Raw genomic sequence first — 45,529 nt, 5'->3', positions numbered from 1 at the left:
AAAGATACTTACACTTTTACTGGTAATGCAACTTTTGAAAATACTTATAAATACAATAATTCTGTTACTTTAATTCATGAGTGAAATGAAGTTAATGACAAAACCAAAGATATTTCTACAATTAAAGATCAATTACAAAATATTTTAAATTCAAAAATTGATGGTGAATGAAGTGTTGAAGAATTAAATCAAGCTATAATTGATGATAATATCGATGTTGCTGGTGGGATCAGTATTGATGCTGGTCAAAAATTAGAAAACTTTGAAAATAAACGTGTTTATCACAAAGATACTTACACTTTTACTGGTAATGCAACTTTTGAAAATACTTATAAATACAATAATTCTGTTACTTTAATTCATGAGTGAAATGAAGTTAATGACACAACCAAAGATATTTCTACAATTAAAGATCAATTACAAAATATTTTAGATTCAAAAATTGATGGTGAATGAAGTGTTGAAGAATTAAATCAAGCTATAATTGATGATAATATCGATGTTGCTGGTGGGATTGAAGTTGCAAAAGCAGAATTAGAACCTTTAAAAAATGAAACAACAACAGTTAAACAAATAAAATATACTTTTACAGGTAAAGGTGAAGTTAATAATAATTATAAATATAATGGCTCAATTGAATTAGTCACATCAACTATTTCTGGTGAACAACTAGCAGATAATATTACTGTTTATCAAGATAAAAATGGAAATTTATTGCAAACCAGTGAAATGAATTTTTTAGTTTTAAATCCAGTTGAAATATATAAAATTGGATTTAAAACAGATGGTTCTACAATATATAATTTGGAAACTGTAAAAACATTACCAAGCACACTGCCTAAAGAAATAACTTCATTGAGTTCTTTTTTTGCAAATTCTTCATTAAATTCAATTAAAGGGATAAGCAATTGAGATACAAGTAATGTTACTAATATGTCATTCATGTTTAGAAACGCAATTAATTTTAATCAAGATTTAAATAATTGAAACACTTCAAAAGTGACTAATATGTACAGAATGTTTCAAAATGCTTCGTCTTTTAATGAAGACATTTCAAATTGAGATACAAGTAATGTCACTAATATGGAGGGAATGTTTAATTATGCTTCATCTTTTAATCAAGATATAAATAATTGAGATACTTCAAAAGTATCAAATATGTCATTCATGTTTAGAAACGCAATTAATTTTAATCAAGATTTAAATAATTGAGATACTTCAAAAGTAACAGATATGTCATGAATGTTTGGAGCAAGTTCACCTTCAGAGTTAATGTCTTTTAATGGGGATATTTCAAATTGAGATACAAGCAATATTACTAATATGAAAACAATGTTTCAACTATGCGTCAACTTTAATCAAGATATTTCAAATTGAGATACAAGCAGTGTAACTAACATGAGCTATATGTTTAGTAATACATTTTCTTTTAATCAAGATATATCTAATTGAAAAACAGCAAAAGTAACAGATATGTCATATATGTTTTGTAATGATTATTTACCGTCATTTAATGGTAAAGAAATGAGTTTTAAACAAGATTTAACTAATTGAAATGTTAGTCAGGTTAATAACCATACACTATTTTGAAATGACAAAAATATAAAATGAGACAAACAACCAATTTTTACTAAGTAAAAAGTTAATTAAAATGCAATATTAGAAATAAGTTTAAAATCAATATTATTTGTGATTTCAAACTTATTTTCATAATGTATTGTTTTTTTTTTTTTTTTGTAATAATTGAGTTGAGTTTAATTAACTTGGAGGCAAAAATGAAAAAGAAAAAAATATTATTTGCAATAATATCATCTTTACTACTTACAGTTGCAATTGCTGGACCTGTAATTTATGTTATGAATAAAAAACAAAAGCCAATTGTTAGTGATAAAAAAGAAAATATTTCATTAATCAAAGATAAATTACAAAATATTTTAAATTCAAAAACTGATGGTAAATGAAGTGTTGAAGAATTAAATCAAGCTATAATTAATGCTAATATTGATGTTGATGGTGGGATCAGTATTGATGCTGGTGAAAAATTAGAAAACTTTGAAAATAAACGTGTTTATCACAAAGATACTTACACTTTTACTGGTAATGCAACTTTTGAAAATACTTATAAATACAATAATTCTGTTACTTTAATTCATGAGTGAAATGAAGTTAATGACAAAACCAAAGATATTTCTACAATTAAAGATCAATTACAAAATATTTTAAATTCAAAAACTGATGGTGAATGAAGTGTTGAAGAATTAAATCAAGCTATAATTGATGATAATATCGATGTTGCTGGTGGAATTGAAGTTGCAAAAGCAAAATTAGAACCTATTGAAAATGAAACAATAACAGTTAATCAAATAAAATACACTTTTACAGGTAAAGGTGAAGTTAACAATAATTATAAGTATAATGGCTCAATTGAATTGGTCACATCAATTATTTCTGATGACTCATTAGCAGATAATATTACTGTTTATCAAGATAAAAATGGAAATTTATTAGAAACTGATTTAATGGATTTTTCAAATTTAAACGCAGTTGAAATATATAAAATTGGATTCAAAACAGATGGTTCTACAATACATCATTTAAAAACTGTAAAATCATTACCAAACATTTTACCTAAACAAATAACATCACTAAAAGATTTTTTTGCAAATTCTTCATTAAATTCAATTAAAGGGATAAGCAATTGAGACACATCAAATATTACTAATATGCAAGCGACTTTTAATGGTGCTAAATTATTTAATGGTGATATTTCAAAATGAGATACATCAAAAGTTACAGATATGTCATGAATGTTTAATTCCGATTTTTCTTTTAGTGGTGATATTTCAAAATGAAATACGAGTAATGTAACTAACATGTCAGCAATGTTTCAAAATGCATTATATTTCAATGGTGATATTTCAAATTGAAACACAAGCAATGTTACTAATATGTCAGTAATGTTTAATAGTTCTTTAGGTGTTCCATTATTTAATGGTAATATATCAAATTGAAATACAACAAAAGTCACTAATATGAATGGAATGTTCCAAGGAGCTGCAAATTTCAATCAAGATTTATCTGCTAAAAAAGTAAATGGTGAAAACGGAAAAGAATATATAGCCTGAGATACAAGTAATGTTACTAATATGGGGTGAATGTTTAATTATGCTTCTTCTTTTAATGGTGATATTTCAAATTGAAATACATCAAATGTCAAAATAATGTCTTGTATGTTTCAAAATGCACTACATTTTAATGGTGATATATCAAATTGAAACACAAGCAATGTTGCTAGTATTGAAGCAATGTTTAATGGGTCTGAATCTTTCAATGGTGATATATCAAAATGAAATACAAGCAATGTTACTAACATGTCAATAATGTTTCAAGATGCATTAAATTTCAATGGTGATATATCAAAATGAAATACAAGCAATGTTACTAACATGAGCTATATGTTTTGCGATGCATTTTCATTTAATCAAGATATATCTACTAAAAAAGTAAAAGATAAAAATGGTGAAGAATATACAGCTTGAGATACGTCAAAAGTTACAGATATGACGCAAATGTTTTGAAATGATTATTTACCATCATTTAATGGTAAAGAAATGAGTTTTAAACAAGATTTAACTAATTGAAATGTTAGTCAGGTTAATAACCATACAGAATTTTGAAATGACAAAAATATAAAATGAGATAAACAGCCAATTTTTACTAAATAAAAAGTTAATTAAGAATACAATATTAGAAATAAGTTTAAAATCAATATTATTTGTGATTTCAAACTTATTTTCATAATGTATTGTTTTTTTTTTTTTTTTGTAATAATTGAGTTGAGTTTAATTAACTTGGAGGCAAAAATGAAAAAGAAAAAAATATTATTTGCAATAATATCATCTTTACTACTTACAGTTGCAATTGCTGGACCTGTAATTTATGTTATGAATAAAAAACAAAAGCCAATTGTTAGTGAGAAAAAAGAAAATATTTCATTAATCAAAGATAAATTACAAAATATTTTAGATTCAAAAACTGATGGTGAATGAAGTGTTGAAGAATTAAATCAAGCTATAATTACTGCCAACATCGATGTTGCTGGAGGAATTGAAGTTGAAAAAGCAAAGTTAGAACCTATTGAAAATGAAACAATAACAGTTAATCAAATAAAATACACTTTTACAGGTAAAGGTGAAGTTAATAATAATTATAAGTATAATGGCTCAATTGAATTAGTCACATCAATTATTTCTGATGACTCATTAGCAGATAATATTACTGTTTATCAAGATCAAAATGGAAATTTATTAGAAACTGATTTAATGGATTTTTCAAATTTAAACGCAGTTGAAATATATAAAATTGGATTCAAAACAGATGGTTCTACAATACATCATTTAAAAACTGTAAAATCATTACCAAACATTTTACCTAAACAAATAACATCACTAAAAGATTTTTTTGCAAATTCTTTATTAAATTCAATTAAAGGGATAAGCAATTGAGACACATCAAAAGTAGAAAATATGTCTTTTATGTTTAATGGTGCTAAATCTTTTAATGAAGATATTTCAAAATGAAATACAAGTAATGTTACTAAGATGCAGGCAATGTTTCAAAATGCTTCAAGTTTTAATCAAGATATAAATAATTGAGATACAACAAAAGTAACAGATATGTGATATATGTTTTGTAATGCATTTTTATTTGATCAAGATATATCAACTAAAAAAGTAAAAGATCAAAATAGTAAAGAATATACAGCTTGAGATACAAGCAATGTTACTAATATGATGGCAATGTTTGCATCAACTCCTGAATCTGTTGAAGATGAAATCGAAGAAATGTCATTTAATCAAGACGTCTCAAATTGAGATACAAGCAATGTTACTAGCATGAAGGCAATGTTTCAAAATGCTTCAAGTTTTAATCAAGATATAAATAATTGAGATACAACAAAAGTAACAGATATGTCATATATGTTTTGTAATGCCTTTTCATTTGATCAAGATATATCAACTAAAAAAGTAAAAGATAAAAATGGTGAAGAATATACAGCTTGAGATACGTCAAAAGTTACAGATATGTCATATATGCTTGCAACAGTTTCCAATTCAGAATTAATGTCATTTAATCAAGACGTCTCAAATTGAGATACAAGCAATGTTACTAGCATGAAGGCGATGTTTCAAGGTGTATCAAGTTTTAATCAAGACATCTCAAAATGAGATACGTCAAAAGTTACAGATATGTCATATATGTTTTGTAATGCCTTTTCATTTAATCAAGATATATCTACTAAAAAAGTAAAAGATAAAAATGGTGAAGAATATACAGCTTGAGATACGTCAAAAGTTAAAGATATGACTCAAATGTTTTGAAATGATCGTTATCCATCATATAATGGTAAAGAAATGAGTTTTAAACAAGATTTAACTAATTGAAATGTTAATCTGGTTACTAAGCATACAGAATTTTGAAGTGATACAAATATAAAATGAGACAAACAACCCAAGTTTAAGTAAATATATAAAATTTAATATAATAAAAACTATTCTTCTTTAATGCAAAGAAGAATAGTTTTTATTTATCAATATTGCTTTCGTTTTCTTCATTATATCTATGTCCAAGTAATTCAATACTATCTAGTATTTTTTTAATATTATCTAACTCCTCTTTTGTAAATTTAACCATAGCTCCAGAAATATTTTCTTCAACTCTTGTTATTTTTTTAGTTCCAGGGATTGGGACTATTCATGGTTTTTGCGATAATAACCAACCAATAGCAACAGCTGCTGGCGTTGTTTGTTTACTAATAGCTAATTGCTCAACATAACTGACCAACTTAAAGTTATGTTCTATATATTCAGGTGTATTAAGTCTTGGAACAGTATTTCTAAAATCACCTTCTCCAAAAATGTGCCCTGGTTTAATAGTACCTGTTAAAAAACCTTTACCTAATGGTGAAAATGGAACAAATCCGATTTTCAATTCTTCTAAAGTAGGAAGGATTTCTTTTTCGACTTCTCTTCAAAACATTGAATATTCACTTTGCAATGCAGTAACTGGAAATACTGCATGAGCTCTTCTTATTGTTTTTGGAGAAGCTTCGCTTAAACCTCAATGCTTAATCTTACCTTGTTCATAAAGTTCTTTCATAACTTCTGCAACTTGTTCAATTGGTGTCTTAGGATCAACTCTGTGTTGATAGTATAAATCAATGTAATCTGTTTGTAATCGCTTTAATGAACCTTCTATTGCTCTTAAAATACTATCTCTGCTACTATCTAAACCAGTTACTTTTCTATCATCAAATGAAAAACCAAATTTAGTAGCAATAACAACTTTATCGCGCATATCTTTAAAAGCTTCACCAACGACTTCTTCATTATCAAATGGTCCATATATTTCAGCTGTATCAAAAAAAGTAACACCTTTTTCATAAGCTTGCCTTAAAAATTTTACAGCTTCTTTTTTACTTGGAAATGGTGGTTGACTAAAACTTAAGCCCATACACCCCAGACCCACTTCTGATACAATTAAATCTTTACCTAATGTTCTTGTTTTCATATAATTTACTCCTTTAAGTTTTTCAACTCAAATTAATCATATTTCATTAAACCTACTTTAATGCAAGTAAAAATAAAAAATTAATTATTTTTTATTTTTATATAAACTTTTTTTATATTCAATAAATTTTAATTGCTGTTTTAGTTCTTGAATTTTAGCTAAAACAATTTGTTCTTGATCTAACATCATTTTTAAACGTTTAGGATAAGTGTTTTCACCTTCCATTGCTAAATTAATGTATTCTTTAATTTTTATTAAACTCATTCCTGACTTTTTTAAACATAATACAATTTCAATTCAATTTATTTTATCTTCATAAATAAACCTATAATTGTTTTCATCTCTTTTGAAAAAAGGAAATAAACCTTTTTTATCATAAAATCTTAATGTGTGTTCTTCAATCCCAAGCTTATCAGCTATTTGCTTCATGTATATTTTCTGCATATTTTTCCTTTTAATTAATTATTGATTTAATTATATTACATTAAACCTACTTTAATGCAAATGAAAATAAAAAACAACTTAAGTTGTCTTTTGATTATTAAAAAAATGTTTATTTTTCTTTAACTTTTAATTTTTTTATCAAGGTTTTGAACTTTATCTTGTTTTGCATTCATTTTTTTGATAGTTTCACTATTTGCTTGGATATCTATTTTTGAATTTTCTATATGACTTGATAAATATCTTTTGTATTCATTTGAAAGATCGTATATAATTTCAGCCATTTTAACATATCTTTCTATTATTTTTTAGCTGTTTTTTTTGAAGGTGTTTGTGATAAAACACTTGCTGCAACACTTTTTGATTCTTGACTAAATCTTTTATCTTTTAAAACTTTTGAAGCTTTTGAAGCTTCTTTTTGTGAGCTTTTCTTATTTGAATTGCTTTGAGATAAAGCACTTCCTGCTAAACTTTTAGAAGTTTTGCTATATTGATCATCGTGTAATATATCCACTGCTTTTTTAGTAACACTTGGTGATGTTTGTTTGTTTTGAATCTTAGATGATGCTTCATCTGTACTTTTTGAAGCTTTGTCTTTAACTACATTATTATTTTTTTTACATTTAAAAAATCACATTTCTTTTTTCTCCTTTAGTTTTTTAATTGATAAATAAATTATAATTCTTTTTTTCAAAAAAAAACTAAGTTTTTAATTAAAAAACTTAGTTAAAAAAAGATAAATTGTTAAAGATTAAAAAGTTTCTATTCACTATCAACCTTTTCTATTTATAATTTGGAGCTTCAGCTGTTATTTGAATATCATGAGGGTGAGATTCTTTTAAACTTGCGCTTGTAATTCTAACAAATTTTGCATTTTTTCTCAATTCTTCAATAGTTTTATTCCCAGTGTAACCCATTCCACTTCTTATACCACCAATCAATTGAAAAATTACATTATTTAAATCACCTTTGTGTGGAACAATACCTTCAATTCCTTCGGGAACTAACTTTTTAGCCCCAGTTTGAAAATATCTATCACTACTTCCACGTTCCATAGCAACCAGTGAACCCATCCCTACATATGTTTTGTATGTTTTACCATTAATGTGAATTTCTTTACCAGGTGCTTCATTAGTTCCAGCTAACATGCTTCCTAACATAACTGATTGTGCTCCAGCTGCAATTGCTTTAACAATGTCTCCAGAATATTTTATTCCACCATCAGCAATAACAGTGACATCTTTATCTTTTGCTCATTCATAAACATCATTGATTGCTGTAATTTGTGGCACACCAACTCCTGCAACAATTCTCGTTGTACAAATGCTTCCAGGGCCAATTCCAACTTTAATTCCATCAACTCCTGCTTCGTATAAAGCTTTAGCTCCTTCTTGAGTACAAATATTACCCCCAATTATGGGTAAATCTTTATAAATTTTTCTAATACTTTTGATGGTATCTAATATTCCTTTACTGTGACCATGCGCTGAATCAACAACAATTACATCAACTCCTGCTTGAACTAAAATTTCAACTCTTTTTAAAGTTTCATCATTGACTCCTACCGCGCCACCAACTAATAACCTTCCTTTTTTATCTAATGAGGCATCTTTTAAATTTACTACTAGTTTATTTTTAACTGTAATTATTTGTTCTGCTTGTTGTTGTATTGAAAAGTTTTTATGAATAATCCCTATTCCCCCAACACAAGCTATTGCTATTGCTAGTTCAGACTCTGTAACAGTATCCATAGCAGCTGATATAATTGGGATATTTAAATAAATATCTCTTACAAATTTTGTTTTTAATTCGGTTTGATGTGGCAATACTTCAGAATAATTAGGTACTAAAAGTACATCATCAAATGTCATCGCCTGATTTATTATTTTTCCGTTCAAATTATTTTTCATAATTCCCTTTCAATGTCTAAAATGTTAATTTAAATAATAACATAAAATATTTAAAAATATTAATATCTTATCTTCAGTTGTTTTATTTTATTCTCATTCAATTGTTCCTGGTGGTTTTGAAGTTATATCATAAACAACACGATTAACACCTTCAACTTTATTAATAATCTCATTTACAACAGAATCTAAGAATTCTCATGGTAAATGAGTTGAAGTAGCAGTCATAAAATCAATAGTATTAACACTTCTTAAACCAACGACTCAATCATATGTTCTATTATCTCCCATAACCCCAACTGTTTTGACAGGTAATAGTGTTGCAAAAGCTTGAGAAACTTTTTCATAAAACCCCTCTTCTCTTAAGCGTCTAATAAAAATTTCATCCACTTTTTGCAAAATTAAACATTTTTCTTTAGTAACTTCTTCAATTACTCTTATACCAAGTCCAGGTCCTGGAAAAGGATGACGATCAATCATATGTTTAGGTAATCCTAATTCTAATCCAACTTGTCTTACTTCATCTTTAAATAAGTTTCTAATTGGTTCAATTAATTCAAATTGCAAATCATCAGGTAATCCACCAACATTATGATGTGATTTAATAACTTTTGCAGCTTTAGAACTTGAAGATGACTCAATTACATCAGGATAAATAGTACCTTGTGCTAAAAAATCAGCATTTTTGTAATCTCTTGCAGCATCAACAAAAACATCAATAAAACATTTACCAATTGCTTTTCTTTTATCTTCAGGATCCTTTAAGCCTTTTAATTTTTCAAAGAAAATATTTCCTGCATCATACTTTTTAATATTAATGTCAAAATTGTCTTTATAAGCATTCATAACTTCTATATCTTCATTTAGTCTTAATAAACCAGTATCAACAAATATACAAGTTAGTTGCTTGCCAATTGCTCTACCTATTAAAGCAGCTACAACTGATGAATCAACTCCACCAGATAATCCTAAAATAACTTGTTTATCTCCAACTTTAGCTTTAATTTCGTTCATTTTTTCTTTAATAAAATTTTTTAAACTTCAATCTTTTTCACAATTAGCAATGTCAAATAAAAAATTTTTTAACATAACTTCGCCTTGCAAAGAATGAGTAACTTCAGCATGAAATTGAATTCCAAAAATAGGTTTTTTAATTGATCCTATAGCAGCAATGCTAGTATCTCCATAACCTAAAATTTCAAAACCTTCGGGAACTTTAGTTACATGATCAGCATGACTCATTCAAACCTGAGTTTGTTTATCTACATTTTTAAACAGTTTAGAATTTAAATCTTCTAGTTTTAAAGTTGTTTTACCAAATTCTTGAGCATTAGCTAACTCTACTTTTCCACCAAAGTGTTCTGTTAAAAGTTGCATTCCATAACATACGCCTAAAATAGGCACTGGTAAATCTAATATTTTTTTATCGATTGTGTAAGCATCTTGTAAATAAACACTTGAAGGTCCACCAGACAATATGATAGCTTTTAATTTTTTGTATTCTTTTATTTTTTCAAATGTTGTGTCAAAATGCAATACTTCTGTATAAACATTAGATTCTCTAATTCTTCTAGCTAATAATTGCGTATATTGACTTCCAAAGTCTAATATTAAAACTTGTGTACTCACGTGTTATCTCTTCTTTTCTATAATCTTTATATACTTTATCTTAACAAAAAAATGACATTTTGGAGATTTGAATAATATTTTACAGATTTAAAAATTATTTCTTTTATATTATTGTTTTTTTGTTTTTTTTATTATATTATGTCTATGACAACTAAATAAGTAAGAAAAACTTTTCACGATAGTAAATGAGCTATCGTCTTCTTAAAACTAATTTTGAGAATATAAGTTTGATGTGGGGAGTTTTTGTGAAAACAATCAACTCTCTTTTTATTTAAGTTGCTTTTTTCAAACAAGGGGGAAAAATGAAAAAATTGTTATCAATAGTTGCAGCAATTGGATTATCATCAACCACAGCTACTAGTGTTGTTGCTTGTGGGGGTGGTGAAACTTTTGAACTTGTGTTTATACCTTCAAAAGCAGGAACTGAAGTAATTAATACAGTGAAACCATTAGAACAACAGTTGCAAAATAAGTTAAGTCAGAAAGCTGAAGCAAGAGGTGGTTCTTTTAAGAAAAAAGTTAAAGTTTCTGTTTCAAGTAACTATGAAGCTGGAGCTTCAGTTTTAACAGCTGGAAAAGCTGATATATCATTTTTACCAATCGGAACATATAATTCTTTCAAAGGCAATAAAAGAGCTGATGGAACTTATGACAAACTTGGTATATTAGCACAAGCTTCAAGACAAGGTATGAAAACCGAAGTTGAAACGAATTTAGATTCAAAAGCAGAATATGATGAAAAGGACTCACTTTTAGTAGCAACTAAATATAATGAAAGTTTTTCAAACATTGATGAAATTACAAACAAAACTTCATTAGATAAAATTTATAAATCTGATGAACAAGTAACTTATTATAGATCTTATATTTATATTAATAATGAATATTTGAAAAGTATGGAAGAAAAAGTTGGAAAAATTGAAGAATGAAATAATAATAATTATGTTAAAAATGTAAAAACTTTAATTAACGAAAGCAAAAAAGGATTTACTTTTGGAAAATCAAAGACTTCTGGTGCTTCAAGCATTTTTCCATTAATGTGATTAAAAAACACTATAGGTTATCCAGAAGCAGAATTAGAAAAACTTTATTCTAATTCTAAAAAACAAACAGACTATAATAATGCTGCTGAAGGAGTGGAAAATGGAACTTATGATTTTGCAGTAGGATTTAGTGATATTAGAGCAGATTTAAAAGATGATAAATCTACTACTACAATAAATAGAGCAAAAAGTGCAATCAAAAATTCAAGAGTTATTGGTGTTGGAGATAAAATTATCAATGATGGAATTATCTATTCAAGAAAACGAAATAATAGTGTAGAATTATTAAATGATGTTAGACAAGCCTTTAAAGAGCTTATTTCAAAAGAAGAAAATAAAGAAATATTTAAAATTTATAGTCACACAGATTACTCAATTCCAAAAGATATTGCATCAAGTAATGAATGAGAAGCACAAAATGATAAAGACATAGCATCAGTAAGTGAGAAATCCGATGCTATGTTAAAACAAATTCAAAATTGAAATTAGAAAAATAAATGGAAAGTTAACTAAAATGAACTTTTGTGCATTTTAAGATTAAATAATAAGGAAATGATAGAGTTTAAAAAAGTAAATAAAGTTTGGCCCAATGGAAAACATGTACTTAAAAATATTAATTTAAAAATAAATGATGGTGAATTTGTTGCTATTATTGGTCTTTCTGGTGCTGGTAAAACAACACTACTAAAAACTATAAATAAAGTAAATGCAATAACTTCTGGCGAAATTTTGATTGAAATTGATGAACAAACTAAATACGAAATTTCTTCAACTAAAGGTTCATCTTTAAAAAAACTAAGAACACATATAGGATTAATGTCTCAAGAATATAATAATATTGGCAAACAAAATGTTCTAAAAAATGTTTTAAATTCAAAAGCAGCACAAATTAGTGGTTTTAGATCTTTAATCGGATACTTTACAAAAGAGGAAAAGAAAAATGCACTAGAGTCTTTAAGTAAATTAAAATTATTAGAATATGCTTATGTAAGAGCAGAAAATCTTTCAGGAGGTCAACAACAAAGAGTAGCTCTTGCAAGAACTATAAATCAAAACCCAAAAATTATCATAGCTGATGAACCAGTTTCTGCTTTAGACCCAGTTTTATCTGCAAGAGTAATGGAAGATTTTAAAAATATAAATAAAGATTTTAAAATGACTGTAATAATTAATATTCATCACGTAGATTTAGCAATAAAATATTGTGATAGAATAATTGGTCTTAATGATGGAAAAATTGTTTTTGATGACCAACCCTCAAAATTAACTAAAAAAGAAATAGATACAATATATAGTGGTGTATAAGTATGTTTAATAGAAAAATAAATGCAAAGTTTAACAGTGAAGTATTTAAAATTAATTCAGAGTTATCAAAAAAACCAAAAAGATTATTTTTTTGAACGCTTACTATATTTTGTTTGTTCATTGTTGTAATATCTTGATTTACTTTAGATTCTAAGTGAAATGAATTTTTTCAAAGTATTCCTGATTTGTTTCAAAGGTTTAAAGAAATGTTTAGTTGAGATTGAAATGATTTTTTAGATAAAGGATCTTCAAATAATTCTTTTTTTGAAAATTCCATAAATTCTATTTGAGAAACTTTATCAATGTCTTTTGCGGGAACGATTTTTGGTATTGTTTTAGCTATACCTTTTGCTGTTGTTGCATCATCTAATATAGTTAAAAATAAATCATGAAATTTTATATCAAGATTTATATTATCAATTTTTAGAACAATCCCAGCTTTTACATACGCTTTGATATTAGTTGGTTATTTTGGAGCAACAACTTTTACTGTCATGGCAGCTTTAACTATATTTACTTTTTCAATTGCGGGTAAAACATTATATGAAAGAATTGAACAAATAGATACTCAAATTTATATTGCTTCACAAGCAACTGGAGCATCAAAATTTAAATCTTTTAGAACTGCTGTATGGCCACAAATTTCTCACCATACATTATCCACAACTTTTTATTCTCTTGAAACTAACATCAGATATATTTCAATTATAGCTGGTGTTACAAAAATTGGTATTGGTCAATTAATTGATACTTCTATTGCATATGATAGATGAGATAGAGTTGGTTTTTTAATTACAATTCTTCTTGTTATAATTTTGTCTTTAGAATTATTTATTTGATTAATAAAAAATTATATTATTGAAGATAAAGATTTTTTGCTAGATAAAAAAGAGCAAAAAAAATTCGAAAAAGAATTGCGAAAAATAAAGAATGAAAAGTTTATTTCTTTTTACATTGAAAACATTCTTTGTCAAGAAATAAATAATGAGTTAAAAAATTTATCTCTTTCTAAGAATGAGACAAAACTTTTAAAGAGCAAAAAATTAATAATTAAAAATAATTTTATAAATGAATATAAATTAAATTTAATCAATGATAAAAATGAATACTTACAGATTAAATCTAAAAGTTCAAATGATTTAGATCTTTATATTTGAAATCAAGAATACAAAATCAACATAAGAATTGATAAAAAATATTCAACAATGATAAAAATGCAAACTGAAATTTTTAAATTCAAGTTATTGTCTTCGATTAAAGAAGAACAGACTTTAAAACATAAAGAGTTTGTTAATAATTTAAGTGTCGAACAAGTTCTTAAAAATGAACCAAAACATTTTATAAAAAGAATTATTTTATATTTATTTTTATTGAGTTTGCTTATTTATTCATTAACACTAGTAAAATGAGAATTAGCCAACAAAGAAACTGTCAAACTTTTAAATAGTCATATTTTACAAATGATAAAAATTAGCTGATCTTCTTTTTTTACATCAGTTAATTCTGGTGGAAATAACAATGCACCTTATAGTGTGGTGTATTTATTGTATGAAACATTATCTATTGCTGTTGTTGCAACTTTCATTGGAGCTATAATTGCTTATGTTTTAGGAATGCTTTCTTCTGAAAAAATAGTTAATAAGTATGTAGCAAGATTTTTCTTACTTATAACTTCAGCTCTAAGATCTGTTCCAACATATATTTATGCTTTAATTTTTTTAGTTGTTGTTGGAATGGGTCCTTTTACTGGAGTATTAGCCTTAATAATGGGGACTATTGGTATGTTAACAAAATATAACAGAGAATTATTTGATGATATTAATCAAAAAATAATATTTCAAATGGAAGCAACAGGTTTAGGGTTATTAGGTAGAATAAGATATGGTATTATTGCTCAAACTTCTACTGCAGCTGTTTCAAACGTTTTGTATAGATTTGAAATAAATTACAAAGAGGTTATTATGTTAGGTGCTGTTGGGGCTGGGAATATGGGATTTTTATTAAATACTTATTTTACAGATCAATATTTTAGGGAATTTGGAGCTTTATTATTAGGAATCATAATAGTTACATTGTGCATTGAATACATTTCAAATACACTAAGAAATAAAATAAATAATAATTCTGATTTAAAATGATTATCTAAATTAATAAATATTATTAATCAGAAAATGTTTATAAGTTTTAAAGCTAATGAAAAATTACTAAATATTGAAGATAAATTATCTTTTTCAGAATCAAGTGCTTTATACACTTATACAAATCAACAAATTTTAAAAAGAGCAAAAGTTATAAAAAAAGAATTTAACCTTCCTTCTAAAATATCGTGATATTTAGCTTTAAATGAACAAATCAATAATAATTATAGTTTAACAAGAAAAAGCATGAATAAACTTGAATTACAAAAAGATAAAACTTATATTTTAAACAAAGATATAAAAATATGAAATCAAGAATTAAAAAAAATAGATCAGAAATTTCATTTATTTAAAACCGAATTAAAACATAAAAGAAATAAATGAGTTAAAGAAGTTAAACAAAATTCTTTAAAAGAAATTAAAACTATAAAAAAACAATTACTTTTAACAACAGATAATATTATGAAAAAAGAATTTAAAAGTTCTATAAAATATATAAAACAAAATACCAAAATGAAGATCACAAACATTAATTATTAAAAAGAAAAATCTATATTTAAACTTTAAAAAAATCTACATTTGTTAAAAGTGTAGATTTTTTTATGTCTCAGTATTTAATAAAAAACAAAGCATTTTAAAAATATTTAGATAGAATAAACATTTGAAAAATGATTTAAAAATTGGGAGAATAATAAAATGATTTAGAACTTTAGAATTTATTAAATAACACCAGCTTTCGCCAGTGTTATTTAATAAGATGTAGTTTTTTATTTTTTACTTGTTTAAATATAAAAGACTCTTTTAATTAACATAACTTATTTTATTAATTATGTATTTTTTTGACTTATCCTTTTTTTCAAAAGACACATCAATTTTTTTATTATCAATTGAAACTAAAGTTTGATTATTATTGATATCAACTTTAGTTTTTAGTTTCAAATTCTGAAAATCATTTTTAATGTTTTTGTCTAATTCTTTTTCAATCTGATTTTTATCATCTAAATACTTTGTGATTAAAGGAACTAAATTTGACCCAACATGTAAATCCTTTTCTAGATTTCGTAAATAATAAATGAATGAATCTTCAGCAATCGGAATCTTACCTCCTAATTTTTGTGAAATCATTTTCGGGTCATTTTCTAAAATAGAAATAACACCTTTTAATTCCAAAATCATTTTTGAAAGAGTATCTCAATCTATTGAAAAAACAACACTTTCATTATCAATATCTAGTGGTGTAATGATTGGAGATAGCTTTTCTTTTATTTGTTGAGTTAACATATATAAATTATCAACTTGTAATATTTCTTTTAAAACATTACCTGACCATAAAACTTCCCATGGAGTTTCTAAAAAATTTGAATTAAGTAGGGCAGTTATTAAATTTTTCATCTTTTCATCTTTAATAAAGTTTCCCAATAATGGTCCCGCTAAGTCAATTATTGAGTTTACTAAATCCCCACTTACTATTTTAGCGTCAGATGAAACTAAAGCAATTGATGTAACTAGCATATTTCCAATAGCAATTTTATCATCACTCACCGCATTTCCAATAGCTTTAAAAACTCCGCTTATTCCTCAAGAATTAGTGTAATCATTTTCTGTTAATGATTTAAAAAAGTTTGGAATTTGGAAAATTGACCCAATAGTTTTAAAATCGTTATTTTCTCAAAAAATGACATTTAATAAATTTCTAATTTTAATGCCTTCTTTATCTTCAACATTAATAGCTTTATCTAAATATTTCAATAGGTTCTTAATATCAAATTTATTATCAAATTCTTTAACTTTTTTATTTCTAAATTCTTCTAAATCATTTCATTCGAGCAAAACGCTAGTTTCTTTACTTATTTCTTGTGTAATAAATGAATTTAAATAAAATGCTGAAACATGCATAAAATTTAAAATATCACAAATGGCTGAAAAATTAGTAATTAGATTAAAACTATCTATTTTATTTGATTTGATTTTAATTATAGAATTTTCAATACTTTTTAAAGACATTTCTATATTGTTGTTGTTTGACTCTGCACCACCAGTTATAGTATTTAATCCTTTAGCAAAACTAATAATACTTTCATTTAAACTTTCTTTTAAAGTCATATCTTGATACTTACTCATATCAAAAGCGCTAGCTAAAGCATCAAGATTTTCATCTGATAAAATTACCTTTCCATATTGTAAAAAGTCCAAGTTTGTAATAATTTCAGGTTTAAGTGATAAACCTTCATGTAATAAAAAAAGCATTAAACCCATAAAATTATCATCTTGAATAAACGAACCCAAATTTTGAATAATGCTATTAAAACCAGATAAATCAAAATTTATTTTTGGAGTTAACCCTGTAGTTAGATTTTCGGCTCCTTTTCATTGATCATCTTTTGCATCTAAATATTTATTAGACACGGATGAAAATCTAGTTCAATCTTTTAAATTTGGTAATGAAGAGTTATATACTTGAGAAATGTCAGAAATATAAAAATCTTTAACATTATTATTGTAAACATAATTTACATTATAATTTTTTTCCTGATTTAAATAATAGATTTTTGCATATTGCTCAGCTAGTAAACTCATTTCATCTATTGTATTAGCATTTTCATCAGATAATTTAGTAAAAGATAAAGCACTAGTAACACTAGAAACTGAAATAGTTATAACTGATAAACTTAGTATTAATTTTTTCATGTTTTACTTATCTCCTCTATTATGTTCAAGATATCTTTTGAAACTAACTCATGTACGCCTTTTGTAGGGTGAACGAAATCTGTAAAAAAGAAAGAATTCAAATCATCATGTTCTTGGGCTTTAATAGTTTTAATTTTGACATCAAGAATATTTTCAGCTTGTAAGTTATTTTTTAAAAATTCAATAATTGTATTTACAACTTCATCGAATGGCTTTGTTTTTAATTCTTCTATAATTTCAGAGATGTCAATTGGTTTGTCATTTAATTTAACTTCAAAATCCATTTTGCTTTCATCAGTATAAGCTACTCTTAAATTTGATTTAGCTTTTTCTTTAAGAGAACTGTCTGAAAAAGTGTCTAACCATCTTTTTTCTAAATTAGTTTCTCCTTTTTCACCTAATGTATCTTTATATAAGTCATAAAGATGTATTGAATCATTATAATAAGGATTAATTTCGTTTAATAACTTTAAGACGTTCTCATAATATTCACTAGAAACATTTGTTATTGCTTTTAACTCGTCGCCTGTTTTATTTGCATACCTGGGAACAAAAGACATAATTGGTGGTGTCATAAAAATAATATTTTTAACATCATTGTTTAAAAGATTTAATAAAGCTATTCTTAATCTTTTTAAGCTATCATTCATAAATTTTAATTGATCTGATGGACTATTTCTTAAATCTATCATTGACATTAAGTCATTTCCACCAATTTCAAAAAATACAATATCTTTTTCATGAATTATTTGTTGACTTATTAATGTTTTTGTTTGTTTATCAACTGTTACATCATTTAACAATATACTAGATATCCCACTAACTTGAGCAGCAGTAGCACCACCAACAGAATAATTTTTTCCATATTCTTCTTTTATTCCAACAAATTGATTACTTGCATTAAAAGTTTCTAAACCTAATGCTTTAGAAACTTGAACTGAAGCAGTTGGACCATTTGAAAAGTTAGAATGATGAACACCATTTTCATCATACCCATAACCATCTCCGCCTAATTGCAAATTAATTTTTAATATACTTGTACTTAATTTATTGTTAATAAGTCCTGATAAACCATCTTGATCACTTAAACTATCTCCAATAACATAAAAATTAGAAACTCCAAATTGATATTTTCCGCTTGAATCTTTTGCTTGAGATTTGTCAATATTTTTTCCAACTAAATAAGGGTTATTTAAATCTAATTCATTTGAACAAGAAACTGCTTGAATAGCCAATGGTGTTGAAACACTAAGCACAGTTAATATAGATAAAATTTTTTTCATATCTATTTTCTCCTTTTATTTTTTATTAATTTGGTAGTTGAAAAAATAACTACTGTTGGTGTAATAAAAACTGAGCTACATAGCATTATAAAAGCAATTTGAGTAATAATTTGACCTCTAATAAAATTAGGAGAATAAAGCACGTCTGGTGTTATGTGTTCTGGCAGATCACTAGCTTTTAATTTAGTATCAATAAATGGATTTTCTAAGCCTTTAATACTTAATGCATACTTTAAAGAATCAATTTGCTGATTTACAAATCAAGCTTTATTATTTTTTAAAAGCGTTCCTGGTGAATAACTAACTGTTATCCCTGTTAAACCTGGTTTTGTAGATTCAATTCTTGCATCATATTCTTCTTGTTCAATAAGTCCCTGTTGTCTTTTTGATTTTTGTTTTAATTTATTCGAAAATATATCACTTATTCCATCTTTATGAAAAACTCATTGAATACCTGTATTCACATATCCATATGATTGGTATTTTTGTGCAATTGCCATGTCAAATTCTATTATGTCATTACCAATGTCATAAAAATCAATAGGAGTTTTTTCAGCTATTATTTTATCTCATTTTTTGTGAAATCATTCATTTGAAAACTGTCTGTATTGAGTATTTAACTCATTATACTCATTGTCATCATCATGGTTTATAGTTGATATAGCATCAGCTATATATGAATTTTTAACTACAGTTAACATAATTGGTTCATATAATGCACTTTTTGGATTCAAAACATACTTATTTTTAGGTGTCATTATTTTTAACTGTTTTCTTACTGAATCAATAAACATCTTAGATTCTAATCCCATTCCAGGAATTAGTAACCCAAGTGAAGCAATAAAGTAAAAGATTGCAATAAAAATACAGATTATCAGCATTCATTTTTTCATATATTTTTCTCCTCAGTGCATTTATTAAAATTAGCACTTTCATATAATTTTATCATAAATTTGAAAGTTATTTATTTTTTGAGTGCTTCATAATTTTTTTAACTTTTTTATAAAGTATTTTAAAAACAATATAGTGAACATTTTTATTTGGGTGCAATTTGTCTACAAAAAAATAACAATCAAAATTAATAGGATCATTAAATTTTGCTGAGTTAATTTGAATTAAGATTTTATTATTTGCTTTTTTTGAAGCAAAAATTAATTCTGGTAGTAAGGAAATTAAGTCTCTTACTCCATTTATTGATCTTGTTTGTTCACCAATAGTTAATTCTACTTCAACTTCTTCTCAATTAGTAGCACTTGTGTTTATCATTTCTAAAGCTAGTTTTTTCTTTTTAAATCAAAAAGTTTTATAAAATTTATTTTTTAAAAATTCAGTATTTTTATAAAGATCAAATAAATGAACACAATTTTTATAGTGCTCATTGGTTAATTCTAGCACTTCAATTATATTTTTATGAAACTGATCAGTTGCTAAAAGAATGACTTCTTTAATTAAAATGTATTCTTTTTTACTCATAATATCTTGAAATATAGGTGGAAAATCAATTGGTGGTGGTGTCATAAATAAAATATTTTTAATACCATTGTTTAATAAACTAAAAAGCGCTATTTTTATACGTTCAGTTGCATCTTCTAAATAAGAAGTATAATCTTCCCCAATTTGAATTAACTTAACAATATAAGCCAAATCATTACCTCCAATTTCAAAAAACACCAAATCATTTTTATTAATTTTATGTTGTTGAATTAAAGCACGAGCTTGAATATCAATTCTAACATCATTCAAAAAAGCTCCTGAATTAGTGTTTAATTTACCAGCAGTAGCTCCAGCAACAGCATAACTATTACCAAAACCATTTACTCCCTCTGAATAAATATTAGAAGGTTTTAAACATTTTATACCTAATTTTTCTGCTAATAAAAAAGCAGCTGTTGGTCCATTAGAAAAACAGTTAAAAAACTTTTCATCTTTATAAAAACCATATGCATCACCTTTAATAATCAATTCAGCATTTAATTTTAAAGCTTTAATCCTTTGTTCTACAAAAGTTGTTAAACCATTTACATCGCTTAAACTATCACCAATTACAAAAAAGTTAGAAATGTTATGTTTGTATTTACCACTTGAATCTTTAGCATTAGATTTATCGATATCTTTACCTAATTCCAAAACATTATCTACTTTATTTTTTTCTTTATCTAATTTCTTCGCAACAGAGTTTATTTTAAAAGGAATAATTGTAAATAAACTTGATATTAAAAAAAATATTTTTTTCATATTATTTTCTCCTAATCATTTTATTTTATTATAACTCCAACTCTGATTGAATAACAATCTTACTTATCTCCTTTAATTGACTTACACCACAACCAATTAAAGATACATAATTTTCTTTTTCGATTTCATATAATTTACTTATTAAATTTGCAAAAATTATTTCTAAATCATTTGTGTGTTTGTTTAATGTTAAAGAGTAAGTTTTTCTTAATTTAGATTTTTTATTATCTTCAAAAAATTTAATTGATAATTGAATAGTTTTAGCTTTTAAGTTATTTTCTTTTAATTTGAAAACAACATTTTTAGTTAGTTGAAATAAAAGTTCTTTTATTTCCTCATCTCCAACTAGCAATTTATTGTTTGCAGTTAAAGTTTTTTCTTTTGAGATAGATTTAATATCATGTGATAAATAATCAACAAATGAGTAATCTTCACCTTTTAAAGCTTTTTGAATTTTAAACCCAACTTTACCAAAAAGTTTAGCAACTAAATTTTCATCAATTTCAACAAATTCAAAGACTTTACTTATTTTTAAAGCTTCAATTTGTTTTTGTGCACTATGTCCGATTCCAATAACATTTGAAATGTCCATGCTTCAAATCAAACTTTTGAAATTTTGCTTAGTAATGATTTGAATACCATTAGGTTTTTGCATATCACTTGCCATTTTAGCAAACATTTTATTAAAACTAGCACCAATTGAGCAAGTCAAAGTTGTTGTCTGATAGATTGCAGCTTGAATAGCTAAACACAAGTTTTTAACACTTCCATAAAAACTTCAAATATCAGAAACATCAATAAAACATTCATCTAATCCGTATATTTCTACTTTATGAGTAAATTGAGATTTTATAATATCAAATATTTTTTTACTGTATTTTTCATACAGATCATAACCACTACTTACAATGTGAAATTCAACGTTTTTTAAAAGTTGTTTAACTTTAAAAATTGGCATCCCAGCTTTTACACCATATTTTCGACACTCATAAGATGCAGCTACTACAATTGATTTTTCATCATAACGGCTTACTATAATAGGTTTATTTTTTAAACTAGGATTATTTGCTTGTTCACAACTAGCAAAAAAAGCATCCATGTCTAAATGCAAAATGATTTGTTCTTTTTTCATATTTTTTAATTATTCAAAGTCTTTTATTTGATTATCTTCTAATACTTTATTGACACTGCCTTCATAAGCAGTTAACATTTCTTTAGCTTGATTGATCTTTGCAATATTATCTTCAAAAATTTTCATAGCTTCTTGCATTGTAATTTCATTAGACGACAATTTTAGAGTGCTTTGTTTTAATTCTTCTATTAATTTATCATATGTCTTATTTTCCATTTTTAATTACCTCTTTCACTTGAGTTGAAATTTCTCCATCATTTAAAATAATTTTAATTATGTCATTTTCTTTTAGCTTATTTACTGTATTAATAGTTTGATTATCATAAATTAATAAGCCATAACCTTTTTCTAAAGGTTTTTTTGGATTTAGCAACTGTGTTTTAGTTTTTATATTTTCAAGTAATATTTTATTTTTATCTAAAATGTTATTAATTAAATTTTTAGTATTTTGATAAAAATAATTTAATTCTTTTTGTTCTTTGTTAATTTCATTTTTAATAATTGAATAATTGTTTTTAATAAGAATATTTAAAGTATTTTTATCATTATTTAAATGAGATATTATTAATTGTTTTTGGTTATGATAAATATATGATAACTCTTTTAGTAACTCTTTTTGATTAGGAGTTGCTAATTCACCAGCACTAGTTGGAGTTGGAGCTCTTAAATCTGATACATAATCGATTAAAGTGATATCTGGTTCATGACCAACAGCTGAAATTATGGGTATTGTTGAATCAATTACAGATTTTAAGACTTCCATTTCATTAAAGCTTCATAAATCTTCATAACTTCCACCCCCACGTCCAACAATTAATATATCTAGTTTAACTTTAAACATATTAGCTTGTTTAATTTTTTTAGCAATATCTATTTTAGCAAATTCACCTTGTACCATTGATGGGAATAAATAAATGTTTATTAAAGGCATTCTTCTTTTAATGGTTGTTATCAAATCTTTAATTGCAGCTCCAGTATCAGCTGTAATAATCCCAATATTTTGTACAAATCTTGGAATTGGTTTTTTTCTTGATAAATCAGTTCACCCTAATGCTTTAATTTCTTGTAAACGTTTGTCAAATAATACTTGTAAATCACCAACACCTTCAACACTAATATCAGTAATTTCAAAACTAACTTTAGCATTGGGGATATAAAAAGTTATGCGTCCATAAGCAATAATTTCCATTCCTTCATTTAAATTCAAATTAACAAACTTGTTTGCATTGCTTTTTCATATCATTGCAGTTAAACTTGACTGCTCGTCTTTTAAAGATAAGTATATATGTCCGCTTTTATTAAAAACCAAATTAGAAATTTCACCTTTAACATAAATATTTTTAAAATAAGTGTTTCCTTCTATTACTTCTTTTAAATTTTTGCTAATTTCACCAATCGAAAAAATATGTTTATCCATTGGGTTTTTCCATTTTATCTAAAACTGCATTTACATATTTGTATTCATAATCAGGCATAGCAAATTTAATTAATTTTAAAATTTCATTAATTGTTACTGGTTTTGGGGTATCTGTATTTTTAATTTCATATGTTCCAATAATTAAAGCAGATTGAACATAAGCAGGGATTCTTTCTCATTGTCATTTAATACTTAAAACTGGGACGATAACATCAATAATTTCAAATATTTGATCAGCTACTTTGTTAGCTATTTCAAAAGTCGGAATATCTAATTTTTCTTGTGTTTCATCCAATAAATCTTGTTTAATCACACTAATGTCACTATTAGTTAATGCATAACGATAAAATAGTTGAACTAGTATTCGTCTACGATCCGTCAAATTAATTTTAAATTCACTCATCTTACTCCTGTTCTTTTATATTATATATAAGTTAATCTTTTATTTTTAATATATGCTGTTTGTTCAATAAGTTATATATCTCTTCTTTATATGGCGGTTTATCATTGTGGTATGGAGTTTCTAATACTTTAGGAACATCAATGTATTCTTCATCTCATAAAATTTTTAGTAAAGTATCAAAACCAATATGCCCATACCCAATGTTTTCATGACGGTCTTTGTGCGCACTTATTGGATTTTGAGAATCATTTAAATGAAAGCACCTAATTTTTTCTTTACCAACAGTTTGTTTGATTTCTTGTTTAACTGCATCTCAATCACTAAGATTATATCCAGCATCATGCATATGACAAGTGTCTAAACAAACAGCAACTTTATCAGGTTCTTTTACTTTGGATAAAACATATGCAAAGTCTTTTAAGTTAATACCAACTTCACTACCTTTACCACTCATTGTTTCTAAAGCTATAATAGTGTTTTTTTGATGTGCTGCTACAGCATCTAATCCTTTAACTAAAGCATCAAGTGCTTTTTGATAATCACCTTTTAATCTAGCTCCTGGGTGTAACACTAAAATATTGATCCCCATACCTTCACATCTTAAAATTTCTTTAGTTAAAAAATCAACTCCAAAATCTCAAGTGTTTTGATTAACTGGATTAGATATATTAATTAAATATGGTGCATGAACAATTAAATTTTTTATATCTAAATTATTATTTTTCATTAATTCTTGCATTTCTTTAATGTGTAATTTATCTAAATCAGTTCTCATTGTATTTTGCGGAGGTCCTGAAAATATCATAAAAGTATTAGCCCCATATGATAATGATTCATTAAAACTACCAATCAAATATTCACCATGCTTGTTGCTTTTGCTCATTCCTACATGACTTCCTAAAATGGGGTTTTTCATTATTTTTCTCCTTTAAAATAATTTATTGCAAATTTTTTATCTTCGTTTAAAAGTTTTTTTAAATGATTAAAGTCTTTTACTTCAATGCTTTCTCTAATGAAATAAAGCATTTCAATTTCAATTCCTCACCCATAAATATCTTGTTCAAAATCAAGGATATATGTTTCAAAAACTGAAATGCCTTGTTTATTAGTTCAATAAACGCTAATACCTTGTAATTGTTGATCAAAACTTGGCAATTTAACTTTTGTTACATAAACTCCTGGTTTTAAAATTAAATGATTATCAACAATTATATTTGCTGTTGGATAACCTATAGTTCTACCTAATTGATTTCCTTGTGAAACAAATCCAGAAAATGAATAATTAAAATTATTTATTTTTTGATAATCTTTAAATTTACCTTCTCTTAAAGCAATATTACTTTTTTTAGTTAATTCATTTAAAGAATTATCATATTTCATAATAAAAATTTCAAAACTAAAAGCTTTTTTAATACGTTCTAAATCAATGTTATTATCAAAAACAAAAGCTTTTGTTATATTTAAATTATTTTTAATTAATTCATAATCAAATTGCTCATTAAAACCATATCAAACTACTAAATCCGCATTAGCTTTGCTAGCTTTAATTTCCATTCCTTTAGTTGGTATAGTATACAGTAAATTATTATTTTCTTTATTAATCAATATTACTTTTTTACCTTCTTTTTTTGCTTCAATAATTAAGTTATCTTCATTAAGGTCTCATTTTGAAAAATCACTAAATACAGCAACATTCTCATCTAAATTTCAAAGCATCATTAACATGTCGTTATAATTTATTTTCATTTTAATTCCCCTTTTATTTACATTATTTTAATTTTAACTCATCAGGTTAATAAATACAAAATATATATTTTATTTTAAATAGTATTTATTTAGCATATAATTAATAAAAATTATAAATTGAAATTAAAAATAAAACTCATTATTTTTTGGTTTATAATTATTTATATAATTTTTTTAGAAAGGATTTGAAAATGTGTAAAAACAATGGTACAAAAAACAAAAAAGAAACAAGAGAATTATTATCAGATTTAAATGAAAAAATAAATAGTAACAATATTAGTGAAAAACAAAAGGCAAAAGATCTTTTATTTGTACATAAAAAAATTACAAATAAATTATTGGTTTGATCGCTAAAGTTATTCATTTTATTTTTAATTGATATTTTTTTATTAATCACAGTTATTACTTTATTTATTACTAATATGTTTTTAGACAATAATACATTAGTTTGAATAATTATTTCATTATCATTATTAATATTAGTAAAATTTACTTATATGAATTGATTTTCTAAAAACTTATTTTATAAAAAAATAGTTGTTTTCAATTTTAAAAGTAAAGTTGATAGGCATAAATTTCAAGCTTATAGAGAAATTTCATTTACACCTATTTGGTTTTGAATTTTCTTTGTTGGGGCAAACTTTATAGTGGCTGTTATAATAAATTATCAAATACAAGGTATTTTATTAGCCTATGGAAAAGGCAACAAATGAAGTGGACCAGGAATATTTACATTTTGAGCAATTTCAAGAGCTATGTTAGACATGATGTTACTGCCTTCATTTTTGAATGCTTTTGGTAAAATTGCAGAAAAAGATAAAGCTGTTGAGTCTAATTATGTTAAATTAATTAAAGACCAATACTTTTCAAACAAATCGTTATTTGAAGATGTTGAATTTGAAGAAAATTATTTAAATCTTAAGTTTAATAAAAATAACTTTTCTTCAAGAAACGGATTATTTATTTTTGTAAATAAAGATGATCTAACAAGACCTGACCAATCTAGAATGATAGAAATAAATAAAGAGATTTTAGAATGTTATAAAGAAATATGAGAAAGTTATATTGATTTACTGGAAAATAGAATGAAAGCTAAATTTAATAAAACAACAGTTCACACTTTATATTGACTTGAAAGAATTTATGACAAAATATTTTTAGATTTATTCGATATTTAAAAAAATGAACTACAAGTTATTTTGAATGAATATAATTCTCTAAGTATACAAAATGATAAAAAACATTTTATCATTACAATTGTATATAAAGAGAATTTTTATTATGTCAAATATCAAAGCAAACAAATCAATTATCTTTTCAGCTCATTCAAAAGAAGTATAAAATATATCAAATATGTATTGTACTTAAATTCAACAATAATTAAATTTATCAAGATACATGAAAAAACAAAAAGATTGCATAATCCTTTAAAACCAAAAATAATACATTCACATAATGGTGTTGATTACATTTCAATTTGAGCAAAAAAGATTTGCAAATAATAATAACTTAACTATTTTTTGTCAAATCTAGGTTGTTTTAGACAATGCAGCATTCAAACTTTTTTTTCGCCGTTAAAAACTAAATGCCTAGAAGTTTTAGAACAATGTACTTCTGAAGAATTTGGCAAATTAATTGATAACTATATAAATTATTATAATTACACTAAAAATGGGTTTAAATCTAAAAAACTACCAGTTATGATTATTAAAATCAAAAAAAGCCATTTCACTTTTGAAATGACCTATATTTTATAAAATTATATACAAGAGAAATAGTGTCTTAATTTCATTTTATGCAATACTTAAAGGTGTTAAAGAACTTTAGTAGCCAATTATTTAATAACAGTTGAAAATTTTTCCTGTAAACTGGTTGGTATTATGATTTAAACATAGATTGGAAGTTATTTATAAAAATAAATTGCAAATCATTAAAATCAATTTCTTTTTGGTCAATGGTTGTTTTAAATACACAATTTTTGCGGATTCTTTTAATTAAAAACGCATAAGCTCTTAAATAACGTAAGAAAAGTTTAAGTTCTTTATATGGGTCATTTTTTAAAACAACTTTTTGAACTTTTCTCTTGATTTTTATTTGATGATTTTGAAATGATTTGTTTAGTCAAGAAACTTCTTCTAGAATTACATTGTATAAAAAAATTTTTTGATATTCTAACACATCATTATTTTTTTTAAAATATTCAATATAGCATGCTTCTGCTTCTGCTTTTGAAAATATTTTAAATTTTTTCATTTTTTTAATGTTCCTATAAACCAAAATAAACATAACAATTAATGTTAATAAATAAATTAATGTAATTACAATAATTGAAATATTATAGTGGGATTTCTTAATTCATAAATCACTAGGTATAAGAAAACACAAATAAAAAAATGATAAATTTATTACAATAAAAGCAATAATATAAAAAATAAATAATCTTAATACTTCTGCTTTTAAAAGGACTGGAAACTCTTTTATATTTATTTTTTGACCAAAATTCATTTTAATATAGAAGTATTTATTTTTTCATGCAGATATGTATGTAAAATCCGCCACAAAAACAGAACCAAACAATAAAGAAACTAATGCATAAATCAGATATATATATACATCTCAAGTCATCATAAATACTATTCCCCTAAACTACATCTATTAATTCTATTACTGCTGCTATTGCATCAATAAGAGCCAAAACAGGTGGAAATGCTCAAGATATTGGAGTAAGAGAAAGTGATACAGTTCTCAGTATTGCTTTCGTTGTGTCCCCTAAAACATGCCCGATTGACAAAGTTGCAATAAGAGCAGATGCACCTTTTTTAATATTACTCATGCTTTCATCATATTTTAATAAGGCTAGCGATACACCGTTTGCTGCAGTTGCAGTAACAGCGCTAATTACAGTACAAGAAATAGCTCAATTTATTGATATACCTGCACTTGGAATAGCTGCTGCATAAAATCCAGCAGCAGCAATAGCAGCAGCAGCAGATGTAGTAGTAAGAGCTGTTTTTACAATTTTAAGATCTTTTACTATTTTGTTGATTCTTTCCAAACTATCTGTTGGAGTGTGAGGCGAACTAATATGTCCACCACCAATACTACCACCAAGGGTTGGTTCAAAAGCAATTCTATTTAATTTATGGTTTGGAAGCGAATTAACAGAATCAATACCATTAATGTACAAATTATATGTTATTCCAAATTCAGTAACTGTTGTTTGTAAATAATTAATAAGAGTAGAAAAATTAATATTTTCACCCTTGAAATGATCAAGAATTTTTCGAGACTCATTTTTTGCATATTCTATAATATGATCATTGTTAACTATTTCAGAAACACTTTCTTGTTCATTTTGAACAAAATTATAAAATAAGCCGTCTAATTCTTTACTCATTTCTGATTTTTCTAAAATGATTTCTTCATTGTTAACAAATAAAACTGGTTCTATTTCCCAATCTTTGGCTGATTCTTGTGAGTAGTTCATTTGACTACTCATAACTTTATTAAAGGAGTTAATTTCATTATTTGGTGTTCTTAATGAAGTTTGAGCTTCAAAAGAAGTTGCTATTAATGCTAAGGTTCCTGTAACAGCCATTAAGGTTGTCAAGCTAAGTGCTAATAATTTTTTCATAATAGGTTCCTTTCTAACAGTAAAACTTTTATTTTACTTTGTTATAAAGCTTCCCTGTATGTTTACATAATAGCACATTTTTCTTTTTTAATTGCGCTTATTTTTCAAAATCAATGCTTAATGTTTTTGAATCCGTAGCTTTTACATAAATTTATTTTAAATTTTGTGTTTTTGAAACAAATTTTTGTTGTAAACTACTTGACCATTTTCATCATTTTATTTAATTATTACGGTTCTATTAAGAATGTGACTTAATTCATCAATGTTATGTTAAGAAATATGGTAGTTTTTTGGTATTTACAGGTAAGTCTTTTAAAATGTAGATAAAATCTAATCTTGATTTTACTTCTAAATTTGCTGTTGGTTCATTTGATACAATAATTTTTGGATTAGTTACTAATACAGATAAAAGAAATGTTTTTTTTGCATATCAACAAATAATCTACTAAATTTGTTATTTTTATAATCCTTTAGATTTAAAGCTTCGATGTATTTTTCTAAATACTTTAAAGTTTATGCTAATTAAAAATATTTTAGTTAGAAACAATTCTATATAATTTTAAGCTAAAATTTAAAAAACTTCTTTTCCTTCTAACACAATATTACCTGATTCTTTTAAATATTCATTTTATTGTTGTAGTTTACCAAAACTATTTCTAGTATTAGCAAACAATTGTTCACCATTTAATAAAAAGATACACAGTTATTACTGTATATCTTTTTTTTCGATTAAAATATTATTATGCATAACTTGCAATTCATTTATTGTTATTTCTTCTTTAATTGGTAACATAACTTTTAAGTATTCTGGTGACTGTTTTCTTTTAGAATAAATAACTGTATATACAACTCACCCAAGTATTGGAATAAATCAAAATAATCATAAAAAACCGATAACTTTTTTTTCAACTGCTTTAATTTGTGCTTCTAACACTTTATGTTCTTCTTTTAATTTTTCATTTTGAAGTTGTAATTGTTCAATAGTTAAATTTTCATTTTTGTTGAATTTAATAGACATTTTTTATTCTCCCAAGGTTTTCATATAAAAAGATAATAACACAAAATTTTAACTTAAATTGTTATAATATAAATTGATAATCTTAAAAGGAGTAATAATTTATGTTTTATTTAGGAATTATTCTTGCATCAATATTTGGTTATTTATATGGTAGTGTGCTTTGATCAGTTCTTATTGCAAAATGAGTTAGAAATATAAATATATACGATTTTGGTTCAAAAAATCCTGGTGCCACAAATACTTTAAGAGCTTTGGGGAAAAGATGAGCTTTAGCTGTTGCTTTACTCGATGGTTTTAAAGTAGTTATTACAGCATTTGTTGCATTTGGATTAAGTTGTATTCCAAGTGATTTGTTTTCCCAAACAAGTTATTTTATACCATGTGTATTTGCAATAATTGGGCATTGTTGACCAATTTGATTTAAATTTAAAGGTGGGAAAGCTGTTAGTTGTTTTTGTGGGCTAATACTTGTTGTTTCTCCATCATTATTTTTGTGTTTCTTCATTATTTGATGAATAGTAGCTTTATCAACAGGTAAAGTTAGTTTGTCATCGATTATAGCTACTTTTTTTATTCTTATACTAATGTTTTTTCCTTGAATATATGGAACAAATATTTTTGTTTATCAATGAAATGGGTATGAAGGTTTTAAAGAAACTTGAGCAAATGGATTATGAATGTTTTCATTTAACAATTGATTGCATACACTAACGCCTAACAAAGAATTTGCTGATGGTATTGTAACTGCTCAAATATGTATATTGATAGGAATAATAATTTTAGCTATTAGACATATACCAAATATGAAAAGATTAAAAAATGGTACAGAACAAAGGATTTTTCCAATTAACCAAAAATCAGTTAAAGAATACAAATTTATAAATAAAGCTTTGATAATAGTTGATTACCAGTATGATTTTGTTGATCCCAATGGTAAATTATATGTAAAAAAAGCTGAAACAAAAAAAGAATATATTTTAAAATTGATTAAAGAATTTAAAAATAATAATAATTTAGTTATAGCAACAAAAGATAATCACCCAATTGATCATTATTCATTTAAGCAATGAGGTGAACATTGTTTAATTGGCACTAAAGGTTGTGATCTTTATATTGATGAGAATTTAATGGATAAGATAATAATTAAAGGGACTCAAAAAGATGCTGAAAGTTATAGTGCTTTTTATGATGAAAAAGGTAATTCAAATTATTTAGATGAATTTTTAAAAGAAAATAATATAGAAGAATTAACAATTGTTGGTGTAGCTTTAGAAGTTTGTGTTAAAGCTACTTATGAGCATGCAATAGAGTTAGGATATAAGACATTTTTAGATATTAATGGTTGTCAAGGATTTGAATAAAAAAGGTGTACATAACTTTTATAGGGGAAATTCAACCTAAGCATTTAAGTCAATTATTTCAAAATTTTATTAAATGAATAATTCTTATTTTTTCAAAAATCACAAAATAATCCCAAAATAATAAATGCGATTATATATTTTTAATATTTAATATTTTTTTATAACCTTAAAAGAGAGTACTCTTAGAACCATACCGAGAGCACTTTTAACAAAGTCCAGAAACCACAGATTCAGCATAACACCAATATTTTCTCATTCAACTTTTATTTACTCCTAATTAAATAAAAAAGTCAGTATAAACTGACTTGCATAACTTTAAGTAAAGTTTATATGCTCTTTTTACCAATAAAAGTAAATGTGACATCTGCATCTGATAAAGCATTACCTTGACCAGTTGGAGTGCTGTTTGTACCTGCAGATATTGAGAATAAGTCAGTTAATATCGATAACTGATAGTTACCTCAATACCCCTTCAGCCCAGACATTTTTATCCCTGGCTCTAATTTATTCACTTTTTTATCATCAATACTATATCTGTATAAATCTGATCAGTACCCACTATGGCGTTGAGAAAAATCTAATTTAAAATCTTTTGTTCCAATTAAATTTGAAATAAAGCTTTCATTTCTTATTTGTGCTGCTTGAACATCACCAGTATCAAGGTTTAATGCATTGGTAAACATTTGTGATGACTTATTATTTCTTAAATATTCTCAAATGAATGGATCTTTATCTGTTCCTTTTAACCCTTTTCAATAATCTCAAATGTTAAATTCTGAATTTGCACTTCCATTCATGTAAAATAGTAATCCTAATTGTTGTTTTGTAGCACCGCTAGATTCACTTATTTGATCAATTTCTGATGGTGATGTTCCATAAAACTTGTGAAATTGATCTAATATTAAAGAAATTCCGTTATAGTAAGCTGCAAATGTTTTACCTGTTGCTTTGTTCTCGTTTAAAGTTGATTTATTATCAACTGCTACTGATAAATTAATTAAAACATCATTTAAATTTTGTTTATATCCATTTGCTAACTGAAAGTTAATTCCTTTAATTGAAACTTGTTCTAAGTTTACTGAATTATTTAGTAAACTTTCAATATTAGCTGCTTGTTCTTTGCTTGATTTTTCGGTTATTTGTTCATATTTCAATTTGAAACTTTTTGCGTATTCATCTTTGGTTTTTTCATAAGTGGTTTTTAAGTCTGAATATAATGTTGAATCAGTTGCTTTGCTATCATCACCCAACAATATGCTTGCATCTTGTTTAATTTCTCCAAAATAAGTTGATTGTCTAGCGAATTGCTTTTCATCAACAGGTTTAAAATTTTGAGCAGTTGAAGATGTTTGAATTCTATCTAATTTAAGTTCACCAACCTTTGCATCTTGTGAACTGTTTCTAATTACATCTTTTGGATTTTGTAAATCAACTTTAATACCTTTTAAAACTGGACTTTTAGAACTGTCAAAGTAATTTTTTTTAATTTCTTTAACTAATTTTGGTGCAAATTTTTCGTAATATTTTTCAATTTCATTTTTATATTTGTTTGTTGATCCTCCAATAATTTCAATCGCATTTATATCATTCAAACTAGTTTTATCTAAATAAACTAAAGGATTACCTGTCTTCAACAAATCAGCAGCTAGTTCTTGTTGTAATTTACTAATAACTTCAATAATAGCTCCGTCATCTGAAATAGTTATTGAAGCACTTCCTTGAAGAGATTTTGTCTGTCTTGCATTTTCAGCATCCATGTAGTAATATTTAGTTTCATACTCAACTTCAATGTTCGCTAAAAAACTATTTTCCATATCTTTATCTGTAAAGCTTATTGTTGCTTTATCATAATTCATTTTAACGTTGTCAATTCAATTTGAGTTTAAATCCCCAATTAAAACTTGATAAGTAGAAGCAGAAATTTCTTTTTTCAAATTGTTAATATTTTCTTGGGTTGACAACAAAGATTGAATATTGTTAGTTAAAATTTCTTTGTCATTAGTATCTAAAGTATCATAAAACTTTATCTGACTTGCTGTTGTATTTTCACTAACATTCAAAGCTTTTTCATAAACGTCTTTTAATTTTTCTTTTTGGAAAAATGTAAAGTTGCTTTGTTGCCCTGGCTTTTCAACAAATGTTGAAGCTTCACTAATTTTATTTGTAACAACCGAAGCTCATTTAGTATTAACTTCACTTTCAAATTTGCTAATTAATTTTCTTATTTCTTCTTTACTATCTGTTGGTGGGACATTTGTTTCCTCTGTTTTATCTTTACATGAAACTATAGTTAAAGCTGAGGTAGCAGAAACTGTTAATGATCCTAATATTGCTAATAATTTTTTCATAATTTTTTCCTTTTCTTTTTTTAAAAATCAAATTTCTTAAATTTGTATAATGCTATTAAAAAGCACAATAAACTTATTACAAACAAAATAGCTAAATAATACCATGCTTTAATGTAATTTGTCGTTGTCTTTTCACTAATAACATTATTGTTCGAATCGAGTTTTAGAGTATATTCAGGATATCCTAAAAAAAGATTTTTTTGTTCTTCTAAATAAATTTTTGAGTCTGAACTTGGTGCAAATCAAATGTCTTTATTATAAAAACCTAAGTTTTGTGTATAGTTCATTCATAACCCATTATACAAGTTGAAATAAGATAATATTTGATTATTTTTTCGGCCACTTATATATTGGTTTCAATCACCTGAAGTCTTTGAAATTGGGTTTGATGACATAAAAATATAATTGCTAGAATATTTTATAAAGTATTTTTCAATAATTTGAGCAACATACATTAAATTAAAATTTAATTTTTGTTTTACTAAATCATTTGCATTGCTAAATTTAAACCCGTCTGAATTATCTCCTAAAATTGCATATTTATAAATTGATTGCACATCTTTTTTTTGTAAAGCATATGAAACAATTTCTTCTGTACCTGAAGCGTTGATTTTTTCCAAATATGAATTTTCAACTCCTGTTTCTAAAAATAAGAAATCATCAAATAAGTCATACTTTTCATATTGCAAATTATTTTTAAAATACTCATTAATTTCATTTGTAAATTGCTTAAATTCAATTAGTATGTTTTCTATTTTTTGATTATTTGTTTTTAAGATTAAATCATCTAATTGTGTTTCTGAAATAAAAGTGTTTTTTAATTTTATTTGCATATTGAATTTGTCATTTCTTTGCCATGATTGTGGAACAATATCACCTTTTAATGGTTTAGTAAATAAATTTAAATCAGAAGCTTTAATTAATGTTGATTCAGAATTGATTAATCCTAAATCTGATCATAGTTTAATACGATCATTTATGGTTTGTGTTGAAGAAAAATCATCTACTGTAAACTTTTTTTCAATAAAATAATCATAAATGTATTTAGATAGGTTTGAATACTTTATATTGCCTTTTGCTATACTATCATTTAAGGTGTACGCATCATATATATCGTTCAACTTAAAAAGCTGACTATTTTCAAATTGAATATTATAACTTTTCTCATTAGCCTTTGTAAATGACATTGGAATGTTTGCAATAAATGAAAGTGCTAATAATAAAGTGCATATAATTGTTGTTGTTTGCAAACTAAAAATAAAAATTAAAAAAGTTACAAAGTTTATTATAAAAAAAGTTGCAATAAATGAATAAATAGCATATATTATTGTCATTCTTAAAATAAAAATCTCATATTTAAATAAGGTGAAAAATGAGTAAAAAGAGTTAATCATTAAAAAACTTACTAAAATATTCGTTCCAACGATTAAAATCATTAAAAAATATTGTGCTATAAAAAATTTAATTCTACTTACCTGGTTTGTTAAAACAATATAAGTAGTTTTATCTTCAAAATTTTTGTTAAAGAAAAATTGAACCATTCTTAAAATAAAAACAAACATTAAGCAGCAAATAAAGAATAGTATAAAAAAGTTAAAAACTACAACCTGCGTACTTCCGGATTTAATAAACGCAAGTAAAATACCAATAGCAATAGAAATCAAAAGAATAGATATATTTAAAATATAAAAAAGTTTTTCTTTTAATAAACTTTTAAAACTAAATTTCATTAATTTTGTAAATGAAATTTTTCGATATTTTATTAATTTTTGTTTTACAACTTGATGAAAATCAAAATTTTCATTTTCTATGTGGTGCTTTTCTTCGACCATAAAACCACCTCCTTTCTGTTATTATCTTTAATAACTTTTACGTTTTATAAACTTACATTGTTTAAAATTACTCTAAATGCTTTGTCAGAAGCTTTATAATTATTTTCATCAATACATGATAAAAATAGAACAGTATAATATTCTTTCCCTAAAACTGTTCCCTTTTTAATTTCTGTTGTATTGTTTTTTAAATTTTCAAGTAAATCTTTTTTACCTAGTTTACTCAAAACATTTGAATAAAATATTTCTTGATCTCTATTAGAAGATTGAGCACTTGGTTCTTTAAAGAATAACGCTTTATCATTTTTGGTAAAGTCAAAGCTTTCTTTAGAATAATTGAAAGAAGTTGTATATTGCATGAAATCATCAATAATTTGCTCTACACTATATTTTGAATTTTTAGATTCTTTCATCATAGCTTCAACAAAATCTTTTTTTGCTTCTTTGTCAAAACTGTAGCCCTTTTCATTTATTCATTCTCATTGATTTTGAGGATTTACTTTTCCTTCTTTGTTTTCTTTTTTTCCTCAAAGTTCTGTTTCACCATCAGATAATAATTTTTCTCCTTGTAAATTAGCGAAGTTATTATTTTCAATTTTTGGGCCAAACTTAATAAACTGAGGATTAATTAACATTTGACCGTTTTCTTGCTCAAATATTGTTCAGTTTAAAGTACCATTTGTGATGTTTTTTAAAGTTATTAAATTTACAGTTAATTCAAAATTGGTTGTTGCATTATTTTCAAATTTATACCCTAATTCTTCGTTTGGTTGTAAAGATAAACTAATATTTGCTTTTCAGTACTTTGGTTGGCTTATATTTTCAGCTAAAACATTTTGTATTTGATAGTTATTGTATTTAATGCCCTTTTCTAAAGAAATTGTTTCAATTTTATTTTTAATTTGATTTCTAAGTTCATCAATGTTTGAAAACTTTCAATCTAAATTTTTAATGTTTTCAAACGTTTTATTAATTGTTTCATTTTTCACTGTAATTGGTGCATACAATTTTCCTTCAAATTTTTTAAAATTATTTGAAATATTTTCTTCAAAATAATATTGATCATTTTTTAGTTTAGCATTTGCTTCAAAACTAAAGACTAAAATTAGTCTTGAGTTAACTTTTGAAGGGACATTTTGTTCTTCAAATTTTAAATTTTTAACTTCTCCAAAAATAATACCTTCCACAGGTGCTCCTGGAATATTTTTATAACTTTTAAATGTGTTTTCAACAGTTGTTTTATTATTAAAAGTGATGTTTAATAAAAAGTGTTCCATATTTAAAAAAGATTTATCAATGTCTTGTTGAGAAATAGCTGTTTTAAATGGTAAATTTTCTCCAAAGTAATATTCTAAAACAATTTCACCACTATATAGAAATTTATTTTTCCTGCTTGCATTTCCTTTAAAATTAATTTCTTGTTTAAATTCAGTACTAGTTCCACTTTTAACTTCACTAACTTGAACAGAAATCGCATCTTCTTCATCAAGTTTTGCATTAATAACCGCTTGTTGTAAAGTTTCATTGTCTCAGCCCTCTTTTGTTTCACCACGTGATTGTAGAATTATCAGTAAACTTCTTTTAATTATTGAAATATCTTTCACCTTAAACCCATCATTTGTTAAACAAGCTATCACAACACTTGATGTTGCACTCACTACTGATAATGGTCCAAGAATTAATAATAATTTGTTCATTTTTGCCTTTCTTTTGTAATAATACTAATTTTGTTGTAATAAAGTTCGCTCAAATAGATAGTAGTTTTCATCAACAATTTCAAAAGTAATATTTAAAAATGAAAGATTAATATCTATTGTTAAATTATCTTGATTTTTAAATTTTGTAAAAATAATTTTTTTATCTTCTGTTTTAATATAAGGGATATTTGTCTTGTTTTGGGAACTACTGAACTGAAAGTTAAAAGAATAACTGTTAGTTTCATCTAAAAATTTATTTCTCAAGTCTAAATCATATAAAGAGTTTTGGCTTGCGATAAATAAACCAAGTGTTGCGTTAATATTTGATATACCAGTATTTGATTTAGAATATAAGTCAAATATATTATTCTGATTAAGTATAATCAAACTCGAAGCCTTTGTTATAGTTTTTCAATCATTTTTTTGAAGCGCATATGCTTGCTGAAATATTTTTATTGAATCAACAACATTTTGATAAATTGCTTTATATATACTATCTTTAGCTGGGATACAAATACCTTTGTATGAAGCGTCATTTAAATAAGCATCATTAAAATTGTTAATTGAAGTACATGTATAATAACTTATTTTAACAGGATGAAAATAATTAAATTCTTTAAAATATAAGCCAAAGTTTTTAAGATATATTTCGCCATATGAAATTGCTGAATCTGAATAGGTATTAAACTTTTCGTTAAAAATTTTTTGGAAATCATTTACCCATTCATTATAGTTTTCGCTTAAAAACTTATTTAGCAAATTACTACCTCTAACTAATTTATTTTCTAACACTATATCATCTTCAGCTTTTAGTTCACTAAAAATCAATTTAAAAAGAGCTGTATTTTTTGCATTTGAAGTTGACATGCTATCATCCAAGCTTATTTTTTTTGCATTATATTTATTTTCTTTAATATCAAAACTACTTATTTTATCAATTAATTTATATTTAAATAAATTGTCACTGTTTTTAAATATAAAATCATAGTTTATTTCACCGTTTCTTTCATGATAAGAAATTTTTTTTTGAATATAATTTAAAAAACTATCCTCAAATTTTTTAAATTGCAAAACATTTTGAAAGTTTATTGAACTTAGTTTAAACATTTTTGAATAATTATTAATATTAAGATTAGCTGCATCAAATCAAGCATATTGAAATTTGTTTTTTAAAAGATTTTCTCTTAAATCTTTCGTTAAGTATTTCAAATCTTTCATGATATTTTGTTGATTTGAAATTGTTATACTAATATTTTCAACATATTGTTTTTTAATAATATTTTTATTTACATTTAAATATTTATAGTTAAAAACTAGGTTTAAATCTAAATTAGAAACATACAGATTTTCACTTTTTAAATCTAAGTAATTAAAATCCAAATAGTCAAAGTTTCAAGATATTGAATCAAACCATAACTCGCTATTAGGAAAATCTAGAATTTCCTTATAAATTCCTAGTTCTTGAGTCATTGAATCCAAAATTGTTTTTTTTAAATTAGAATTTTTAACTATTTTTTCTAAATCTTGATTCAAGTTTTGTTTTTCCAGAACATTTAATAATTGATAGTTATTAGAAACATTTTGAATTTTTTTTCGTTCGGAAATTTTCTTCATATTATTTTGGGTAAAAAATACTAATCTATTATTTGTTGCAAAGTTGGGATCAATATAAATTAAATCATTTTGGTTTTTCATTATTGCATTATGAAATTCATCGCTAGCTTTATTTTCTAATGATTGACCAAGAGCATAAAAATCATAAACTGGCTTGTATTGTTTGATTGGACTCAATTCAGTTTTACAACTAACAACCAAAAAACCAAAAAAAATAAAAAAACAAGTGACAAGGTTTAAAACTCTTTTTAGCACCATATATTTTAAACCTTTGCTTTTTGCAAGAATATTAATTCAGACAATTTATTTTTTTCATCCTGAATTTCACGTTTTAATCTTTCAAACTCTAAAACATTTTCACGTTCCTTCAAATCTTTATTAAATTTATCTAATTTTTCATTTATTTGTTTTTCTAAATTTATTTCATTACGTAAATTTTCAAAATACGTTCGTTCTTTGTAAAGGTCTTTTTTTAGAATATCAATTTCTTGTTCCTTTAAAGAAACTTGATTAAAATTTGCAATCGGAGTTTGATATTTACTATCTTTAAGTGAAAATATAGTTGAGCTATATAATTTTGAATTTAATGACTCTATTTCTTTTTTTAAATTTTCAATTTCTGAATCGCTTTTGTTCTTTATTTTTATTAGTGAATTTTCATAAAGATTTTGAATCTCCAATATATTTTTATTAATTATCTCTTTTGAGTAAATAATTTGGCTTGAATCTATTTTTATTGCTTTTAGATATTCTTTTAAATCAGTAGCATTATTATTAAGTATTTCTTTTTCAATATTAATGGTTTTGATAAACTCATTTTGAAATTCTTTAAAATCTTTAATATTTTCAACTAATTCTTTTTTTGAATCAATCAAAACATTAGATTCATTAACTATACTTTTTACAAAAACTTTTAGTTCAGATAATTTTTCTGCAAAGTCCGTTTGAATTGTTTCAATATATTTTTCTTCATTTATAGTTGCAACAGCAATTTCTTCTTGTAAAGATTTTAATTCTAAAACTTTATTTTCCAAGTTACTTCTTTTAATATCAAGATCTTCATTTTCTAATTCAATCTGAGAAATAAAATCATTTTGTAAATCCTTAAATTCTATAATTTGGCTATCCAACATTTTTCTAGTTTTATTTACTTCACTTGTTTGTTCGTCAATTTGTGCACAATATTCTTTCAAAACTTCAAGTTCCTCTTTTATAGTTTCTTTTTGCTTTGAAGACATATCTTTAAAATTATTTTTAAACTCATTAAATTCTGAAATTTTTTCATTTATTTCAAATGAAAAGTTATTTTCTGATTCTTCTTTTATTTCATTAACAAAAGTTTTTAATGAGTTTAATTTATTAGCAAATTCATCTTTAATCTTATTAATGCCTTCAAATTCTTCAAATTTTAAATTTAAAATTTCTTGTTTTAAAAATTTTAATTCTTTAATGTGTTCTTCTAGCTCATTTTTTTTAACATCTAAATCTCTATTTTCAAAACTTGACTGCTCTAAAATACTTTTTCATTCTTTTTTTTGCTCTTCAAAATTATTTTTAGCTTCACTAATGTTTTTAACTTCAGACTTTAAAAGTTTTATCTCTTCCATTGTAGTCAAAAATTCTTTTTTAAATGCATATAACTCATTATTTTCAAAAGATAGGTCTGACGTTTGTTCACTCATTATTCCTAAATGTTGATCTATAATTTTAAAATCTTTATCATCGATCAAATCAGAATCAACACCATCTTCAATTAATGTTTCTGAACCATCTAGACTTAAAAGGTCACCATATTTTTTTTCAATTTTTTTTAAAAAGTTTCATGCATCATTAATTTCTTCTTCTTTGACATCTTCGTTCTTATCTATATCAGCAATAGGTGCATATTTTGGAATATGAATATTTATTTTATCTTCAAGCGCTTTTGAAATTGCATCAATATTAATTGGTTGCCCAATTATGTCTTTTGGTTTCACATTGTTTGATTCTAAAATTGCTAAAACACCATTAAACGTCTGCGAAACTTTTAAACCAACTATAAGTGAGTTAGTAAAATGGTCTAAACTAAATGTTAAAATATTACTTTTGTTTAAAATTTTTTCAATTTTATTTAAGTCATTGTATTCTTCAAAAAAAATCCTTATTTTTTTGTACAAATTTAATTCTGACTTTGAACCAGAAAACATAAGTTTTCCCTTGTCTAAAATTACAAAGTTTTCAATGATATCATATACTTCATCTATATTGTGAACAGTCAAGATAATCGTACTATTGAACTCTTTTTTAAAATCATTTAATATTTGGTAAGTATGATTTCTTCACTTAGAGTCTAAATTAGCTCCTGGTTCATCTAAAATTAGTATTTCAGGCTCTTTAATAAAACAAAGGATTAAATTCATACGATTTTTCATTCCCCACGAAAAAGCATTTAATAGTTTATCTTTTGATGATCATAAATCAAATTTTCTTAATCAATATTCTATTTTCATTTTTACAAAGTTTTTATCTAACCCCATAACATTACACATATTAAACAAAAATTGATAAGCAGTTATTGAATATAGAGAAAAATCCATTTGAGAATAAAAACCTACTTTTGAATTATTTTCAATTGAGTTTGTTTTTCTTCTTTCTTTACCATTGATAAAAATATTACCATTATAATTTAATGTAGCTCCTAATAATGAATTTAAAAATACAGATTTACCAGAACCACTACCACCAAGCAATGCTGTTACCTTACCATTTTCTATGTTAAAAGAAAAGGGACCAATATTAATGTCTTTAAATTTTTTATGAAATTTTTCAACTTTAATAACATTATTTTTTTCAGTTTCTTTGGATGGATTTGCATTTTTTTCTATAATTAATGCTTTTGGTTTAATAAAATTTGAAATAGTTTTATCCATTCAATGTTACCTCTATTTTTTTCTAAAGTTTTTAAATTTATCTTGCTTTTAAAAACTCATATTTGATTATTACAAAAAAAAAAAAAAAACAAGTGATTTTATATTTTTTATATACAGTTTGTCCAATTGTCAGTGATATTGGTCTCAAAATTAGAAAGTAGAAATGTCTTAAAAACTTAAAAATTATATTTTAGGTGAACAAAAAAGAAAGAAGTCAACTAAATCAAAAGAAATTCATTTGCAGTTATTGAACAAGTAATGAAGGAGAAGATTACAAAATAAAAGCAGCAATCATACTTAATTGCACAATATGAAAGATTAATACAAAAAATAATAAGATAAAAAAAATAAAATAGTATAAAAGGTTTTGTTCATAAAAATTGTATTAAAAAACAATAAGCAACACCTAATGTTCTAGATAACATAAATTAAAAACTAAGATGGGAAATTTTACTATAATTTTAGTTATATTACATTATTAAGAAAAATTAATTCAGGGTCATAATATTAAGATTTCTTATAAAAAATTAATTTTTATTCTTGAAAAACAGTATAATATTTAACCTTTTTATATCGTTCAACTTCAAAGAAAATGATGAAAAAAATTAAAGAAGATAAAAGTGCTGACAACAGAATTTAAAAAAATTTTTAAATAATAAAAGTCTAGACTCCAAATCTACCAACCCTTTACAACCAATAAAGATTTTTTTAGAGAATGTGTCAAAACTGAAGCTTCTATTCATAATTAAATTAAAAAAGGAAAAATGAAGACTTCATGCTTTTATTTACAGTTAAACTGGAATCACACTTTCTGCTTACCTTGATAAACAAGAAGCACTATAGGTGTATTATATGACTACAAGAATATCTTTTTAAATTATTGCAATCAAGAAAAAATATTAACTGATAAAAGAATTGTCATTTTTTCAACAAAGCAAATACTCATCAAAGTGATACTAATACAAAATATAAATTTATGCCCATTCAACTAAAAATTGCTTTATTATGTGCTTCAGTATATAAAAAAAGTAAGATTGAAAGATCATGTATAAGTTCTTAAAAAACATTACATAAAGAATAAAAATTAGCTTGCATAAATAATATGAATTCAGGTAATGAGTAAATAAAGAATTTATTAAAATTATAATATAAATAGATGCATTAAAAGTAGATAATCATAAAAAACACTTTTGGGCACTGTGAATCACATAAAGTTAATATAATTTTTTGCCTTTGAACTTGTTTTATCAAAAAGGTTTTAAATGGATCATAACTAAGTTTGAAAAGAAAACCATGCAACTTTTTATAAAAGTGCAAGAGAGTTAATTTAGCTATTAAACAACTAGCATAAATCAAAAAAATAAATTTTAATTCATTACCAAAAAAGTGTGAAGTACATTCTTCACACTTAAGTTTAATATTAAATAGATTAAGTTTTTGTTAAATTTTTATTTCTCTATTCATTACAACAACATCATTTACTATTTGATAGTATTTGTTATTTTTTATAGATTAAAAAAATAATTATAAGTTTAAACTTACATAAATAAAAAAAGATTTCTATTAAAAACCTTTTACTTCATTTTTTATTTTTTAGCTTGTTGCATTGAACGCATTGTTCTTTTTATATCAGCTTCACTGGGTTTTCTGCCCATACTCATATACATTGCTCTAATTTGTTTTTCTGTTACTGGTGGATTGTCTTTAATTTGTTTTCTTACCATAGCTCTTGTTATAAAAAAACCAATAATGATTCCAATAATTATAGCCCCGATAATAACTCCAATTAACATACCTGCTAAAGCTCCACTTGAAAATGTTGATGCTAGAATCATATTTTATTTCTCTTTTCTAATTGCTTTTATAATTGTATTAAATATTTGTTCTTTTGTAAACCCATATTCTTTAATTACATCAATAGCTGGTGCACTAGCTCCAAACTTATCAATACCAAAATTTAATCCATTATCTCCTGTATACTTATCTCACCCATAAGTAGTTCCCATCTCAATTGAAATTCTTAAAGTTTTTTTGTCAATTATTGAATCCTTATATGTTTGAGATTGTTGATCAAATAAATTAGTTGAAGGCATAGATACAACCTTTGTTTTAAAATTTTGATCATCTAATAATTCACTAACACTAATTGCTAATTCAACTTCACTACCAGTAGCTATTAAAGTAATTTGTGCATCTTTTGCATCTTTAATAATGTAGGCACCTTTAGACACTTCTTCAAATACATTATTGTGAGGTAACTGTTTTAAATCTTGTCTTGTAAGGATCAAACTTGAAGGTGTTTTTGTTAACTTATTTAGCATGTATTCATAACTTGCTAAAGTTTCAGCATAATCACATGGTCTAAATAACATATGATTTGGAATACTTCTAATCATTGCTAATTGTTCGATTGGTTGATGTGTAGGTCCATCTTCACCAACAGCAATTGAATCATGTGTAAAAATAAACAAAGTTTTATTTTCCATAATTGATGCTAATCTTATTGCTGGTTTCATATAATCAGCAAATACAAAAAATCCTGAAGCAAACGGAATTAAACCTCCATGCTTGTAAATACCGTTATTAATAGCACCCATTGCAAACTCTCTTACACCATACAAAATATTACGTCCACTACGATTATTAATATCAAATATGCCATCAGCACCTTTAATTTTAGTTGAACCAACTAAATCAGCACTACCTCCAATTAAATTTGTTTGTGAGTTATTTATTTTATCAAAAATGTTTCCACTGCTTACTCTAGTTGCTTCATTTTTTAAAGGTATTTCATTTAACAGCGACTTAAAATCAAAATTAATTTCGTTATTTAAGTGATTATTAAATTTTAGCAATAATTCTTTGTCTAATGAACTAAGTTTTTTCATTCATTCTTTTTCAATTACTTCATTTTTAATAATACAATTTTGCTCTCAATGTTTATAAACATCTTTTGGAATAATAAATTCTTCTTCGCTTCATCCAAAATAAGATTTTACATTTAAAATATCATTTCCAACTGGAGCACCATGAACTCCAGTTGTTCCTTGATTTGTAGCACCAATTCCAATAATTGTTTTAACTTCAATATATGATGGTTTATCACTTTTTTGTGCTTTTAATATAGTCGATTCTATCATTTGTAAATCTTCACCATCTTCAATTTTAAAAGTTTCTCA

The 45,529-nt window shown here is 24.9% G+C and carries 35 protein-coding genes and 1 pseudogene (1 of these 36 cut by a window edge); 10 read left to right on the top strand and 26 right to left on the bottom strand.

Annotated elements, in window-relative coordinates; all coding sequences use genetic code 4:
- The first annotated feature begins 69 nt into the window (after positions 1-69).
- From MCORR_RS03845 to MCORR_RS03460, 3 genes are all read left to right on the top strand, one after another.
- Positions 70-1,638, top strand: coding sequence for a BspA family leucine-rich repeat surface protein (locus MCORR_RS03845; protein WP_425437733.1), 1,569 nt, complete (start codon positions 70-72; stop codon positions 1,636-1,638).
- Between the two features lie 137 nt (positions 1,639-1,775).
- Positions 1,776-3,725 (top strand): BspA family leucine-rich repeat surface protein, encoded by a 1,950-nt coding sequence (locus MCORR_RS03730; RefSeq protein WP_181021227.1) that lies wholly within the window; start codon positions 1,776-1,778, stop codon positions 3,723-3,725.
- A gap of 138 nt (positions 3,726-3,863) precedes the next feature.
- Positions 3,864-5,525 (top strand): BspA family leucine-rich repeat surface protein, encoded by a 1,662-nt coding sequence (locus MCORR_RS03460; RefSeq protein WP_181021226.1) that lies wholly within the window; start codon positions 3,864-3,866, stop codon positions 5,523-5,525.
- A gap of 58 nt (positions 5,526-5,583) precedes the next feature.
- On the opposite strand, the gene MCORR_RS03455 is transcribed toward MCORR_RS03460, so the two are convergent.
- The 6 genes from MCORR_RS03455 to guaA form a co-directional block, all read right to left on the bottom strand.
- Entirely contained in the window at positions 5,584-6,570 is a 987-nt protein-coding gene (locus tag MCORR_RS03455; RefSeq protein WP_104208175.1) for an aldo/keto reductase, read from the bottom strand.
- A gap of 84 nt (positions 6,571-6,654) precedes the next feature.
- Positions 6,655-7,014, bottom strand: coding sequence for a MerR family transcriptional regulator (locus tag MCORR_RS03450; RefSeq protein WP_104208174.1), 360 nt, complete (start codon positions 7,012-7,014; stop codon positions 6,655-6,657).
- A gap of 119 nt (positions 7,015-7,133) precedes the next feature.
- Positions 7,134-7,295 (bottom strand): hypothetical protein, encoded by a 162-nt coding sequence (locus MCORR_RS03810; RefSeq protein WP_181021225.1) that lies wholly within the window; start codon positions 7,293-7,295, stop codon positions 7,134-7,136.
- Between the two features lie 17 nt (positions 7,296-7,312).
- Complete coding sequence (locus MCORR_RS03445; protein ID WP_219818486.1) at positions 7,313-7,648, bottom strand: hypothetical protein; 336 nt, start codon at positions 7,646-7,648, stop codon at positions 7,313-7,315.
- A gap of 145 nt (positions 7,649-7,793) precedes the next feature.
- A complete protein-coding gene (guaB, locus tag MCORR_RS03440) occupies positions 7,794-8,921 on the bottom strand; it encodes an IMP dehydrogenase (RefSeq protein ID WP_104208173.1) in 1,128 nt (375 codons plus the stop codon).
- 87 nt (positions 8,922-9,008) lie between these two features.
- Positions 9,009-10,547, bottom strand: a complete 1,539-nt coding sequence (gene guaA / locus MCORR_RS03435) for a glutamine-hydrolyzing GMP synthase (protein ID WP_104208172.1) — start codon at positions 10,545-10,547, stop codon at positions 9,009-9,011.
- Between the two features lie 302 nt (positions 10,548-10,849).
- Here guaA and MCORR_RS03430 point away from each other — a divergent pair, with 302 nt between their 5' ends.
- The 3 genes from MCORR_RS03430 (at position 10,850) to MCORR_RS03420 (ending at position 15,573) form a co-directional block, all read left to right on the top strand.
- Entirely contained in the window at positions 10,850-12,079 is a 1,230-nt protein-coding gene (locus MCORR_RS03430; RefSeq protein ID WP_104208171.1) for a PhnD/SsuA/transferrin family substrate-binding protein, read from the top strand.
- A 63-nt stretch (positions 12,080-12,142) separates the two neighbouring features.
- On the top strand, positions 12,143-12,895 hold the full coding sequence (phnC, locus tag MCORR_RS03425) for a phosphonate ABC transporter ATP-binding protein (protein ID WP_104208170.1): 753 nt from the start codon (positions 12,143-12,145) through the stop codon (positions 12,893-12,895).
- Between the two features lie 2 nt (positions 12,896-12,897).
- Positions 12,898-15,573, top strand: a complete 2,676-nt coding sequence (locus tag MCORR_RS03420; RefSeq protein WP_104208169.1) for a PhnE/PtxC family ABC transporter permease — start codon at positions 12,898-12,900, stop codon at positions 15,571-15,573.
- Positions 15,574-15,834: 261 nt separating this feature from the next.
- Here the strand turns inward: MCORR_RS03420 and MCORR_RS03415 are convergent, their stop codons facing one another.
- The 10 genes from MCORR_RS03415 to MCORR_RS03370 all read right to left on the bottom strand — a co-directional run bounded on the left by MCORR_RS03415 (position 15,835) and on the right by MCORR_RS03370 (position 25,937).
- Positions 15,835-17,721: a hypothetical protein gene (locus tag MCORR_RS03415; RefSeq protein ID WP_104208168.1), complete on the bottom strand. Its 1,887-nt coding sequence runs from the start codon at positions 17,719-17,721 to the stop codon at positions 15,835-15,837.
- Entirely contained in the window at positions 17,709-19,004 is a 1,296-nt protein-coding gene (locus tag MCORR_RS03410; protein WP_104208167.1) for an SGNH/GDSL hydrolase family protein, read from the bottom strand. The genes MCORR_RS03415 and MCORR_RS03410 overlap by 13 nt, the downstream gene beginning before the upstream one ends.
- A gap of 2 nt (positions 19,005-19,006) precedes the next feature.
- Positions 19,007-19,897 (bottom strand): hypothetical protein, encoded by an 891-nt coding sequence (locus tag MCORR_RS03405; protein ID WP_104208166.1) that lies wholly within the window; start codon positions 19,895-19,897, stop codon positions 19,007-19,009.
- A gap of 67 nt (positions 19,898-19,964) precedes the next feature.
- Positions 19,965-21,239, bottom strand: coding sequence for an SGNH/GDSL hydrolase family protein (locus MCORR_RS03400; RefSeq protein ID WP_104208165.1), 1,275 nt, complete (start codon positions 21,237-21,239; stop codon positions 19,965-19,967).
- 28 nt (positions 21,240-21,267) lie between these two features.
- Complete coding sequence (locus MCORR_RS03395) at positions 21,268-22,371, bottom strand: Y-family DNA polymerase (protein WP_104208164.1); 1,104 nt, start codon at positions 22,369-22,371, stop codon at positions 21,268-21,270.
- 9 nt (positions 22,372-22,380) lie between these two features.
- On the bottom strand, positions 22,381-22,587 hold the full coding sequence (gene xseB, locus MCORR_RS03390; protein ID WP_104205711.1) for an exodeoxyribonuclease VII small subunit: 207 nt from the start codon (positions 22,585-22,587) through the stop codon (positions 22,381-22,383).
- The gene (gene xseA, locus MCORR_RS03385) at positions 22,577-23,788 is read right to left on the bottom strand and encodes an exodeoxyribonuclease VII large subunit (RefSeq protein ID WP_104208163.1); all 1,212 of its coding nucleotides are present in this window, start codon (positions 23,786-23,788) and stop codon (positions 22,577-22,579) included. Before xseA ends, xseB begins: the two co-directional genes overlap by 11 nt.
- Positions 23,781-24,191: a transcription antitermination protein NusB gene (locus MCORR_RS03380; RefSeq protein ID WP_104208162.1), complete on the bottom strand. Its 411-nt coding sequence runs from the start codon at positions 24,189-24,191 to the stop codon at positions 23,781-23,783. Before MCORR_RS03380 ends, xseA begins: the two co-directional genes overlap by 8 nt.
- Positions 24,192-24,222: 31 nt before the next feature.
- Positions 24,223-25,107 (bottom strand): deoxyribonuclease IV, encoded by an 885-nt coding sequence (locus MCORR_RS03375; protein ID WP_104208161.1) that lies wholly within the window; start codon positions 25,105-25,107, stop codon positions 24,223-24,225.
- Positions 25,107-25,937, bottom strand: a complete 831-nt coding sequence (locus MCORR_RS03370; RefSeq protein ID WP_104208160.1) for a riboflavin kinase — start codon at positions 25,935-25,937, stop codon at positions 25,107-25,109. The genes MCORR_RS03375 and MCORR_RS03370 overlap by 1 nt, the downstream gene beginning before the upstream one ends.
- A gap of 191 nt (positions 25,938-26,128) precedes the next feature.
- Between MCORR_RS03370 and MCORR_RS03365 the strand changes: the two genes are divergently transcribed.
- Together MCORR_RS03365 and MCORR_RS04000 are read left to right on the top strand one after the other, a co-directional pair.
- Positions 26,129-27,115 (top strand): hypothetical protein, encoded by a 987-nt coding sequence (locus MCORR_RS03365; RefSeq protein WP_104208159.1) that lies wholly within the window; start codon positions 26,129-26,131, stop codon positions 27,113-27,115.
- 342 nt (positions 27,116-27,457) lie between these two features.
- The gene (locus MCORR_RS04000) at positions 27,458-27,694 is read left to right on the top strand and encodes an IS3 family transposase (protein ID WP_104208158.1); all 237 of its coding nucleotides are present in this window, start codon (positions 27,458-27,460) and stop codon (positions 27,692-27,694) included.
- 121 nt (positions 27,695-27,815) lie between these two features.
- Here MCORR_RS04000 and MCORR_RS03355 read toward each other — a convergent pair whose 3' ends face one another.
- The 3 genes from MCORR_RS03355 to MCORR_RS03345 all read right to left on the bottom strand — a co-directional run bounded on the left by MCORR_RS03355 (position 27,816) and on the right by MCORR_RS03345 (position 30,589).
- Positions 27,816-28,565 carry a hypothetical protein gene (locus MCORR_RS03355; RefSeq protein ID WP_104208157.1) on the bottom strand — a complete coding sequence of 250 codons (750 nt, stop codon included), beginning with the start codon at positions 28,563-28,565 and terminating at the stop codon, positions 27,816-27,818.
- 13 nt (positions 28,566-28,578) lie between these two features.
- Positions 28,579-29,571 (bottom strand): hypothetical protein, encoded by a 993-nt coding sequence (locus MCORR_RS03350; protein WP_104208156.1) that lies wholly within the window; start codon positions 29,569-29,571, stop codon positions 28,579-28,581.
- 706 nt (positions 29,572-30,277) lie between these two features.
- A complete protein-coding gene (locus tag MCORR_RS03345; protein ID WP_104208155.1) occupies positions 30,278-30,589 on the bottom strand; it encodes a hypothetical protein in 312 nt (103 codons plus the stop codon).
- 101 nt (positions 30,590-30,690) lie between these two features.
- Between MCORR_RS03345 and plsY the strand changes: the two are divergent.
- Positions 30,691-31,455 (top strand): annotated as a pseudogene (gene plsY, locus MCORR_RS03980) (glycerol-3-phosphate 1-O-acyltransferase PlsY); the annotation flags it as partial.
- Positions 31,456-31,479: 24 nt separating this feature from the next.
- On the top strand, positions 31,480-31,950 hold the full coding sequence (locus tag MCORR_RS03975; RefSeq protein ID WP_425437732.1) for an isochorismatase family protein: 471 nt from the start codon (positions 31,480-31,482) through the stop codon (positions 31,948-31,950).
- A gap of 326 nt (positions 31,951-32,276) precedes the next feature.
- Here MCORR_RS03975 and MCORR_RS03330 read toward each other — a convergent pair whose 3' ends face one another.
- From MCORR_RS03330 to tkt, 7 genes are all read right to left on the bottom strand, one after another.
- Positions 32,277-34,298, bottom strand: a complete 2,022-nt coding sequence (locus tag MCORR_RS03330; RefSeq protein ID WP_104208154.1) for a lipoprotein — start codon at positions 34,296-34,298, stop codon at positions 32,277-32,279.
- A 20-nt stretch (positions 34,299-34,318) separates the two neighbouring features.
- Positions 34,319-36,130 (bottom strand): ABC transporter permease, encoded by a 1,812-nt coding sequence (locus MCORR_RS03325; RefSeq protein ID WP_104208153.1) that lies wholly within the window; start codon positions 36,128-36,130, stop codon positions 34,319-34,321.
- A gap of 44 nt (positions 36,131-36,174) precedes the next feature.
- The gene (locus MCORR_RS03320; protein ID WP_104208152.1) at positions 36,175-37,827 is read right to left on the bottom strand and encodes a hypothetical protein; all 1,653 of its coding nucleotides are present in this window, start codon (positions 37,825-37,827) and stop codon (positions 36,175-36,177) included.
- 24 nt (positions 37,828-37,851) lie between these two features.
- Positions 37,852-39,699, bottom strand: coding sequence for a hypothetical protein (locus MCORR_RS03315; RefSeq protein ID WP_104208151.1), 1,848 nt, complete (start codon positions 39,697-39,699; stop codon positions 37,852-37,854).
- Positions 39,700-39,704: 5 nt separating this feature from the next.
- Entirely contained in the window at positions 39,705-42,350 is a 2,646-nt protein-coding gene (locus tag MCORR_RS03310; protein WP_104208150.1) for an ATP-binding cassette domain-containing protein, read from the bottom strand.
- 1,586 nt (positions 42,351-43,936) lie between these two features.
- Positions 43,937-44,185, bottom strand: a complete 249-nt coding sequence (locus MCORR_RS03305; RefSeq protein ID WP_104208149.1) for a YneF family protein — start codon at positions 44,183-44,185, stop codon at positions 43,937-43,939.
- A 3-nt stretch (positions 44,186-44,188) separates the two neighbouring features.
- Positions 44,189-45,529 carry the 3' portion of a transketolase gene (gene tkt / locus MCORR_RS03300; protein WP_104208148.1) on the bottom strand. The gene runs 630 nt beyond the window's last position, so the window shows 1,341 of its 1,971 coding nt (coding positions 631-1,971); its start codon lies beyond the right edge, outside the window; it ends in the stop codon at positions 44,189-44,191.

Source organism: Mesoplasma corruscae (genome assembly GCF_002930145.1).
Taxonomy (GTDB): Bacteria; Bacillota_I; Bacilli_A; order Mycoplasmatales; family Mycoplasmataceae; genus Entomoplasma; species Entomoplasma ellychniae.
This window is presented reverse-complemented; position numbering and strand designations above follow the sequence as displayed.